Below are 57,369 nucleotides of genomic sequence, written 5' to 3'. Positions count from 1 at the left end.
GCATCGGTCCAGACCGTACCCTGTGGCGTAGCGATTTCTACCCCGCTTTTCTTCTCGCTCAGTCTGGCAATCGCAAAGGTATCGCGAATCGCATACGGCGAGAACGTCACGCCATTTTTGTGCATAGCGATGCCGCCCGCCAGGGTGGCGTTATAGTTACGCTGGTGATCACCGTTGCTGCCACCACCCACGCTCAGCTGGGTGTAATGCAGATTGGTGTTAAGGTTACCGTTGAAGCTATTATCGCTGGACGACTGGTCACGATCGGCGGCGATATAGTAGTGTGTGTTTTCGCCCAGCGAACCGCTGTTGGCTACACCGTAAGTGGTATTGTCGCCCTGTTTGCGCATGTAAGTGCTGACAGACTGCCCCGGACTCAGCGGAATGCTGACGTTGATGTACAGCATTTCATCATCCTGGTCGTCATCGACGTTGCCCACAGCGCTTTGCCAGTTGGCGGTAACGCTGGCATATTTAAATGTCTTACCCCACGACAGAAGCAGATAGCGGGAATCCTCAGAGTTCCCGCTGCTCTGGTTATAGTTGAAGCCTGCTGAGAAAACGCCTGCCAGACCGGATGAGAAACGTATGCTGCCGGAGTAGGCGTTATCGTACCCCTGATAGTCATCGTCCATCGCTTCTGCCATCTCACGGTAGCCGCCGCTGTAGTGCGTCGCGCTGGTGGAAAGCGATACATGGGAGGAAAGCGTAAGATCGCTTCCTAGCTCGGTTTTAAGTCCACTGTTGCTGTCACCAAAAGACTCTTTGCTTGCCGCAACCGTCGTGGAAACAGACCAAAGATCGCTGATAAGAAAATCGGTACGACCGCCAGCTGCCTGGTAATCTTGAGCGGCAGTACCGGAGGCCAGAAGGTTCATCCACGGGAAAATGCGCCAGCCGTCGGAAACGTTCATCACCAGCGGATCGCTGTAGTCGCTATCGATGCTGCGTACCTGACCGGCAGACACGGTAAGCCCCTGCGGGCGAGAAAGATTTCGCTGCTTCACTGCGGCAGCAGGAACAATAAAGTGATTCGTGGAGCCGTCCGACTCTACGACGGAAACGTCTAAATCGACGTTGTTACGCGCAACCGGCACGTCATCCAGCGTAAATGGTCCCGCGGGCACGAGCGTACTGAAGATCAGCTGATTGTTCTGGCGAATCTCCACGCGAGCCTGGGAGGAACGGGCAATGCCTGACACGCTGACGCCGCTGCCGTCTTTTGTCAGCCCGCTAGTCGGCATAAGCTGGATACCGGTAATGGGTATGCCGCTCAGCACATTAGACATGGCATTAATTTCACCGACCTGCATGGTTAACTTCTGCGGGACAAAAACATGCTCTGCGTAGGTGTAAATGCTGTCGGCATTTTTCTTGCCATTGTCATCCGTCAGGATGTAATTACTGCGAAGCGACCAGTCAAATGCGTTAAAACCCGCTTCCAGATTGGCCTGCGAATAGCGGGTTTTGTCGCTACCGCCATATTCGTTACGGGTGCTGAAAAGCGAATAGTTGAGCATCCCGGCGGCACCGCCGTGCTGGAAGTTTCGGATATCCGACGACAGGCTGTTTACCGCTTCAGGCGGCAGATACAACTCAACGGCTTCCTGGTTTGGCAACGCGTTGATTACCGCTTTCGGGTAGTCGTCGCGGATGTTGTGGCACGCCTCGCCTGCCTTCAGGGGGACTGGCATGAGGCCTGCGAAATCAAGCAGATCGTTATCAAAACACAGCACGCCGTCCTTATTGAAACGGACGGCGGCCATTCCGCGATCTTCACCATTCACTTTAACGTTCACGGAATGGGTTCCGGGCAGAAAACGCGGTGCTTCAGCGAAATAATGGTTCAAGTCGCTCGATAACCCCAGCGTTTTCATTACCCCCGTATCAAACGTCACTTCCCTTGCGAGTACGGAGGCGGAGTCAAACATCATCAGAGGCAAGGTGCCGCAGAGAACTGCGCGGACACAAAGTGCAATACGGCTTTTTTTATTCACCGTTTGATCCCTATATTATTTATTTAATTCTGAGGTAAAACTCGGCACTTCAATGCCATAACGGCTGGCCGGGAAAAATTTAACGTGGCTATCACCGCTGCTCGTTTTGTTCAACGCAGCCGTCATCGTCTCACCTGGCAGAAGGTAAGTTTTGGAAAGCGTGGCGTTTGCGCCTGAAGGTTGTAATACGACTTTTTGTGCCAGACGAACAACGTACTTACTTGGGTTGGTTACTTTTACAGAAGATCCAACCGTAGACCATTTGAGGTATTTCCACGCATCCGTCACGACCCCCAGCGTAGCCGGGCGTATTAGCACTGGAATATCCTGGCGAATATTAATGCCAATTTTAATTTTTTTATCGTCATTTTTTGGTGGAATACCGTCAAATGTGACGCGTTTTAAATGCTCAACATCCAGCGGCTGCTTGCTTTGCAAAATAAAACGAAGCTGCTGCGTTTGGCCCGGCTCAAGGCGAACCACAGGCTGCGTGACGATCAACTTAAGCCCCTGGTCGTCCGGCAGGTCTACAACGTTCGTATATAATAAGGATGGGTGTGAATCCGTATTTTTTACGTTAATGGTACCGCTGTGTGTGGCTTCATCAATAATTAGCAGGCTGGTTTCTGGCACCATACCTTCTGCATGCACCGCAAAATTGGCGGAGAATAAAGCGACAGTAAAAAGTGTTTTAAATATATTCGACCTTATGCATTGCATAATATTATCTCCTTGATAGCCCAACAGAACATTCCATGTTTATCGTGCTGTTAAAAAGAGAGTAAATGCAGAACATTCACTCTCTGGATTATTTTAAAATTACTTTTACTCAATAAAGTCTTACAGATAACGCAGGCTGATGGTCAACTGACCGTCAAGCTGAGTATCGTCCGTAATCGCCAGAGTTGTGGTGTCCTGAAGAGCCAGTGAAGTTGCCAGCGGGAAGGTCGCGGTCTGGAAGGCCAGCGGATCCAGAGAACCTGCAGACGCAACGGTGAAGTCACGAATATGGCTGCCCTGAGAAGAACCGTTGGTGGATTTGGTCCAGGTACCCGTCGCGTTCTGCTGATAGATTGGATCTACCGCAGCACCATCAGCCGTTACGCTGTCTACTTTAACTAGCAGAGCGTAAGAGCCAATGTTAACGCCACCCGCGGTTTTGCCCACACCGTAAGTTTGGCTAGCGCCTTTAATAATACCACCACCAAACATACCGTTTTCTACGGTCAGACCCGCGTTAGTATCAGCGCGATCGTCAACCATATTCCAGGACACTTTTGTTGCTGCGGTGCAGTTAATGGTCAGATCGATATTCTTCTGTCCCAACTGGTTGACAGCAGAAGCGTTCAGACTGCCCAAATTAATTGTACCGTAGTCAACAGTACCGCCGTTGCTTAATACTGGCGTACATGCTGCATTCGTCAGCGTACCTTTAACCTTCAGTACAGCTGAAGGGTCTGCAGCAAATGCTGAAGTCACACACAGAGAAAGCGCAGTAGCGAGTAAAACTTTTTTCACTTGTTAATCCTTAACATATGAGTAATTGCAATATTTAACCCAGTAATGATAAATACCTTTACCAGTTACTGATTGTCGTCATGCTTGTCAGCATGTGCACATAGTATTGTTTTTATAAATACATGCAATTTAGCAAAATTAACTATTCTATTAAGGATAACCACAAAATGATTTTTTCCTTATTTTATTAAGAAATTACCCAATCAAAAAAGAGATCAACATCAAAAAAATAATATTACTCAGAATTCCTCTTTACTTTTCTCATCGTTTTGATATTAGTTCACACCTCATTTATTCATGGGGTTTATAAATCTATTTAATTATTAATCAAGCAATGAAGAAACAAGAGATATAAACAATGCTTATTTAAAAATATTACAACGGTAGATTGATACAGAAATAAAAAAAGCCAGTGATATCACTGGCTTTTTACAAACGGCGCAAGCGGATTTATTTCACAACGCGTAGCGCTGGGCGACCACCGCGCGGAGGCGGATCGTCATCAGGGTCATTGTCATCTTGATGATCGGGTTTGTCGCCATCGATAATTGACATCACCGTGTCGCTTTCACGCTCATCAGATGCGTTGTCATCATTCAGGCTGGCAACGTCTTCATCATATGCCGCTTCCGGCTCGAACATGGTACCCGCACCGTTTTCACGCGCGTAGATAGCCAGCACAGCAGCCAGCGGTACGGAAACCTGGCGCGGTACGCCGCCGAAACGCGCGTTGAAGCGCACTTCATCGTTTGCCAGCTCCAGGTTACCCACCGCGCGCGGGGCGATGTTCAGTACAATCTGTCCGTCACGTGCGTATTCCATTGGAACCAGCACGCCCGGCAACGTCACATCCACAACCAGGTGCGGCGTGAGCTGGTTATCCAGCAGCCATTCATAGAAGGCGCGCAGCAGATACGGACGGCGTGGGGTAAGTTGTGACATTTCCACAGTCATTAGCCTCGGCCGAGACGCATTTCACGTTCCGGTTCAGTTAAAGATGCCAGGAAAGAGTCTCGCTCAAAGACGCGAGTCATGTAGCCCTTCAGCTCTTTCGCGCCAGGACCGCTGAACTCTACGCCCAGGATTGGCAGACGCCACAGCAGCGGTGCCAGGTAGCAATCCACGAGGCTGAACTCATCGCTCAGGAAGAACGGTTTCTGACCAAACACCGGGGCGATTGCCAGCAGCTCTTCACGCAGTTGCTTACGCGCAGCGTCGGCTTCCGCAGCGGATCCGCTGGTGATCACGTTCATCAGCGAATACCAGTCTTTTTCGATACGCTGCATGTACAGGCGGCTTTCACCACGCGCAACAGGGTAAACAGGCATCAGCGGCGGATGCGGGAAACGCTCATCCAGGTATTCCATAATGATACGGGATTCCCACAGGGTCAGCTCGCGATCCACCAGCGTCGGTACGCTTTGGCTCGGGTTGAGATCGATCAGATCCTGAGGCGGGTTATCCTTTTCCACATGCTCGATCTCAAAACTGACACCCTTCTCGGCCAGCACGATACGAACCTGATGGCTATAAATGTCAGTAGGACCAGAAAACAGCGTCATTACCGAACGTTTGTTGGCAGCGACAGCCATGAAAACCTCCAGGTATATTCAGAATTTTTACTGCTACCAGCCCAACAGGGGCCAGCCAGATGTTGTATCGCCCATCCCAGAGAAGACACATTGTTCAAGAATCGAACAAAAATCGAGTATTCACCGATATTTGGGCAGAAAATTGGATGATAGTTTACCAGATTTTGATGGCTTTGTGGTGAGGGGATTCTGGAAATGTGGAAAAAGAGAAGATATATGCATGGATATTGTGGATAACCTGCGCATTATCCATAAAAAAACCCGCCGAAGCGGGTTTTTCGCCAATCGTTCTGCGTAAGCAGAATGGATTAACGTTTGGAGAACTGTGGACGACGACGTGCTTTACGCAGACCCACTTTCTTACGTTCAACCTGACGCGCGTCACGAGTAACGAAGCCAGCTTTACGCAGTTCAGAACGCAGGGATTCGTCGTACTCCATCAGAGCGCGGGTGATACCGTGACGGATCGCACCTGCCTGACCGGAGATACCACCACCTTTAACGGTGATGTACAGATCCAGTTTTTCTACCATATCAACCAGTTCCAGCGGCTGGCGAACTACCATGCGGGCAGTTTCGCGACCGAAGTACTGTTCCAGAGAACGCTGGTTGATTACGATTTTACCACTGCCCGGTTTGATGAAAACGCGAGCTGCGGAACTTTTGCGGCGACCAGTGCCGTAGTATTGATTTTCAGCCATTGCCTATAATCCCGATTAGATGTCAAGAACTTGCGGTTGCTGTGCCGCGTGGTTGTGCTCGTTGCCTGCGTAAACTTTCAGTTTACGGAACATAGCACGACCCAGCGGGCCTTTTGGCAGCATGCCTTTAACCGCGATTTCAATCACACGCTCAGGACGGCGGGCAATCATCTCTTCAAAGGTCGCTTCTTTGATACCACCGATGTGGCCGGTGTGGTGGTAGTACATTTTGTCAGTACGCTTGTTGCCGGTAACAGCAACTTTGTCAGCGTTCAGAACGATGATGTAATCACCGGTATCAACGTGCGGAGTGTATTCCGCTTTGTGCTTACCGCGCAGGCGACGAGCCAGTTCAGTAGCCAGACGGCCCAGAGTTTTACCGGTCGCGTCAACAACATACCAGTCGCGCTGTACGGTTTCTGGTTTAGCTGTAAAAGTTTTCATTAAAAGCTTACCCAAATAATAAGTTACACGTTGGTGAACACCCAAACGTTTAGTCAGTTGAGGTTCACACGACAAAGTCCGGCAAACCTACCCCTTCGAATAGCACATGCCGACACATAGAAAGTTTCGGGAAAAAAACCTTCTCGTAACGTGGGGTCGCAAGATTATAGAGAAGTTGAGGTCAAAGATCGACCCTTAAATGTGATTCAAATTGGGTTTTTCGAGGCGGTGGAAAATGCCGGGTGGCGGCTGCGCCTTACCCGGCCGACAAGTCCCCCTTCACAGGGAGAGGGTGGCATTTATGGCATATGCTCCAGCTTCAGGTATTCCTCGCTCTGCATCTCCTGCAGGCGAGACAGGCAGCGCTGGAACTCAAACTTTAGCCGCTCCCCCTGGTAGATCTCATATAAAGGAACCTCGGCGCTAATCACCAGCTTAACGTGGCGCTCGTAAAACTCGTCCACCATCGCGATGAAGCGCCGCGCCTCGCTCTCCATCAGCCGCGTCATCACCGGCACATCCAGCACCATCACGGTGTGGAACAGACGTGAAAGCGCAATGTAGTCGTGCTGGCTGCGGGCATCAACGCACAGCGTCGTAAAGGAGACCGCCAGCGTTTGGTTTTCAACGCCGAGCGTTGGCAGCGGGCGATGGTTAATCTCGAGTTCCGGGGCGTGCTCGCGTTTTGCCCCCGCCAGCGCCAGCCAGAGTTTATCCATCTCGCGGGTGGTCTCTGCATTTAACGGCGAGAGCCACAGGTGCGCCTGGGTTAAGGTGCGCAGGCGATAATCGACACCGGCATCAACGTTCATAATGTCACAATGCTGCTTAATGGCGTCGATGGCAGGCAGGAAGCGTGCCCGCTGCAGGCCGTTGCGGTAAAGCTCATCCGGCGGAATATTCGACGTGGCCACCAGCGTGATCCCGCGGGCAAAAAGCGCTTTCATCAGGCCGCCTAACAGCATGGCATCGGTGATGTCAGACACAAAAAATTCATCGAAGCAGAGCACGTCCGTTTCCGCCTTGAACCTGTCGGCCACAATCTCCAGCGGATCGCTTTTACCCTGCAGCGCAGTCAGCTCTTCATGCACACGCAGCATAAAGCGGTGGAAGTGCAGACGCTGTTTACGCGCCCCCGGCAGGCTCTGGTAGAACATGTCCATCAGCCAGGTTTTTCCGCGACCGACCCCGCCCCACATATATAGACCGCGCACCGGCGCGTGGGCCTGTGGCGCTTTTTTTCCAAGCAACCGTCCAAATGCCGCCTTTAGCCCGCCATTCTGTTCGGTTTCAGCGGGTTTGGCCGTGAGTTCCTGATAAATCATCTCCAGACGACTTACCGCCTCACGCTGTACGTCATCCGGCTGATGAGTGCCCTCGTTTAGGGCCAGTTGATATCGCGATGCAGGGGACAGGTTTTGCATAATCTTATTGTTATTCCTTCAATTAACGCTCACCAGCAGACGTGACTGATGAAAAAAAGGCCGTTCTACACTACGCGATGATACGTCAGGATTCCACTTCTACGGAAATAGCGGTTATAGTGGCATTATCAGGCACAGGCAGGAGCCGAGCCAACACCCTACGGAACAACAAGACAACGGGAGAAGTTCATGACCTGGGAATATGCGCTAATCGGTTTAGTCGTCGGCATCGTCATCGGTGCTGTGGCCATGCGTTTCGGTAATCGCAAATTGCGTCAGCAGCAGTCACTGCAGTACGAACTGGAAAAGAACAAAGCCGAGCTGGAAGAGTATCGTGAAGAGCTGGTCAGCCATTTTGCCCGTAGCGCCGAGCTGCTGGACAACATGGCGACCGACTATCGTCAGCTGTATCAGCATATGGCAAAAAGCTCCAGCAGCCTGCTGCCGGAAATGACGGCGGAAACCAATCCGTTCCGCAACCGTCTGGCAGACTCTGAAGCCGGTAACGATCAGGCGCCTGTTCAGATGCCTCGCGACTATTCAGACGGCGCGTCCGGCCTGCTGCGCGGCGGTGTAAAACGCGATTAATCGCACAACCTGAATTTATTTTACGGGCGCAGCGATTGCGCCCGTCCTTTCTTCCTGACCCCAGCTATCATTTAGTTAAACACCTCATTGTTCAGCGGTTTAAAATTCAATAACATCAACGTGTTTTTGGGGCCGTTTTTCCTTTATTCCAGGTTACGAGAGTCAACATCGATGAAGAAAAAAAACCAGCTGTTGAGCGCTATCGCGTTAAGTGTCGGGTTATCTCTCTCGGCGTCCGTCCCTGTATTTGCCGCCCTTCCCTCCCAGGTGCCTGGCCAGGCGGCCATTCCAAGCCTTGCCCCCATGCTGGAAAAAGTGTTGCCTGCGGTGGTCAGCGTTCAGGTTGAGGGCACGGCGGTACAAAGCCAACGCGTCCCTGAAGAACTGAAAAAATATTTTGGCGATGAGTCTCCCGACCAGCAGGCCCAGCCTTTTGAAGGCCTGGGTTCCGGCGTCATTATTGATGCGGCAAAAGGCTACATTCTGACTAACAATCATGTCATCAGCCAGGCCGATAAAATCAGCGTCCAGCTAAACGATGGCCGCGAATTTGATGCCAAACTGATTGGCGGTGATGACCAGAGCGACATTGCGCTGTTGCAGGTACAAAACCCGAGTAACCTGACCCAGATTGCCATCGCGGACTCCGACAAACTGCGCGTCGGTGATTTTGCCGTCGCCGTGGGTAACCCCTTTGGCTTAGGGCAAACCGCCACTTCCGGGATCGTCTCCGCGCTGGGACGCAGCGGCCTCAATCTGGAAGGGTTGGAAAACTTTATCCAGACCGATGCCTCAATCAACCGCGGGAACTCCGGCGGGGCGTTACTTAACCTTAACGGTGAGCTGATTGGGATCAACACAGCCATTCTGGCCCCGGGTGGCGGCAGCATCGGGATCGGTTTTGCGATTCCCAGCAATATGGCCAAAACCCTGGCGCAGCAGCTCATTCAGTTCGGCGAAATCAAACGCGGGCTGCTGGGTATTAAAGGTATGGAGATGAGCGCCGATATCGCCAAAGCGTTCAATATCAACGTACAGCGCGGGGCGTTTGTCAGTGAAGTGCTGCCTAACTCCGGCTCGGCAAAAGCAGGTATCAAATCGGGCGATGTGATCGTCAGCCTCAACGACAAGCCGCTGAGCAGCTTTGCCGAGCTGCGCTCGCGGATAGCGACCACCGAACCCGGCGCCAAAGTGAAGCTGGGTCTGATCCGTGACGGTAAGCCGCTGGACGTTGAAGTGACGCTGGATAAGAGCACCTCCTCCTCTGCCAGTGCGGAGCTGATCGCCCCGGCGCTGCAGGGTGCGACGCTGAGCGATGGACAGCTGAAAGACGGTACGAAAGGCATTCGCATCGACACCGTTGAGAAGAGCAGCCCTGCCGCACAGGCCGGATTGCATCAGGAAGATGTGATCATTGGGGTAAACCGCAATCGCGTGCAGTCCATTGCCGAACTGCGCAAGGTGATGGAGAGTAAACCGGCGGTTATTGCCCTGCAGGTCATGCGCGGCAATGAGTCTATCTATATTCTGTTGCGCTAAGCATTTGCGACCCGGACATCACCGCTGCGTGTGATGTCCGGATAACTCATGTTATGCTGCAAATCGTTCCTTTTTTAACGACACGCGCATCATGCTTTTAAAGCTCTTACGTTCTATTGTCATCGGTTTGATTGTCGCTGGCCTGCTGCTGCTGGCGCTGCCGTCTTTACGTCAGTTCAATAAACTGTCGGCCCCTCAGTTCGATAGCACGGATGAAACGCCGGCCACCTATAACCAGGCCGTTCGCCGTGCCGCACCTGCCGTAGTTAACGTCTATAACCGTGGCCTGAATACCTCAGCCCATAACCAGCTGGAGATCCGCACTCTCGGCTCCGGGGTAATCATGGACGAGCGCGGCTACATTATTACCAACAAGCATGTGATAAACGATGCCGACCAGATCATCGTCGCCCTGCAGGATGGCCGCGTGTTTGAGGCATTACTCGTTGGCTCTGACAGCCTGACTGACCTTGCCGTCCTGAAGATTAACGCCACGGGCGGTTTGCCGGTCATCCCGATCAACCGTAAACGTACCCCGCATATTGGTGACGTCGTCCTGGCGATTGGTAACCCTTACAACCTGGGCCAGACCATCACCCAGGGGATTATCAGCGCGACCGGGCGTATTGGCTTCAACCCATCCGGGCGGCAGAACTTCCTGCAAACCGATGCCTCCATCAACCACGGTAACTCCGGCGGTGCGCTGGTCAACTCGCTGGGCGAACTGATGGGCATCAACACCCTCTCGTTCGATAAGAGTAACGACGGTGAGACGCCGGAAGGGATCGGCTTTGCCATTCCGTTCCAGCTGGCGACCAAAATTATGGATAAGCTGATCCGCGACGGACGCGTGATCCGCGGTTATATCGGTATCGGTGGCCGTGAAATTGCGCCGATGCATACCCAGGGTGGCGGGATCGATCAGATCCAGGGCATCGTGGTGAACGAGGTGGCGCCAGGGGGGCCGGCGGCCAACGCGGGGATTCAGGTCAATGACGTCATTGTGTCGGTCAACGGCACGCCGGCGGTTTCTGCGCTGGAGACGATGGACCAGGTGGCAGAAATTCGCCCGGGCTCTATCATCCCTGTTGAAGTCATGCGCAACGATAAGAAACTGACGCTGCAGGTCACCATTCAGGAATACCCGGCAACGAACTGACAGGCATAAAAAAACGGAGCGATAAGCTCCGTTTTTTTGCCGGGAGACGGTTCGTATTACTTGTTAACGAACTCTTCGCCCAGGGTGATATCTTTCTTCAGCGTATCCAGCATGCCTTCCATCGCGTGTTGTTCAAACGCGCTCAGCGTACCAATGGATTTACGCTCTTCGATACCATTTTTGCCCAGCAGCAGCGGCTGAGAGAAGAAGCGAGCGTGTTCGCCATCGCCTTCAACGTAAGCGCATTCAACAACGCCTTTCTCGCCCTGCAGGGCGCGAACCAGTGACAGACCGAAACGTGCAGCCGCCTGGCCCATAGACAGGGTTGCAGAACCGCCACCCGCCTTCGCTTCCACCACTTCGGTGCCCGCGTTCTGGATGCGTTTAGTCAGGTCAGCCACTTCCTGCTCGGTGAAGCTCACGCCTGGGATCTGCGACAGCAGAGGCAGAATGGTAACGCCAGAGTGACCGCCGATGACCGGCACTTCCACTTCTGTTGGCTGTTTGCCCTTCAGCTCAGCAACAAAGGTGTTGGAGCGAATAATATCCAGCGTGGTTACGCCGAACAGTTTGTTTTTGTCGTAAACACCTGCTTTCTTCAGCACTTCTGCCGCGATAGCAACGGTGGTGTTCACCGGGTTAGTGATGATACCGATGCACGCTTTCGGGCACACTTCAGCAATCTGCTGCACCAGGTTTTTCACGATGCCCGCGTTGACGTTGAACAGGTCTGAACGATCCATGCCTGGCTTACGCGCCACGCCTGCAGAAATCAGCACCACGTCGGCACCCTGCAGAGCAGGACGCGCATCTTCACCGGAGAAGCCTTTGATTTTTACAGCAGTTGGGATGTGGCTCAGGTCAACCGCCACGCCTGGGGTTACCGGAGCAATATCGTACAGGGAGAGTTCTGAGCCTGAAGGCAGTTGGGTTTTCAGTAGTAGGGCAAGCGCCTGGCCGATACCACCAGCAGCGCCGAGGACTGCGACTTTCATCCTAAACTCCTTATTATGGTTAACTTAAGTATCTGTAAATCCGTTGCGGCGACCATAATTCAGCAAGTGTTTAATTACAATTTTCGTAGCTAAAGAATTTGAGGTCGCGCGACTTTATCTCTCTTCAGAAGGCTATCTGACGACAGACGGCAACGAATTAAGAGGTGGTTACAATACACCCTGCCCCGCCACCAAAACAACATCATTTTGATAACATTTAATTTACTTTTAAGCTTATTTGCGCGGCGTGACCCAGGCATGTTTTCTGATAACGAATTCTGATAAAATCACTCCCTTTCATAACATTATTTCAGCCTGGCGCTGAGTAGATAATTTGCATAAAAATTCATCCACATGCATAATAATGTTGTTTCTATCGTCATATTCCGGGTGACTTATGCGAAGCTCGTCTAAGCAAGAAGAATTAGTAAAGGCGTTTAAAGCGCTACTTAAAGAAGAGAAATTCAGTTCTCAGGGAGAAATTGTTCAGGCGCTGCAGGAACAGGGCTTCGACAACATCAATCAGTCGAAGGTCTCCCGCATGTTAACGAAATTTGGCGCGGTACGTACCCGTAACGCCAAGATGGAGATGGTCTATTGCCTGCCGGCGGAACTTGGCGTGCCGACCACCTCCAGCCCGCTCAAGAATCTGGTTCTGGATATCGACTACAACGATGCCGTTGTGGTGATCCACACAAGCCCAGGTGCCGCACAGCTGATTGCCCGCATGCTGGACTCATTGGGTAAAACGGAAGGTATCCTCGGGACTATCGCCGGTGATGACACCATCTTTACCACGCCAGCCAGCGGTTTCTCCGTTAAAGATCTCCACGAAGCGATTCTGGTTCTGTTCGAACAGGAACTCTAATCCCCTTTCCCCGTAGCGCCGCTGCGGGGATCGTTCTGCCTCCACACCGTTTCCCCCTCTTTTTCACTGCCTCTGCCTTTGACAAATAGTGCTTTTTACCACCCATTAACATTCACCTGGTGAATGCTAAATCAAAAAATCGCACAAAAAATCAAAAGCTGATATCCATATGATTTCATTAGACATAACCAACTAAAATGTGCAAAAAACACCCAATATTATGCAATTTGGTTATAAAAAAAAGACTGTTTAACACGTAATAACAATAGAAACCATTAGCCTGGTATTAATTTTTTTCCGTTATTAGTGTATACTTGATTTTGTGATGAGGGTCACGAAACAAGACCCCACTAAAAAAATCGACGAGGTAAGAATCATGAAAATCAAATCAACTGTAGCGGCGCTGAGCGTCCTGTCTGTGCTGTCATTCGGTGCCTTCGCGGCTGACGCTATCAATGCTGACCAGGCGCAATCCCGCCAAGCCATCGGTACGGTTTCTGTCGGCGCGGTCGGCACATCGCCAATGGACATGCATGAGATGCTGAACAAAAAAGCGGAAGAAAAGGGTGCGTCATCCTATCGCATCATCGAAGCGCGCTCTGGTGCACACTGGCACGCCACCGCTGAGCTGTACAAATAAGTTTTAGTAATAACTGAACACGTAAATCTCCACTCAACGGCACCAGGCATAAAAATAGCGGTTCAACCCTTCTCGCCGTTGAGCAAAAACCCTATTCAGGAGTAAAGACTATGAAAACCAAATTGATCATCGCAACCCTCGGTCTGGCATCTGTTCTCTCTTTCGGCGCAAGCGCAGCCGTACAGCAGGTGAATGCCGACCAGGCACAAAATCTGCAGCCTATGGGCAGCATCTCCGTGACGTCTGTTACCGGCTCTCCGATGGATATCCGTCACGAACTGGCTGCCAAAGCTGAAAAAGCAGGTGCCAGCAGCTATCGCGTCACCGAACTGAATCAGGGTGACCACTGGCATGCAACTGCAGAACTGTATAAATAAACCCTCGTCGTATCTCATCATACGACTTGCCCCTGGCCTGATGGTCAGGGGCTTTTTTCATTCAGTGCCGCGCGTTAAAACGCAGCTGCCCTTCCAGCTCTTCTTCCGCTTCATCGAACAGTAATATCAGTGCGCCAAAGCGTCTGCGCAGCTTATCGGGCAAATGGATGAACTCAATTTCCAGCGGTAGCGGCAGCAGACTCCCGGTCACCACGTCCCACAGCGTATCCAGATTCGTCACGCTTTCCCGTTCAAGATCAAACACCCGGATAAACTCACGGTAGAAGTCTTCCTGACTGTCGATCTCGTCAAAATCAAAGGTATAGGTTTTCATTGCCAGCCACCCAGTCCAGGCGAGCGGCAGATGCCGCCCTGTCTATTATAATCCCCCAATGTGAAGGGTTTTCACTTCCAGATACTCTTCCAGGCCCAGCACGGAGCCCTCACGACCCAGGCCTGACTCTTTTACGCCGCCAAAGGGCCCCAGCTCCGTGGAGACGGCACACTCGTTAATACCAATCATCCCGCTCTCGATCGCCTGCGAAACGCGGAAAACACGTGAGAGATTCTGGGTATAGAAGTAAGCCGCCAGCCCGTAGGGCGTATTGTTGGCACGCTGGATAACTTCATCTTCCGAGGTGAAACGGAAACACGCCGCAACCGGGCCAAACGTCTCTTCCTCTGCCAGCTTCATGCCTTCATGGCAGTCGCCCAGCACGGTTGGCATCCAGAAATTCCCGCCAAGCGGATGGGGCTTACCCCCTGCCAGTACGGTTGCCCCCCGGGAGACGGCATCGTCGACATGCTCACGCACCTTGTCGACCGCAGCAGATTCAATCAGCGGTCCGACAACGACGCCCTCGTCAAGGCCATTCCCCACCTTGAGCGCCTTCACGGCATCGGCAAGTTTATTCACAAACTTGTCGTAGACGGTTTCCTGAATATAAAAACGGTTCACGCTGACGCAGACCTGCCCGGCATTGCGGAACTTGTTGGCAATCGCCCCCTTCACCGCCGCGTCGATGTCTGCATCCTCAAAAACGATATACGGGGCATTTCCCCCCAGCTCCATCGAGACTTTTTTCATGGTTTCGGCAGCATTACGCACCAGCGTTTTGCCGACGGAGGTCGAGCCGGTAAAGGAGATTTTACGCACGTCTCGGCTTGCCATAATCGCATCGCTGATTTCATGGGTATTCCCGGCCACGGCGTTGAGCACGCCGTCGGGTACGCCGGCCTGTTTTGCCAGAGTGAGCAGCGCAAAGGCACTGAGCGGCGTGTTATTGGCCGGTTTGATCACTCCGGTGCACCCCGCAGCCAGCGCCGGGCCTAATTTGCGGGTGAGCATGGCCATTGGGAAGTTCCACGGCGTTATCGCCGCCACCACGCCTATGGGTTCGCGGGTCGCCAGAATGCGCGAGCCGGGTTTGATCGGCGGAATAATTTCCCCGTTGGCGCGCTTGGCCTCTTCGGCAAACCACTGGATAAAGCTGGCAGCGTACTCCACCTCACCTTCCGCTTCTTTCAGCGGCTTGCCCTGCTCGGTGGTCATTAGCTGCCCGAGCCAGCTTTTATTCTCAATAATCAGTTCGTACCAGCGATAAAGAATCGCCGAGCGCTCTTTCGCGGTTTTGGCACGCCAGGCCGGGAAGGCTTTGGTGGCCGCTGCGATAGCCTCTTCGGTTTGTGCTTTACCCGCTTTCGCGACTTTCGCGATGACTTCCCCGGTAGCGGGGTTAAGCACATCGAAGGTCGTGTCCAGCGTTTTCCAGATCCCGTTGACCAGATAACCGGTCTGAAAAAGGATGTGATCCTGAAGCGCCTGGGTCGTCATGTGTCCTCCCTTCCTGAAATGTAAGAACGTGCTGGAATAAGTATAGCCACAAAAAAACCGACGCTTTTGGCGTCGGTTTTTTTACTTCAGTCAGCTATCCGTGAGGGCATTCTGGTAGCGATGCAGCATCAACACCAGCCGTCCTACCGGCTCGGTCACCTGAGGCGGCGCTTCCCAGGTTTTAAGCTTCTCCTGGTAGATATCAAGCTCTGCAAGCAGCTGCGTAAAGTAGCGACGTCGTTTGTCATCACTGCTGGCGGAAAGCACGTGGTCCGCGGTACGACGCAGCTGGCGGTGCCAGGCCGACAGATCGTCGTTGATCGGCACCGGCGCATTGCGCAGACGCTGGTGTGCAATGATCATGGTCAGCGCCAGGCGGAACTTGGCGATGTCGCCTGGGAACTTGTTCAGCAGTAAAAACAGCTGCTGGTAGAGCGCGGGCAGGTGGTTCTCTTTACGACGCGCGGTGTTGGTTGTCATCGACGACACGGCGGCCGACACAAACTGGTTCAACAGCACGCGGCCCGTTCTTGCCTGCGAATTATCGCGGACCAGCAGAATCACCATCATCGCCAGGAAACAGCCCACCAGCTGACCTAACGCGCTGTCGAGGAACTGGCTGAAATGGAAGGTCATCGGGTTATCCAGCACGATGATGTTAATCGTACTCGCCAGCGCCCCCAGCGATCCCAGACGCCGCTTTTGCACTTCTATACCGATAAAGAACGCCATCACTGCCAGGCTAATACAGAGCAGCAGCATGCTCTGCTGCGTCGACGGGATGATAACCAGAAAATAGAGCGCGCCGATCGGCAGGGCGGCAAGGGTGCCGTACAGGAAATCGATGGCGACCATACGCGGGTTAGGCAGACGCATCGCCAGTGCGGTCACGACGGCAATCATCACCATCGCGCCGCTGCCGGACGTCCAGCCCGTCCACAGCCAGAACAGCGTGCCGAGCATACAGGCAAGCGTCGTACGCCAGAAGTTGACCATCGCGTGATGGCGCTCGGCGGATTCCGGCTTGATCACCACTTCGCCCTGCAGTACCTCTTCTTCCGCCGCGCTGATTTTGGTATTCCCGATCACGCCGCGTTTCAGCAGCAGGTAGCGCGTCGCGGCGCCGACCCAGGTGTAGATCGTTACCGGCGTGTCACGTTCCCCTGTCCAGGCAATAACCCTGCGCATACGCTTAAGCTGCTTGTGCACGTCCTGCACCGTTTCCACTGGCTCAGCGAACAGTTCGCGGAACGTATCGGTGACCACTTCCGGGCGCGTGTTCTGAATCAGGTAGGTTTCACATGCCTGGGTAATCAGCGTTAACGAGACCGTATTAAGGGCTTTCAGACGACGGTTAGCGCGAGCCCAGCGTGACGACTCCATATTGAGATTGCTGCGCATCCCTTCCAGCGCCTGCGTGCGGCGAACCAGCCCGCTCCAGGCTTTATCCACCTCTTCGCTGTCGCCGTGTTTAATGCAGAGCTGCATCAGCTGGTACTGGGCGACAATCAGCGCGTCAAGCTCACGGTCGACTTCCTGCTTGATGGAGCGCGGGGAGAACAGCAGGTCCGCGACAATTGCACTCACGATACCAATGACAATCTCACTGCATCGCTCCACCGCAAACTGCGGAGCCAGCAGCGGCTCGGACTGGATGGTGATGATAATAATCAGCGCGGTATAGCCCGCCAGGCCCCAGGCATAGGAGTTCTCCACTTTCACCAGAGACGAGATCCAGGTGCAGAAGCCCGCCCAGATACAGCACACCATCAGCATCAGCAGCGGCGTGCGGATCATCAGGATAATAATGGTGAGCGCCGCGATACAGCCGATGAACGTCCCGATGATACGCAGCATTCCGCGATAGCGGATCGCGCCTGAATAGGGTTCCCCACCCGCGGCAAAGGCGGGACCCGCCGCGACAATCGCGGCCGTCAGCACTGCCCAGCGCGGGGTTTCAAGCTGGAAGTGGAAGCCAACAAACAGCGCCAGCACAATGGCACACGCCAGCTTCACGGCGAAGCGAATGTGCTGGCTGGCGATGGAAAAGATGCCCATAGCGATTAACCAAACTCGCGCAGACGATGGGCGATTTTACGGAAGAATGAGTCCTGGCTGGCATCCCGATCTTTTTCACCGGTAATCACCACCGTCGCCGTGGTACCCGCAGGCCACAGATTGCCCTGCTGTTCATCCAGGTGGATACGGACCGGCACGCGCTGGGCCAGACGCACCCACTCGAGGTTGGAATCCACCGTTGCCATCCCTTTTGCATCACGCGAACTGCTGGAGTTGGTGACCCCTGCGGCGACGCTGTCGACGGTACCTTTAAAGACGCGGTTGCTGCCCAGCGGCGTGATTTCTGCCCGATAGCCGGGACGTACGCCTTCCAGCTTGGTCTCTTCCATATAGGCGAGTACATAGAAAGAGTTCTGTTTCACCAGCGCCACGGCGGTTGAGCCACGGGTAATGAATTCCCCGGCATAGACGTTAAGGTTGGTCACCCAGCCATCAGACGGCGCGCGGATCACGGTACGCTCCAGATCGAGCTTCGCCAGATCGCGCGTTGCTTCTGCTTTCGCCAGCTGGTGCAGCACGGTTTGCAGCACGTTGTTGGACTGGTCAATCTCTTCACGGGACATTGCCTGAACGCCAAGCTGATTACGGCGGCCCGCCTCACGGCGTTTCTCCGCAGCCAGCGCCTGGTAATAGGCCACGTCCGCTTCTGCCTCTTCCAGCGCTTTCTGGTAACGAGGCTGGTCGATGGTGAACAGAACCTGATCTTTTTTCACCAGCTGGTTATCGTGAACGTTAACCGCCGTGATAAGACCGGCCACGTCAGGGGCGATGGCCACCACATCGGCGCTGAAGCGTGCATCACGCGTCCACGGTGATTCGGTGTAATAGACCCAGGCGCGGAAAATAGCAATGAAGGCGAGGATAACCAGCGCCATGGTGATGGCAGTGCGGGAGATTTTTCTTGTTAGCGTTTTCACATCAACCTCAGACAAACATGCGCGATATCAGGTAAAACAGGCAGCAATACAGCGCGGTATTGAACAATGCAGGGTGCCAGACGAAATCGTAGATCCCGGTAGGGACCAGCACCTTGCGCACCAGCCAGAAGATCGCCAGTGATAAAAGAAGCTCGAAAAATATCGGTGGGAACGACAGACCGAACACCACGATAACGGGAAACAGACTCATGTTGACCTTGATAAGAGAGAGTGCAGGCTTCAGAATTTTTTAGCGCACGCCACCGCAGGAGAGCAAGAAACGCCGGGCGAGAATGGCGCAGCCGTTATGTAATTAATAATATATTAACGTAACTGTTATGCTGTTATCTATAATATGTGATCTAAATCACTTTTAAGCCAGAGTGAACAATGGAACGTTTAAAACGCATGTCAGTCTTCGCCAAAGTGGTTGAACTGGGCTCCTTTACCGCCGCTGCACGCCAGCTTCAGATGAGCGTCTCCTCTATCAGCCAGACGGTGTCCAAACTGGAAGATGAGCTTCAGGTCAAGCTGCTCAACCGCAGTACCCGCAGCATTGGTCTGACGGAGGCGGGTAAAATTTACTATCAGGGCTGTCGTCGCATGCTTCTGGAAGTGCGGGATGTTCACGAACAGCTCTACGCCTTCAACAACACCCCCATCGGCACGCTGCGCATCGGGTGTTCTTCAACTATGGCACAAAATGTTCTCGCTGCCATGACGGCGGATATGCTGAAAGAGTACCCCGGGCTTACCGTCAATCTGGTGACGGGTATCCCGGCACCGGATCTGATTGCCGACGGCCTGGACGTGGTGATCCGCGTCGGCGCGCTTCAGGATTCCAGCCTGTTCTCGCGTCGGCTGGGCAGCATGCCGATGGTCGTCTGCGCTTCGAAGAGCTATCTGGCCCAGTACGGTGTGCCGGAGAAACCCGCCGATCTCACCAACCACTCGTGGCTGGAGTACAGCGTGCGGCCCGACAATGAATTTGAGCTGATTGCCCCGGAAGGGATCTCCACCAAACTGCTGCCGGAGGGGCGGTTTGTCACTAACGACCCCATGACCATTTCGCGCTGGCTGGTGGCTGGCGCCGGGATCGCCTACGTACCGCTGATGTGGGTGATCAACGAAATTAACAGCGGCGTGCTGGAGATCCTCTTCCCGCGCTACCAATCCGATCCGCGTCCGGTGTACGCCCTGTATACCGAAAAAGACAAGCTCCCGCTGAAAGTCCAGGTGTGCATTAACTATCTGACCGAGTATTTTGTGGACGTGGCGGAGCTGTTTCAGGGGATGCGGGGAAGACGAAAGGAATAATCCATTTATTCCAGAACGTATAGGACCGATGAATATTCCCAGGATGAATCCCGTATTCATTCAGGAATATTCCTTCGCCACTATCAGGAATAGCTAATTGACACTACCGCCATCAGCCCATTACTTTATATGCAGTCTGCTCGTCAGGCTGTTATTAATTTGTTGCTGATATGAATAATAAAATGTATTTCGCAGGATGACGTTAAACAAGGAAAAGAAATGAATCTATTTGAACAAACACCGCCTTCACGCAGGCGCTATGGACTCGCCGCGTTCATCGGTTTAATTGCAGGGATCGTCTCCGCTTTTGTCAAATGGGGAGCCGAAGTGCCGCTTCCGCCACGCAGTCCCGCCGACTTATTCACCGGCGCATGCGGACCTGAGCAATTAATAAGAGCCGCAGGTCAGATTGACTGCTCCCGCAATTTTTTAAACCCTCCCTATGTATTTTTACGCGACTGGCTTGGCGTTGCCGATCCTAACGCAGCAGTTTATACATTTGCCGGACATATATTTAACTGGGTCGGCGTAACGCATATTATTTTCTCCATCGTCTTCGCTGTTGGCTATTGTGTCGTGGCTGAAGTCTTCCCGAAAATTAAACTCTGGCAGGGTTTGCTGGCGGGTGCGTTAGCTCAGCTCTTTGTGCATATGATCTCCTTCCCGCTGATGGGGTTGACGCCACCGCTGTTTGAGCTGCCGTGGTATGAACACGTGTCAGAGATCGTAGGCCATCTGGTCTGGTTCTGGTCGATCGAAATTATTCGTCGTGACTTGCGTAACCGCATCACACACGAGCCGGATCCGGAGATACCGCTGGGTAACTTACGTTAAAAAAAAGGCGCTACAGATGTAGCGCCTTTTTTTATGTTTGCTCAGGTCAGGCTGTGCCGCCCACCGTCAGGTTGTCTACTTTCAGCGTTGGCTGGCCCACGCCCACCGGCAGGCTCTGGCCCTCTTTACCGCAGACGCCCACGCCGTTATCCAGCTTCAGATCGTTACCGACCATGGAGATCTGCTGCATGGCTTCAATACCGGAGCCGATCAGCGTTGCACCTTTCACCGCTTTGGTCACTTTGCCCTTTTCGATCAGATACGCTTCTGAGGTAGAGAAGACAAACTTACCGGAGGTGATATCCACCTGGCCGCCGCCAAAGTTAGGCGCAAAGATACCGTAATCAACGGATTCGATAATCTCCTGCGGCGTGGATTTGCCCGGCAGCATGTAGGTATTGGTCATGCGCGGCATTGGCAGGTGCGCGTAGGACTCACGACGGCCGTTACCCGTTGGCGCAACGCCCATCAGGCGCGCGTTGAGTTTGTCCTGCATGTAGCCTTTCAGCACGCCGTTTTCGATCAGCACGTTGTACTGGCCGGGCGTACCTTCATCGTCGATAGCGACCGAGCCGCGACGATCGCGCATGGTGCCATCATCCACCACGGTGCACAGTTCAGAGGAGACAAGTTGACCAATCTGACCGCTGAATACCGACGTTCCGCGACGGTTAAAGTCGCCTTCCAGACCATGGCCCACCGCCTCATGCAGCAGCACGCCCGGCCAGCCGGCACCCAGCACCACCGGGAATGAACCCGCCGGCGCCGCGACGGCATTCAGATTCACCAGCGCCATGCGCACGGCTTCTTTTGCCCACGCGTCAGCTCGCGCTTCACCGTCAACGTCGCCCAGGAACCAGTCATAGCCAAAACGACCGCCGCCGCCGCTTGAGCCGCGCTCGCGTTTGCCGTCCTCATCGACCTGCACGCTGATAGAGAGACGCACCAGCGGACGGACATCTGCCGCCAGGGTACCGTCCGTTGCCGCCACCAGAATCAGTTCATACACACCGCTCAGGCTGGCTGAAACTTCCTGCACGCGTTTATCTGCCGCGCGCGCCACTTTGTCCACGCGGCGCAGGATATCCAGCTTCTCTTCACGGCTCATGCTCTGCAGCGGATCGATGCTGGTATAGAGCGCAGAGTGCTGCACTTCTCCCAGGGTTTTCACGCGACCATCGCCGGTATCACGCACAATGGTGCGCGCGGCCTGCGCGCTCTGCTCAAGTGCGGCGAGGCTAATCTGATCGGCATACGCAAAACCGGTTTTCTCCCCGCTGACGGCGCGGACGCCAACGCCCTGGTCGATGTTGTAAGAGCCATCTTTAATGATGCTGTCTTCTAAAACCCAGGATTCGTGATAGCTCGACTGGAAATAAAGGTCGCCGTAGTCGAGACGGCGTTCGGTCAGTTGACCAAGAATGGAGAACAGGTCCTGATGGTTCAGGCCGTTCGCTGCGAGCAAATGTTCACTTACCAGGTTCAGACTCATCGTATTGCTACTCGTTCGTTGCCGCCCGTGGCGGTATAAAGATCGTATTTATTGAGAGTGAGGCAATTACCTGCCCACGTCAAATCATTGCTGTGCATCTTTGCGCGGCTGGCGCAGCACCTCGTTGATCTGCGGTTTATCGACCGGACCGGTAATGCGGTAGCGCAGAATGGAGACCTTGCTCCACAGCGGCCCCAGCACTTTGCTGGCGGCAAACACCGCCGCACCGACAATCGGGTTCACCACGAAGGCCGCCGCAACGCCCACGCTCGCGGAAATTTCCGGCGCCACCACGGCTTCCATATCCAGCTCGCGGCGCACGAGGTTGACCGAGCCTTTCATGGCGATATCCGCTTCCAGGCCATCCACCAGCGTATCGTCCGTATGCAGAACGCCGTCCTTGATCCACGCCGTACTGCGGATGGAATCGTAGTAGAACCCTTCGCTGAAGGTATCGCTGAAATCGAAGCGCAGCTTGCGCAGCAGCGCATCAAAACTCAGCAGGCGCAGGATCTGCCCGGCGCGCCCCGTGCTCACGTCGGCGATTTCACCTTTGCCGAAGCGGGTTTTCAGAATGCCGTTCAGCGAGGCCTCATCCGGCTTCCACGGGGCGTCGCGCCAGTGAAGATCGTAATCGACGTCAAATGACGAACCGCGCAGCGGCGTGCTGATGCCAAAGAAATTGGCTGCCGCATCCAGTTTGTTGCCTTTAATGTCGCCCTTGAGGGACGTTCGCTGCTCGCCCGGGTTATTCACCCATTCCCCGCCTGCCGTCATGCGGCCAAAGCCGGTGTCGATCAATCCTCCGGTGAGCGTAAGCGTATTTCCCTGAATGGCAAAATCACCGTCGATACGGCCATATTTCTGTCCCCACAGCCAGCACTCCGCGCAGCGCAGCTGGAGATCCGGCCAGCCGCTAAAATCGACGCGGGAGGTTTGACTCAGCGGCGAGGCATCCGCCGGTTTATCTTTACTCGCGGCGGCCGGGTTGTAGTAGAGATAGCGGATCGCCGCCTGCCACGGCGCGTGATTGCGCATGGTCAGCGTGCCGTTGATTTCCCGGCCCTGGGCCTCCACTTTCGTACCGTTAGCAGCAGGCTGCGAGACAATACTCAGGTTGTTCCACTGCTGCCCGCCCAGCATCAGCGACGGCGTGCGTACGGTAATGGTTTGCGGGAACTGGGCGGTTTCATCAACATTTTGCCCAACGCCTTTCTGGAACAACGCCAGCCACTCTGCACCGTCCATCGGCGGCAGATTCAGCTCAACGCCCGTCTGCTCTGGCAGCGGCGGCGTGGAGCGGCTATCCGTCGTCCAGATGGCCCTGTCGAGGGTGAGCTTGCGGTTAAGCAGCCAGCGGCTGTTGAAGTGGTTCGTCCCGCCCGCGTTTCCGGTCAGCGCGAAGCTGTTCAGGTTGCCCTCGACGTTCAGCTTCACCGGCAGCGGCTGTCCGGCCTGTTTATCCAGCGGCGCAGGCAGCTGGCTTCGAAGATTCTTCAGATCCCCCGTGATGTCGACCTTGTACTGGGCACCCGCGTGATAAGGCAGGTCGATTGCCACTTTACCCTGCCAGGCGACCGCCCCCTCCACCGACGCCTCAATCGGCTTCGGCAGGACATCCATTCGCGCTGGCTGCCAGTTACCGTCCAGATTGACGGCCACCTGATACGCCTTTTCACCCTCTGTGGTCGTGAAGTCGATATTCACGGGCTGATTAAACCAGCTGGCGGTCAGCGGCTCGCTCTTCAGGTTACCGTTCTCAAAGCTGAACTGCCCGCTGAGATTTTTCAGGGTGCTCTCAAGGGGTTTAATGTACAGACTGTTGTTCTTCAGACGGACGTCGCCTTTCGCGGTGGTCATCTCACCGTCCAGCGGGATATCAAGATGTAAGCGAGCATTCACATCGCCATCAAGCTGCAGTTGCTGAAGCGTCGCCGCCAGCGACTCTTTCAGGGGGGTCTCCTCAAAGTACGGTCCCACCGCCTTGCCGGGACCGTTGATGTCGGCATCAATCAGCAGCTTCTCTTTTGAGTAGTCCGGAATGTTGGCCGTCAGGTTGCTGGCCGTCACGCCGCCCAGCGCCACGCTGTCGGACTTCATCCACAGGCCGTCATTGAGGAAGTTAAGTTCGATATCCAGGTTTTTCAGCGCGGGCCAGCCCGGCTGGAACGCGAAGGTGGCGTCATGCAGCGGCACCAGAACCTGGAACTGACCTTCATTATGTTTGTACGGGAACAGATGGGGGTTACCGCCGTAGACCAGCGTGGCGTTTTCCGCCTGACCCCCCTGAATCGCGCCGCTCAGATAGTCGACCAGCGCTTTACCCATCAGGTTTTCCGGGAAATAGCGCCAGGCCTGCGAGCCATCATCGGTACTGATTCCGGCCAGAATACCCAGCCACGGCTCGTCCCCCTGCGGTTGCAGATAGCGGAAGTCACCCCGCGCGTGTACCGCTTTAGCTTTGACGTCGATATGGCGACCATCGAGCTGGAAGCCCTTATCGTTACGGAGCCAGTTAAGCACTGCGTTGCCCTGTTCGATTTCCAGCGGTGCGCGGAAGACCGTCTCGTACGGCATTCTGGCGTCGTGCATATCAACCGTCAGCCTGCCGTTCTCCACGCTGCCTTCCAGCTTGCCGCTAAAGTGCTCCGCACCCGGCAGCAGCTTCCACTGCTTCCAGGCAAGATCTTTCCATGTTGCCTGGAAACGGGTTTTTTCCGTCGCCTGAAGCGGGATATCCAGCGCCAGAGAATCGATCTTTCCGCTCGGCTGCGTAGCCAGCCAGATCTCGCCCAGGTCTGGAGAGAGCTTTGCCGCCATTGAGCGCAGCCCTTCAATGGCGGCCAAATCCAGGTTGCTGGCGCGGATGCGCAGCTCGTCGCTGCGTTTACTGGCCGTGCCGCCAACGTCCTGCTCCGGCATCCAGGCCAGCGTCAGCGCACCGCGCGGCCACGGCTTGCTGTCCATCGCGATCCGCGTATCGGGAATGGCAAACTGCCAGCCCTCTTTCTCCTGCGTCACGTGGGCGGTGAGGTTATCGACGGAAAGCTGATGCTGTTGTTTTTCGCCTTTCCAGCTCGCGCCCCCCTGCTTGAGCCAGATATCACCGCTGGCAAATTCGCCTTTCGTCAGGGTCAGCCAGCCTTCAAGGCTGAATCGGGCCGTTTCCAGCTGCATATTCTGCTGGAGCCAGTCGCCCAGCCACGGTTTGACGTCCACATCGTCGGCCTGCAGCCAGACTTTGCCGTTATTTAGCAGACCGTCATCGTCACGCAGATCCATGCGCACCTGCATCACGCCGTGCTGACCGTTCAGGCTGGAGAGACTCACCTGCCCCTCAGCGCGGTGCCGGTTCCTGCCGTTGAGCCAGGTCAGCTGGGGGATCGCCAGTTCCGCACGCTGGCCGGAAAGGGTAATAAAGCTCACTTCGCTGTCGCGCAGATCGAAATGATCGAACTGGCGCAGGAAAAGATCGCTAAAACGGTTGGCCTCAAGCCCCTGGCTGCTGTCGCCGCCCGAGATGGGCGTATTGGTCAGAAACTGAAGCTGATAAAAGGTGAGATCGCGAAACTGCCAGCGCAGATGCAGCAGGCTTTGCCAGACGTCCAGCGCCAGGGTCACGCGTTTGATTTTGAGGTGGCCGCCATCTTTCAGGCTGGCGTTGATATCCCGCACATCGAGCGTCGGGCCAAAATTCTGCCAGCTGGCGCTTACCTGGCTGACGTTCACCGGCACGCCGGTGGTGGATTCGATTTTTGCCAGCAGCTGCGGACGCCAGCTGTCCAGATGCGGTAAAACGAGGCGTAGCCCGCTCACGAGCAACGCGACAATCACGACCAGCGTTGCCCCTGTAAGCAATAAAATCCCCGGCAATCGCCTCACGCATCTCTCCTTGTCAGCTTTGGTCACGCAGCGTACTGCGCTTACATCATCACGACGTCAAACTGCTCCTGGTTATAGAGCGGTTCAATTTGTACTTTTACCTGTTTGCCGACAAAGATTTCCACTTCCGCCAGCGCGTGTGACTCTTCGCCTTTCAGCGCTTCAGCCACCGCAGGGGAAGCATAGACCAGAAAACGATCGGAGTCGTAGGCATGATGAACACGGACGATTTCACGCATGATCTCGTAGCAGACGGTCTCAACCGTCTTTACCGTTCCGCGTCCATGGCAGGTCGGGCATTCATTACACAGCACATGCTCCACGCTCTCGCGGGTACGCTTACGCGTCATTTCCACCAGCCCCAGTTGTGAGAAGCCGTTGATGCTGGTTTTCACGCGATCTTTACTCAGGGCCTGCTCAAGCGAGTGCAGCACGCGGCGGCGATGGTCTTCATTACTCATATCGATGAAGTCGATGATGATAATGCCGCCCAGATTGCGCAGACGAAGCTGGCGCGCAATGGCCTGCGTGGCTTCGATGTTGGTGTTGAAGATGGTGTCGTCCAGATTGCGATGACCGACAAACGCGCCGGTGTTGATATCGACGGTGGTCATCGCTTCGGTCTGATCGATGATCAGATAGCCGCCGGACTTCAGTTCAACCTTACGCTCCAGGGCACGCTGGATCTCGTTTTCGACATCATAGAGATCGAAGATCGGCTGACGCCCGGTGTAGTGCTCCAGCAGGCCAGGCATCTCCGGGATATATTCAGCGGTAAACTCCAGCAGCGCTTCATACGTCAGGCGGGAATCCACGCGAATGCGGTCGAGCTGCGCGTCGGCAAAGTCACGCAGCACGCGCTGCGCCAACGCCAGCTCACCATAGAGCTGATAGCGGGTCTGGTTGCGTTTTTTACGCTCCATCACTTTTGTCCAGACGCGCTTCAGGTAAGCCGCATCTGACGCCAGGTCTTCCTCGCTGATCCCTTCCGCGGCGGTGCGGATGATAAATCCGCCCTGTTCATCGCAGTAGGCGCTGACGACTTTCTTCAGGCGCTCGCGCTCGCTTTCGCTCTCAATACGCTGCGAAACGCCCACGTGCGACGCGCCGGGCATAAAGACCAGATAGCGGGAAGGTAAGGTGATATCGGTGGTCAGACGGGCGCCTTTGGTACCAAGAGGATCTTTCACCACCTGCACCATTAAGTCCTGCCCCTGACGCACCAGTTCAGAAATGTCGCGCACGGCAAACTGCTTTTGCTCTTCGCCCGCGACGCACTCGGTGTGCGGCATGATGTCGGAGGCATGTAAAAATGCCGCCTTATCCAGTCCAATATCTACAAAAGCCGCCTGCATACCCGGCAGTACACGACTGACACGACCTTTGTAGATATTGCCTACTATTCCGCGCCGCGCTTCACGCTCAATATGAATTTCCTGAAGAATGCCACCGTCAATATAGGCCACACGGGTTTCCGATGGCGTTACGTTTACCAACAATTCAGCCGTCATAATTATCCCTTCCCTCACGCAGTGAGTTAAAATTGCTCAGCAACTCATACGTTTCCACCAGCGGTAAGCCGACTACGGCGTGATAGCTGCCATGAATCTTCCTGACAAAACAGCCACCCAGCCCCTGAATACCGTATGCACCTGCTTTATCCATCGGTTCACCGCTGGCAATATAAGCGGCGATCTCGTCGTCGGTAAGTACTCTGAACGTGACATCCGTCACCACCAGGCAATCCAGCACGTGCTGGCGGTCCGCCAGCGCGACGGCCGTCATCACCTGATGCGTTTGCCCGGACATTTTGCGCAGCATGCGCGCCGCGTGTTCGGCGTCATGCGGTTTCTCCAGCACTTCACCGTTAAGGATAACGATGGTATCAGCTCCCAGCACGGGCAGATCGCGCGGCACGCAGGCCACGCCCGCCTGCGCTTTCTCGCGCGCCAGACGTGACACGTACTGTTGAGCACTTTCGCCCTCAGCACGTATTTCTTCAATGCCGGTCACGATGCGTTCAAAAGAGACCCCAAGCTGCGTCAGGAGTTCCTGACGGCGCGGGGAGCCGGAAGCGAGATACAAAGACGTCATAGAAACCTTTTATTGCACAGCAAACTGCTGGCGAACCTTACGCATCAGCAGGAATAGCCACGGCCAGAGCACACCGTTTACTACACTACTCCAGAACACTTCCGGTCGGAAAGAGACGTTGATCACTAAAAACTCTGCCCAGAAAACAACGATATCCGCAGCAAGCGACAACAGCATCACGACCAGGGCCTGTTGCCAGAGCGCGAGGTTACGGAAGAGCTGGAATTTCAGTGCGACGAGGTACGCAATAATGCTCATGGACAAGGCGCGTACGCCCAGCGTAGAGCCACTAATGAGATCCAGTATGGCACCCATCACAAAACCCGTGCCGACATTTACGCGATGCGGCAGGGCAAGGATCCAGTAGAGCAAAATGAGCAAGACCCAGTTTGGCCGGAAAACGAGAATGTTATCCGGCCAGGGCATAATCTGCAGCAACAGTGCAATGAGGAACGAGAGCCAGATGACCCAGCGTCCCTGGCTACGATAGCTTGCCACTACTGCCCTCCCGAAGAGAGTTTAGGCGGTGGCGGCGCATCCGGCAGCGGCTGCGTTAACCCCGTTGCCGGTGCCGGGACTGGCGCAGGCGGCCCCATAGAGTCCGCTGGCGGCAGAACCTGCGGCATCATCTGCATCAGGCGTTCATTTGCCACACGATGGACCTCTTCAGGCGTCATCGGGTTAGTACCGTTACGATCGGCGCCCCACAGCAGCAGCAGGTAGCGCAGACGCTGTAAACCGGCGGTTGGACGCGCCTGAATCACGGTATAGGCACGCTGCGTATCCAGCTTCACCGAAGAGACCACCGCAACCGGATAGCCTTCAGGGAAGCGGCCACCCAGACCGGAGGTCACCAGCACGTCGCCCACGCGGATATCCGTGTTGGCCGGCAGGTGTTCCAGCTGCAGATCGTCCGTACAGCCGTTCCCGGCCGCAATCACGCGGATATCGTTGCGCAAGACCTGGATCGGCAGCGCATGCGTGGCGTCGCAAATCAGCAGCACGCGGCTGGTCAGTTTGGCGACGGCAACAACCTGGCCTACTACGCCTTTATCACTGATGACGGGCTGGCCTTCATACACCCCGTTGACGCTCCCTTTGTCGATCACAACCTGATCGCTGTAAGGGTCGTTCACGGTGGAGATCACCTGGGTAACCATCTTCTGCTCATCCTGACGCAGCGGCGAGCCGAGCAGCTCACGCAGACGCGCGTTTTCCTGCTTGTATTGCCCCAGCATCAGAAGTTCGCTGTTTTTCAGCAGCAGTTCCTGGCGTAATGCCCGGTTTTCAAGTTCGAGCTGGTCTCGTGAAGACAGCGTTTGAGAAACGGAGTCGAGCAGTTCACGGGGACCATTTGATATAAAGTAGAAAGGACTGACGGCGGTATCCATGTACGTTCGGATCTGGCTGAACGTACCGAGGCGGCTATCGGCAATAATGACCCCAAGCGCAACCAGAACCGCCAGAATGAGGCGAAACTGTAGCGATGGGCCACGGCTAAAAATTGGCTTCATAGGCTATGCGTATTCTCGCGTCAGAGAGAAAGGGTAGCAAATTGCTACCCTCTCAAACTCGACTACTCTTCGCTGAACAAATCGCCGCCGTGCATGTCGATCATTTCCAGCGCCTTGCCACCACCACGGGCGACGCAAGTCAGTGGATCTTCTGCAACTACGACAGGAATACCTGTCTCTTCCATTAACAGGCGGTCGAGGTTACGCAGCAGCGCACCACCACCGGTCAGAACCATACCGCGCTCGGAGATATCGGACGCCAGCTCTGGTGGGCACTGTTCCAGCGCGACCATTACCGCACTCACGATACCCGTCAGTGGCTCCTGCAGTGCTTCTAGAATTTCGTTGGAGTTCAGGGTGAAACCGCGTGGAACACCTTCAGCCAGGTTGCGGCCACGTACTTCGATCTCGCGCACTTCATCGCCCGGATATGCAGAGCCGATTTCGTGTTTGATACGCTCTGCGGTGGCTTCACCGATCAGAGAGCCGTAGTTACGGCGCACATAATTAATGATGGCTTCGTCGAAGCGGTCACCACCGATACGTACGGAAGAGGAGTACACCACGCCGTTCAGAGAGATAACGGCCACTTCAGTGGTACCACCACCGATATCCACCACCATGGAACCGGTCGCTTCAGACACAGGCAGACCTGCACCGATTGCCGCCGCCATTGGCTCTTCAATCAGGAACACTTCACGCGCACCTGCACCCTGAGCAGATTCACGGATTGCGCGACGCTCGACCTGGGTTGCGCCAACCGGCACACACACCAGAACACGCGGGCTTGGACGCATGAAGCTGTTGCTGTGAACCTGCTTGATGAAGTGCTGAAGCATTTTTTCAGTCACGAAGAAGTCAGCGATAACGCCGTCTTTCATTGGGCGAATAGCGGCGATGTTGCCAGGGGTACGACCCAGCATCTGCTTCGCGTCATGACCCACAGCGGCTACGCTTTTCGGCGAGCCTGCACGATCCTGACGAATGGCCACAACGGAAGGCTCATTCAATACGATGCCTTGTCCTTTTACATAAATAAGGGTATTCGCAGTACCCAGGTCAATGGACAGGTCATTGGAAAACATGCCACGAAATTTTTTCAACATACTAAGGGATAATCCTGAAAGCTGGGGCGGAAAACAAAATCCGCTTACTTTACCAACCACACGCAGCAGCGACAAGGCGCAAAAATCATCTGCAACGGTGAAAATTTGTGCAGTACGTTTCCTGATGTTACAAAATCATCCCCTGACTCCCTCAGGGCTGAATAAACAGCAGCATTCCTTACTGACCTTTGTAACCCGTTAAAGGTCGTTCACTGGCTTTTTGCTCGACATACTCAAAGCTACAGGCGCGATATTCTACGTGAAAACAGCGTAAACGGCAGGTCAAACCGAGTATCTTTGCAAATATTTTTTCACATTGGTGTCAAGCGGCTGAGAGGCAGCAAAAAAATCCCCCTGACCACCCATTACACCGCGCTCTGTTAACATTTGCCATTCGCCTCTGGCGCGCACGCCCGCGGCAAAGACCTGTGTTCGCGTTCCTTTGCACGCCTCAACCAGGCTCTGTACCAGCAGCTGGTTTTCCGTGCGCTTTTCAATATTCCTTACCAGCCCCGGATGTAGCTTTAATAGCTCCACATCCAGCTCCTTGATCCAGTTGGTGCTGACCAGCGTCAAACCTGCCTGCGTCACCGCGACGCGCGCGCCGAGCGCGTTGATCAAACGAACCACCGGACGTAACCGGCTGATGTGTTGACCTACATCCGCCTCAGCAAGTTCAAAAATAATGCGTTTGCGTTGCGATTTTTCGCATTGCATTAATGTATCACGCAGCCAGCGCTGAAAACGCGGGCGTATTAATGACTCCACGGTGACCTGTAACGCCAGGCTCTCTTCAGGCCAGAATGATAAAAACGGAATCAAGCGGCTAATTTGCTGACGGTCATACTCTTCGGACAGCCCAAATTGCAGCACCATTGGCAGATATTCCGCAGAAATAACCTCTTCCGTACCGTCAAAAATACGACACATCAGTTCACGGTGATGAACGTTGTCGTTTTTCATGACCGCGGGTTTTTGATAAATACGCGGTCCGCCGCGACTTAGCATTTGCTCAATCAACGTACGCCAGCGCACGTTACCGCGCCCTTTTTCCGGCAGCGAATCATCATAGACCGCCCATCCGTTCGCTCCCTGCAGCACGGCGTTGCGGGTGGCCGCTTCCGCATGCTCCATCACCTGTTCTGTCGATTGTCCGCCACGCCAGGCGCAGATCCCCATGTGGACCATATCATCCCTGTCGAGCATTTTGCTCTGCGGCAGCGCATCAACCGCCTTCAGCAGCTGGCTGGCGATGCTTTCCGACTCCTTCAGCGTCCGATGCGGCAGCAACACGGCAAAGTCGCTGCGGTGGTAGCGGGCCAGCAGCGCGCCCGGGTAGCGCATAATAAAGGTGGAGAGCAGGTTGATCAGCGTAAAGAGATTTTCTTCCGCAGCCCGCTGTCCCCAGGTGTCGCGCAGGAGATCGAAATCAGGCAGGCGAATCATCATCACCACCCCGTGCGTCCCCACTTTTTCCGAATCGTCGAGCAGCGTGGCGAGCTGATTATCAAAGAAAAGGCGGTTGTTGAGGCCGGTTTTATTATCCTGCGCGGCATAGGAGCGGATCAGCGTATCCATACGGCTGCGCTGGTCGCTGGCAAACTGGATTTCCGAAAGCAGCGTATCCAGCGCGCTGCTGGCGCGTGACGGCCATTCGTGGACTGAACCACGGACCTGCGGGCCGCGTTCACCGTTAAGGATCCGCACGGAGCGCATCTCCAGCAGCTCCTGGCCGGAGAGCTGGCGGCGCAGCCAGCGGACCGCGAGAAAGATCAGCAGGACGATAAACGCCACCGCGACGGTGAGCGGCGCGGTGGTCATCATGGAACGGAAATAGCTGGCCATCGGATCGAGATAGACCATGTGTATGGTCATCCCCGGGTTTTTAAGGGAATGTACGGTCACTTCCCGATACTGGCTCACCACGCCCGCAGGCCGATAGCTTCCCGGGCGTTCGTGGCTTAACACACGATGCTTTCCCTGCTGAATGTCGATCTGAACAATATCAACAGGTACCATCAACTCATCGAGCTCCCTGGAGAGTGCCGGTAGCGGCGTCGTCAGCAGACGCGTATCAATTACCGACGCGACAGACTGTACCCGGTTAACCAGCTTGTCCTGAATGGCGTTATAAAAGCTCAGAGAGCAGCCCAGAAGGGTGACAAAAATGGTAAGCCCCGTCAGCAAGGTGATAAAAGCTGAGAACTTCGTCGTTAATCGCATCCTTGAGATTACTCCGTGGGTTGATGGGGTAGCGAGTAAGCGCTAACTTGCATTTCAAATGCGGCATACTACCAAATCGGGTGTATCTGGCAATTTATTGCGTTAAATCGGCACTGCGTTTCCCTGAGCGAGTATAGTCTTCAGAAATTATTTTCCAATCAAATGAGTCGAGAGGACCCCGTATGCAGGCTTTGATCTTAGAACAGCAGGACGGCAAAACGCTTGCCTCAGTGCAGGCGGTAGAAGAGAGTCGCCTGCCGGAAGGCGAAGTAACCGTCGACATCGACTGGTCCAGTTTAAATTATAAAGATGCGCTGGCGATTACCGGGAAGGGTAAAATCATCCGAAATTTCCCTATGGTGCCGGGTATTGATTTCGCTGGCCGGGTACATACCAGCGAGGATCCGCGCTTCCATCCGGGCCAGCAGGTCCTGCTCACCGGCTGGGGCGTAGGTGAAAATCACTGGGGCGGGCTGGCCACGCAGGCGCGCGTGAAGGGCGACTGGCTGGTGCCGATGCCGAAAGGCATGGATGGCCGCAAGGCGATGATCGTCGGCACGGCAGGCTTTACCGCGATGCTGTGCGTGATGGCGCTGGAAGACGCAGGCATCCGCCCTGAATCGGGGGAAGTTGTCGTCACCGGTGCCAGCGGGGGCGTGGGCAGCACGGCAGTGACGCTACTGCACAAGCTGGGCTATCAGGTTGCGGCGGTTTCCGGTCGGGAAAGTACCCACGATTACCTGCGCCAGCTCGGTGCAAACCGCATTCTCAGCCGTGAAGAATTCGCCGAAACCCGTCCACTGGAAAAACAGGTCTGGGCGGGCGCGGTGGATACCGTCGGTGATAAAGTGCTGGCAAAAGTCCTGGCGCAGATGAACTACGGCGGCTGCGTGGCCGCCTGCGGACTGGCGGGCGGATTTGCCCTGCCAACCACCGTGATGCCATTCATTCTGCGTAACGTCCGCCTGCAGGGCGTGGATTCCGTGATGACACCTGCGGCTCGTCGTACTGAGGCATGGGAACGTCTGGTGCGCGATTTGCCGGAATCTTTCTACACCCAGAGCGCCACGGAGATTACGCTCAGCCAGGCACCGGACTATGCCAGTAAGATCATGGATAACCAGTTCCACGGTCGCGCGCTGGTGAAAATCGCCTAATCTTCAAATTTTCGTGACATATTCGCGCGAATCACTCTCCTCCGTCATGCTTAGGAAAACGCATGACGGAGGATGCCATGAAAAACCGAAAACTGACGGAAGCCGACGTAACGTCCGAGTCTGTCTTTATGTTACAGCGCCGCCAGATCCTGAAAATGCTTGGCATCAGCGCCACCGCGCTCTCGCTCTCGCCTTCGGCTCACGCTGACCTGCTCGACTGGTTTAAAGGCAACGATCGGCCGAAGGCCCCTTCCGGCGCCCCGCTCACCTTTACGAAACCCGCCCAATGGCAGAACAAACTGACGCTTACGCCAGAAGATAAAGTGACGGGCTATAACAACTTCTACGAATTTGGCCTCGACAAGGCCGATCCTGCGGCCAACGCCGGTAGTCTCAAAACCGATCCGTGGACGCTGAAAATCGACGGCGAAGTGGCAAAACCCCTGACGCTGGACCACCACGATCTGACCACCCGTTTCCCGCTCGAAGAGCGTATCTACCGCATGCGCTGCGTGGAAGCCTGGTCGATGGTGGTGCCCTGGATCGGCTTCCCGCTGCATAAATTGCTGGCGATGGTGGAGCCCACCAGCAACGCAAAATATGTCGCTTTCCAGACGCGCTATGCGCCGGACGAGATGCCGGGCCAGAAAGACCGGTTCATTGGCGGCGGGCTGGAGTATCCCTACGTTGAAGGGTTACGCCTTGACGAAGCCATGCACCCTCTTACGCTGCTGACCGTCGGCGTTTACGGCAAGGCGCTTCCGCCGCAGAACGGCGCGCCCATCCGTTTAACCGTGCCGTGGAAATACGGTTTCAAAGGAATTAAGTCTATCGTCAGCATTAAGCTCACCCGCGAGCGTCCGCCAACCACCTGGAATCTGGCGGCTCCGGACGAATACGGTTTCTTCGCCAACGTGAATCCGCACGTGGATCATCCGCGCTGGTCGCAGGCGACCGAGCGTTTTATCGGTTCCGGCGGCGCACTGGACGTGAAGCGCCAGCCAACGCTGCTGTTTAACGGTTATGCGGATGAAGTGGCCTCGCTGTACCGTGGCCTCAATTTACGGGAGAACTTCTGAGTGCGTTTAACGGCAAAACAGATTACCTGGCTGAAAGTGCTGCTGCATTTAGCCGGAATACTCCCCTTTCTCTGGCTGTTCTGGGCCGCCAGCCAGGGGCTTTTTAGCGCCGATCCGGCCAAGGATATCCAGCATTTTACCGGTCGGATGGCTCTGAAATTTTTACTGGCCACCTTGCTCGTCTCGCCGCTGGCGCGCTACGCTAAACAGCCACTATTGATACGCACCCGTCGGCTTTTGGGGCTATGGTGTTTTGCCTGGGCCACGCTGCATCTGACCAGCTATGCCCTGCTGGAACTGGGAATTAACAATCTGACACTGCTTGGCCGCGAACTGGTGACGCGCCCTTATCTGACGCTGGGTATTGTGAGCTGGGTGATTTTACTGGCGTTAGCGCTGACATCCACGCAATATGCGCAGCGAAAGCTGGGCCGTCGCTGGCAGTTGCTGCATAACTTCGTCTATCTTGTCGCGATCCTCGCACCCATTCATTATCTGTGGTCGGTGAAGATCCTCTCTCCGCAGCCGGTCCTTTACGCGCTGGCGGCCGTGGCGCTTTTAGCATGGCGTTACAAGAAGTTCCGCCAGTGGTTGCGATAGTTCGCGAAACTGTGCGTTTTCCCGCAGATTGCCTCTCAACCGCAAATCTTTTTTGGATTGCGGTTGATAATCTTCCCTGATAAGACCAGTATTTAGCTGCCAAATGCTACGAAATCGTTATAATGTGCGACCTTGGTTCGCCTGACAGTGGTTTTTGGCCTCTGAAAAGGTGACATTTGCGCTTCGACGGTATATTTTGTTTTTTACCCGAAAATCGCAGGAGATAGCGGCATAATGACTGATAAGTTCCAGATCTTAGTTTTGAACGGACCGAACCTGAACATGCTCGGCACCCGTGAGCCGGAGAAGTACGGCACGCTGACATTAAGCGAAATTGTTAACCGTTTGAGCACGGAAGCAGCGTCGCTGAATGTGGATTTGGATCATTTTCAGTCAAACGCGGAGTACGCAATCATCGACCGTATTCATCAGGCTAAAGACAATGTGGACTATATCCTGATCAATCCGGCCGCGTTTACGCACACCAGTGTTGCTATCCGCGACGCACTGCTTGCGGTGAGTATCCCGTTTATCGAGATCCACCTGAGTAACGTGCACGCCCGAGAGCCGTTCCGTCACCACTCGTATCTGTCGGATATCGCTGCTGGCGTTATCTGCGGACTGGGCGCAGACGGCTATTCATACGCTTTACAGACAGCGGTAAAACGCTTGTCACAATCACACTAAACAAGAGTACGGAACCCACTCATGGATATTCGTAAGATTAAAAAACTGATCGAGCTGGTTGAAGAATCAGGCATCTCCGAACTGGAAATTTCTGAAGGCGAAGAGTCTGTACGCATCAGCCGTGCAGCCCCAGCCGCTAGCTTCCCGGTAATGCAGCAAGCTTACGCTGCGCCAGTGCAGCAGCCTGCGCTCTCCGCAGCCGTTGCACCAGCAGCAGCTGAAGCCGCACCTGCCGCTGCAGCAGAAATCAGTGGTCACATCGTACGTTCCCCAATGGTTGGTACTTTCTACCGCACCCCGAGCCCGGACGCGAAGGCGTTCATCGAAGTGGGTCAGAAAGTCAACGTAGGCGATACCCTGTGCATCGTTGAAGCGATGAAAATGATGAACCAGATCGAAGCAGACAAATCAGGTACTGTGAAAGCGATTCTGGTCGAAAGTGGTCAGCCGGTTGAATTTGACGAGCCGCTGGTCGTCATCGAGTAACGAGGCGTACATGCTGGATAAAATTGTTATCGCCAACCGCGGCGAGATCGCACTGCGTATTCTTCGTGCCTGTAAAGAACTGGGCATCAAGACTGTCGCGGTGCACTCAAGCGCGGATCGCGATTTAAAACACGTATTGCTGGCGGATGAGACGGTCTGTATTGGCCCGGCTCCGTCCGTAAAAAGCTATCTGAACATCCCGGCTATCATCAGCGCCGCTGAAATCACCGGCGCGGTGGCAATTCATCCGGGTTACGGCTTCCTCTCTGAGAACGCCAACTTTGCTGAGCAGGTTGAACGCTCTGGCTTTATCTTCATCGGCCCGAAAGCCGACACCATCCGCCTGATGGGCGACAAAGTGTCTGCGATCACCGCGATGAAAAAAGCCGGTGTACCAACCGTACCAGGCTCTGACGGCCCTCTGACCGACGACATGGATGCTAACCGTGCTCATGCTAAACGCATTGGCTACCCGGTTATCATCAAGGCGTCCGGCGGCGGCGGCGGTCGCGGTATGCGCGTTGTGCGCAGCGATGCTGAACTGGCACAGTCCATCTCCATGACCAAAGCAGAAGCGAAAGCCGCTTTCAGCAATGACATGGTGTACATGGAAAAATACCTGGAAAACCCACGCCACATCGAAATTCAGGTGCTGGCTGACGGTCAGGGTAACGCAATCTATCTGGCAGAACGTGACTGCTCCATGCAGCGTCGTCACCAGAAGGTGGTCGAAGAAGCACCAGCGCCGGGCATTACTCCGGAACTGCGTCGCTACATCGGCGAGCGTTGCGCTAAAGCGTGTGTCGATATCGGCTATCGTGGAGCGGGTACCTTTGAGTTCCTGTTCGAAAACGGCGAGTTCTACTTCATTGAGATGAACACCCGTATTCAGGTTGAACATCCGGTTACCGAAATGATCACCGGGGTTGACCTGATTAAAGAGCAGCTGCGTATCGCAGCCGGTCAGCCGCTGTCCATCAAGCAGGAAGAAGTGGTGGTGAAAGGCCATGCGGTAGAATGCCGTATCAACGCCGAAGACCCGAACACCTTCCTGCCAAGCCCGGGTAAAATCACGCGTTTCCACGCGCCGGGTGGCTTTGGCGTGCGCTGGGAGTCTCATATCTACGCCGGTTACACCGTACCGCCGTACTATGACTCAATGATCGGCAAGCTCATCTGCTACGGCGAAAACCGTGACGTGGCGATTGCCCGCATGAAGAACGCCCTGCAGGAACTGATCATCGACGGAATCAAAACCAACGTTGATCTGCAGATGCGCATCATGAGCGACGAGCACTTCCAGAATGGTGGAACCAACATCCACTATCTGGAGAAAAAACTCGGTCTGAACGAGAAGTAAGAGACCTGTGTTGTGAAAAGGCCGGATTATCCGGCCTTTTTTATTTCTGGGGCCTGGAAAGCCTCATCATGTACAATCCCCGCTTTCTTCATCCACAAGGGACAAAAAATGGACAAACGTTTTGTTCAGGCCCATAAAGAAGCGCGCTGGGCGCTGTGGCTGACCCTTCTCTATCTTGCTGCATGGTTAGTAACCGCTTACTTACCAGACTCTGCTATTGGCATCACCGGCCTGCCGCACTGGTTCGAATTGGCCTGCCTGCTGGTTCCGCTGGTGTTTATCCTGCTGTGCTGGGCAATGGTGAAATTTATCTACCGGGATATTCCGCTGGAGGACGATGATGCAGCTTGAAGTCATTCTGCCGCTTGTCGCTTACCTGCTGGTCGTATTTGGATTGTCCATTTACGCCATGCGCAAAAGAACGACCGGTGCCTTTCTGAACGAGTATTTTCTCGGCAGCCGTTCGATGGGCGGCGTTGTGCTGGCGATGACGCTGACCGCGACCTATATCAGCGCCAGCTCGTTTATTGGCGGCCCCGGTGCGGCCTACAAATACGGGTTAGGCTGGGTTTTGCTGGCGATGATCCAGCTGCCTGCCGTCTGGCTCTCGTTGGGCATACTGGGTAAAAAATTTGCCATTCTGGCGCGCCGTTACAATGCCGTGACGCTCAACGATATGCTCTTTGCCCGTTACCAGAGCCGCTTGCTGGTGTGGCTGGCGAGCTTGAGCCTGCTGGTGGCGTTTATCGGTGCGATGACCGTACAGTTTATCGGCGGTGCGCGTCTGCTGGAAACGGCGGCCGGCATCCCTTACGAGACAGGCCTCATCATCTTCGGGGTAAGCATCGCGCTCTATACTGCGTTTGGCGGATTCCGCGCCAGCGTGCTGAACGATACGCTGCAGGGAATGGTGATGCTCATCGGTACGATCGTTCTGCTGGTGGGGATTGTCCATGCGGCGGGTGGACTCACTCACGCGGTGGAAACCCTGGAAGCGATTGACCCGAAACTGGTCTCGCCGCAGGGCGCAGATGATATCCTCTCTCCGACCTTTATGACCTCATTCTGGGTGTTAGTCTGCTTCGGAGTAATTGGTCTGCCGCATACCGCCGTGCGCTGTATCTCCTATAAAGACAGCAAAGCCGTTCACAAGGGCATCATCATCGGGACGATTGTGGTCGCTGTCCTGATGTTTGGTATGCATCTGGCGGGGGCATTAGGGCGCGCGGTAATCCCCGATCTTACCGTGCCGGATCTGGTTATCCCGACGCTGATGGTCAAAGTGCTGCCCCCTTTTGCCGCCGGGATTTTCCTCGCTGCGCCAATGGCCGCCATTATGTCGACCATCAACGCTCAGTTACTGCAAAGTTCCGCTACGATCATTAAAGATCTCTATCTGAACCTGCGCCCTGAACAGGTTGAAAATGAACGTCGCCTGAAGCATATGTCAGCGGTGATTACGCTGGTGCTAGGCGCGTTGTTGCTGTTAGCCGCATGGCGCCCGCCGGAGATGATCATCTGGCTGAACCTGCTGGCATTTGGTGGGCTTGAGGCGGTATTCCTGTGGCCGCTGGTGTTAGGGCTCTACTGGGAACGCGCAAATGCTGCAGGTGCGCTGAGCGCGATGATTGTTGGCGGCGTGCTGTACGCCGTCCTCGCAACGTTTAAGATTCAGTACCTGGGCTTCCATCCGATTGTGCCTTCGTTACTGCTAAGTTTACTGGCGTTTGTGGTGGGGAACCGTTTCGGTCAGCCCGGCCCACAGCCCGTTATGATTTCTACTGATAAATAAAGAGTTTTGCCATGCCGTGGATCCAACTAAAACTGAATACAACCGGCGCGAACGCCGAAGAGCTGAGCGATGCGCTAATGGAGGCCGGCTCGGTCTCTATCACCTTCCAGGACACGCATGACACGCCGGTCTTTGAACCGCTGCCGGGCGAAACCCGCCTGTGGGGCGATACCGACGTGATTGGCCTGTTCGATGCTGAAACCGACATGAAAGAGGTCGTCGCGATTCTGGAAAACCACCCTCTGCTGGGCGCGGGCTTTGCGCACAAAATCGAACAGCTGGAAGACAAAGACTGGGAACGCGAATGGATGGATAACTTCCACCCGATGCAGTTCGGCAAGCGTCTGTGGATCTGCCCAAGCTGGCGCGAGGTTCCTGATGAAAACGCGGTTAACGTCATGCTCGATCCGGGTCTGGCGTTTGGTACCGGCACCCATCCAACGACCTCCCTGTGCCTGCAGTGGCTGGATGGTCTCGATCTGGATGGTAAGACGGTGATCGACTTCGGCTGTGGATCCGGGATCCTTGCGATTGCCGCCCTGAAACTGGGCGCGGCAAAAGCTATCGGGATCGATATCGATCCGCAGGCCATTCAGGCCAGTCGCGACAACGCCGAGCGCAACGGCGTTTCCGATCGACTGGAGCTGTATCTGCCGGATGCACAGCCAGAAGCCATGAAAGCCGATGTGGTGGTTGCAAACATTCTGGCGGGCCCATTGCGCGAGCTGGCTCCGTTAATCAGCGTGCTGCCCGTTGAGGGCGGTCTGCTGGGACTTTCGGGTATCCTGGCAAGCCAGGCAGACAGCGTGTGTGAAGCCTACGCCGATCTTTTCGCTCTCGACCCGGTGGTGGAGAAAGAAGAGTGGTGTCGTATTACCGGTCGTAAAAAATAAGCATTTGGCGTGGTCCTCTGACCACGCCCCTCTTCCTCTGATAATCCTCTCTCCCTCTGCCATTCTTCGGTAAAATAACCCCACAAATCATGTTGATTTGTATTAAAAAATTCACCGGAAGAATATGATGAAACACATTACAGGCAAGGCAGCGCTGTTTGCGCTGAGCATGGTTTCGGCTTCAGCATTCGCATCACACTGGGGCTATGAAGGGGAAGGTTCACCGGAACACTGGGGTGAACTGGACGAGGCCTACAAGACCTGCCAGAGCGGGATGAACCAGTCTCCGATAAATATTGATTCGACCGCTAACGCCCATCTCTCCCCGCTGCAAACACACTACATTGATGGTCCTGTAACGCTGACCAATAATGGCCATACCATTCAGGCTAGCGAACAGGCTGACACCCGTGACACCATCACTCTGGACAAGCAAACCTGGACGCTCCAGCAGTTCCACTTCCATGCACCAAGCGAAAACACCGTGCACGGCAAGAAGTACGCGATGGAGATGCATCTGGTACATAAAAACAGCGCGGGTGAGCTGACCGTGGTAGCCGTCATGTTTGATAAAGGGGCTGCGAATCCGGAGCTGGATAAGCTGTGGAGCGTGATGCCGCAGCAGGCTGAACAGAACGTCTCCATTGAGAAGGATCTCAACCTGAACAAGCTGCTGCCGAAGGTGAAAACCTACTGGCGCTTTAGCGGATCTCTGACCACGCCACCGTGTTCTGAAGGGGTCACCTGGATCGTGCTCAAACAGCCGTTAACCGTCTCAGCAGAACAGCTTGAGAAATTTACCCATACCATGCATCACGATAATAACCGCCCGGTACAGTCTCTGCATGGGCGCGTTGTGGTCGAATAACGCCCATTCTGAGGCTTAATATCATGTTCTAAAATGCGACGCAGATCGCAAAGAAGAGGGAAAATCTGCTGCTAAAAACAGCAGATTATCCCGTTCAGGTAGGCCATTTATTCAGAAATGATGAGAAGTTACGGGAAATTGTAAGCGCTCATAAAATAGCCATTCCTGTCTAACACAATGATTTAAATAGTGAATAATTCTTAACGGAAAGATTGAGCGGCGATTCCTTGATCTACAACAGTGGATTGTTCAAAGTTTGGCCTTTCATCTCGTGCAAAAAATGCGTAATATACGCCGCCTTGCAGTCACAGTATGGTCATTTCTTAACTCATGCGCATCGGACACCACCAGCTTAGAAATCGCCTGATCGCAGCCCCTATGGCAGGTATTACCGACCGGCCGTTCAGGACGCTGTGCTATGAGATGGGAGCCGGTTTAACCGTATCCGAGATGATGTCGTCTAACCCGCAGGTTTGGGAAAGCGATAAATCCCGCCTTCGGATGGTGCACATTGATGAACCCGGTATTCGCACCGTGCAAATTGCCGGAAGCGTGCCTGAAGAGATGGCAGATGCCGCGCGTATCAACGTGGAAAGTGGTGCCCAGATTATTGATATCAATATGGGGTGCCCGGCCAAAAAAGTGAATCGCAAGCTTGCAGGTTCAGCCCTTCTGCAATACCCCGACCAGGTGAAAGCTATCCTGACGGCGGTTGTCAGCGCAGTGGACGTTCCTGTTACGTTAAAGATTCGCACGGGTTGGTCGCCGGAACACCGTAACTGTGTAGAGATTGCCCAACTGGCCGAAGACTGTGGCATTCAGGCCCTGACCATTCATGGACGCACGCGCGCCTGTTTGTTCAACGGTGAAGCTGAATACGACAGCATTCGGGCAGTTAAGCAGAAAGTTTCCATTCCGATTATCGCGAATGGCGACATAACTGACCCGCTTAAAGCCAGAGCGGTGCTCGACTATACGGGAGCTGATGCTCTGATGATAGGACGTGCCGCTCAGGGAAGACCCTGGATCTTTCGGGAAATCCAGCATTATCTGGACACTGGAGAGCTGCTTGCTCCCCTGCCTCTGGCAGAGGTTAAGCGCTTGCTTTGTTCGCATGTTCGGGAACTGCATGACCACTACGGTCAGGCGAAAGGGTACCGAATTGCGCGTAAACACGTTTCCTGGTATCTCCAGGAGCACGCTCCAGATGACCAGTTTCGGCGCACATTCAACGCCATTGAGGATGCCAGCGAACAGCTGGAGGCGTTGGAGGCATACTTCGAAAATCTTGCGTAATGAAATAAAGAGCTGACAGAACTATGTTCGAACAACGCGTAAATTCTGACGTACTGACCGTTTCTACCGTTAACTCTCAGGATCAGGTAACTCAAAAGCCCCTGCGTGACTCGGTTAAACAGGCACTGAAGAACTATTTTGCTCAACTGAACGGTCAGGATGTTAATGACCTGTATGAGCTGGTACTGGCTGAAGTTGAACAGCCACTGTTGGACATGGTGATGCAATACACCCGCGGTAACCAAACCCGCGCTGCGCTGATGATGGGTATCAACCGTGGTACTCTGCGTAAGAAACTGAAAAAATACGGCATGAACTGATACTAGTCAGTTAAATGCTTGTTTAAAAAGGCGCTCTTCGGCATGGGGAAGCGCCTTTTTTATTCCCTGCTTCACTCCGTCAACGCTTTGTAAACCTTCACTTATCCCGCTTTAAAACCGCCGCTTTTGGTGTATATTTCCCCCACTTTACTGGCGCTCTTCTCGCGGAATGACACAATGATTCGTAAATACTGGTGGCTGGTTGTTTTTGCAATCTCCGTTTTGATTTTCGATGCACTTCTGATGCAGTGGATTGAACTGATGAGCACCGAAACCGATAAGTGTCGCAATATGAACTCCGTGAATCCCCTGAAACTCGTAAACTGTTCAGAGCTCGACTAGCCGCCTGATTGCGCAAACTCCCCGTGATTACCCACTAAAAACGGGGATTTAAATCCCTTTGAGCCATTACCCGACGGTGATAATGTCTCGCCCTTCTCAACCGCTCTAGCGTAACCCCACACTCGAGTAGAACCGTCCATGCTGGTCAGCCAATACAACCATATCCTTGTTGTCCTCTCCTTTGTTGTTGCCATCCTTGCCGCGTATACCGCACTGAATATGGCGGCACGTGTCGCCGGGAGTGAGGGTGTCGCTGCCCGCGTCTGGCTGGCTGGCGGCGGTATTGCAATGGGCATCGGCGTGTGGGCCATGCATTTTATCGGCATGCTGGCGATGGATCTCTCCATGAGCATGAGCTACAACGCCAGCCTGACGGTGTTATCCATGGTCATCGCCGTCGGGTCGTCACTGTTCGCGCTCTGGCTCGTGAGCTGCGATCGGTTACGCTTGCGCCGTCTGCTGCCCGGTGCGCTGGTGATGGGAAGCGGTATTGTTGCCATGCATTACACCGGCATGGCCGCGCTGGAAGTGATGCCCGGGATAATCTGGGACAAGGTCTGGGTGGCCATTTCGGTCGCCATTGCGCTTGCCGCTTCACTCGCGGCATTATGGCTGACCTTCCGCCTGCGTCACGACGCCGCGCAGGTCGTGCTGATGCGCACGGGTGCCGCCATCACCATGGGCATAGCCATTGCCGGGATGCACTACGCCGGGATGAAAGCCGCACAGTTTCCGATGTCCACAATGGTTCACCATGAGGGTATTAACGGGAGCTGGCTGGCGGTGCTGGTGAGCGTTGTCGCGCTCTCTATTCTTGGGATTACCCTGTTGGTATCAATGCTGGACGCCCGCCTTCAGGCGCGTACCGCCCTTCTGGCCTCGTCCCTTGCAGAAGCTAACCGGGAACTCGCACAGCTGGCCCTGCACGATACCCTGACGCGGCTGCCCAACCGTATCCTGCTGGAAGACCGACTCGATCAGGCCATCAGCAAAGCCGATCGCGAGGGGACCCATTTTGCCCTGATGTTCATGGATCTCGACGGCTTTAAAGCCATCAATGACGCTTACGGCCATGATGTCGGTGACAAGCTGCTGATTGCCGTAACGGAGCGCCTGCTGCATCTCCTGAAGGGCCAGTTCACCCTGGCACGTATCGGCGGTGATGAGTTTGTTCTGCTGGCTGAGGGGGAAGGCCCGGACGATGCGGCATCGCTGGCGAATTCGCTGGTGCGCGCGATCGATAGCCCGTTCAACCTCGAGCACTATGAACTGATGGTCACCCTCAGCATTGGGATCGCGCTGTATCCTCACGACGGCAAAACCGAACGTGAGCTCATGTTTAACGCCGATGCGGCGATGTACCATACCAAGCATATGGGCCGGAACGGTTACCACTTTTTCCAGCCCTCGATGAATACGCTGGCGCAGACCCACCTTCAGTTAATGAACGATCTGTGGATGGCGATCGATCGCAATGAGCTCCGCCTGCTGTATCAGCCAAAATTTCACGCCCCCGCCGGTCCTCTCCTTGGATTTGAGGCGTTATTGCGCTGGCAGCATCCTAAGCAGGGGTTACTGACCCCGGACCTTTTCCTGCCGCTGGCGGAAAAAACGGGGCTGATTATCCCTATCGGCAACTGGGTAATTAATGAAGCCTGTCGCCAGCTGCGTGAATGGCATCTTCAGGGACATCAAAGCTGGTCAATGGCGGTAAACCTGTCGACGCTGCAGTTTGAACAGCCTTCGCTGGTCAACACGGTTCTCAACTGCCTGGCACTTCATCATGTGCCACCAGAAATGTTGATCCTGGAGGTGACGGAAACCACGGCCATGAGCAACCCGGATGAAAGTGTACGGGTGCTGACAGAGCTGACGAAAGCGGGCGTAAAGGCCTCCATTGATGATTTTGGCACCGGCTATTCAAGCCTACTGTACCTCAAACGCTTACCCGCCTGTGAATTGAAAATCGACAGGGCGTTCGTGAAAGAGCTCAGCGGAGAAAGCGAGGATGCCACCATTGTCTCCGCGATTGTGGCCCTCGCCAAAACACTCAATCTGAAAGTCGTGGCTGAAGGCGTAGAAACCGAAGCACAGCAGGCCTTTTTGACCGAGTTGGGCTGCAACACCCTTCAGGGTTATCTGTTAGGTAAACCCGTCAGCGCGCAAACCATAGAGGCGCTTTGTGCGCGAGGGGAGATGCAACCTGGCGCAGGGCTGTAAGCATCATCAGGCGATACGCGAATGACAGGGAGTGTCGCCAGAATGCTATCGACCAGGGCGGGCGCCTGCTGATAAAGATTGAAACTTTCGTTATTCATTAACCAGTTTTTAATTATTCCGCTAAAAAAGCCGTGGAATACGATCAAGGTCAGATCAACATTTACCTTTGGCGAAATGATGTTCCGTGAAATACAGGCCTCCAGCGAGGCACGCAGCGTGTCATAATTGAATCCAATCCGTTTTCTGATGTCTCTCTCTGAAATCATGTCACTGCTAAATTCACATTTATGATACAAAATTTGTAAAAGTGCGCATTGTCGAGGCTCACGCGCAATATACTGCAACGCAGTAATAAATTGCTCACGAAGTATTAACAATGGATCGTCACCTTCGGAAAGGGAAAGCCTGTCGCGAATAATGTCGCGAAGCGGTAATTGCTGCTCCCAGATGGCATTAAATATTTCAGCTTTACTGGTGAAGTGCCAATAGATTGCACCGCGCGTCACATTTGCAGCATCCGCGATGTCCGTCAGCGTGGTGTTGGCTACGCCACGCGTCGCAAACTGCCCGATAGCCGCCTCAATCAACTGCTGCCGGGTTTGTTGAGCTTCTTCTTTCTTTTTCCGCGCCATAGACAACGACTCGCTACTCACAAAGTTTATACGTAACACAGGTCAGGAGAAAGAAAGTATTCACCAATTCCCGTTTTAGTTTTGCACAAAAAAAGTCAATCTTCTTAATTTATAGTTTAGCTAAATACATATTTAAGTTTAAATTCATGCCATGAATAAATGAGGCACATTAAGCGCTATTTAACTGATTAGCTTGCCGGAAGAAGACAGAGAAATAAACCGAGTCTGATTCTGATTTTTCTGCTCAGACCTTGCCATTCGCACTTATAAATTAAAAAACATTAAATACCCTCATTATTATACGCAGCTACATTTTATTTTTTTATCCCGCTGCCCCTGCTACCGATTCACGCTAAATATCGGTTACCGGGTATTTAAAGGAACAGTAATGACGAATCATTTCAGACGCTTACCCTTAGCCGGTTTCATTGTCTGCGCTGTGCTGCTCTCAGGATGCGATGGCCAGGAAAACCAACAACAACATCCGCAGGCTCCCCAGGTCACTGTGCATATTGTGAAAAGCGCACCGCTGGCTGTCACCACTGAACTCCCGGGCAGAACAGATGCGTTCCGCGTTGCAGAGGTTCGTCCGCAGGTTAGCGGTATTATCCTGCGTCGCAACTTCACGGAGGGCAGCGATGTAAAAGCTGGAGATTCGCTTTACCAGATTGATCCTGCAACCTATCAGGCGGCTTACGACAACGCCAAAGGCGAGCTGGCGAAGGCCCAGGCGGCGGCCAATATTGCTCACCTGACGGTGAAACGTTATCTCCCGCTGGTCGGTACACAGTATGTCAGCAAGCAGGAGTATGACCAGGCCGTGGCCACGGCCCAGCAGGCAGACGCCAGCGTCGTCGCCGCCAAAGCGGGCGTTGAAAGCGCGCGCATCAACCTTGCCTATACCAAAGTGACATCGCCCGTTGATGGTCGCATCGGTAAATCCAGCGTAACGGAAGGGGCGCTGGTCACCAACGGGCAGGCAGCGGCGCTGGCAACGGTTCAGCAGCTTGATCCGATGTATGTCGATGTCACCCAGTCCAGTAATGATTTTTTGCGCCTGAAGCAGACGAGCCTGCAAAAAGGCGATACCGCCAGCAGCGTTGAGCTACTGATGGAGAACGGGCAGCCCTATCCGCTGAAAGGCACATTGCAGTTCTCAGACGTCACGGTGGATCATAGTACCGGCTCGATTACCCTGCGCGCCATTTTCCCGAATCCTCAACATCTGCTGTTACCGGGTATGTTCGTTCGCGCCCGGATTGATGAAGGTACGCAGCCGAATGCGATTCTGGTTCCCCAGCAAGGCGTGACTCGTACGCCGCGAGGCGATGCCACCGTGATGGTGGTGAACGATAAAAATCAGGTTGAGTCTCGCACCGTCGTTGCGCCTCAGGCGATTGGCGACCGCTGGCTGGTGACGGAAGGGCTGAAAAACGGTGACCGCGTGATTGTCAGCGGGCTACAAAAGGTCAGACCGGGCGTAACCGTCGTCGCCACGCCTGATACCACCACCGCTCCAGCCAGTTAAGGGACGACGACATGGCTAATTTCTTTATTCAGAGACCGGTTTTCGCCTGGGTACTTGCCATCATTTTGATGATTGCTGGTGGGCTGGCCATTCTCAAACTTCCCGTCGCACAGTATCCGACCATTGCGCCTCCCGCCGTGGCGATATCCGCGACCTACCCGGGAGCAGATGCTCAAACGGTGCAGGATACCGTGACCCAGGTTATCGAGCAGAACATGAACGGTATCGATAACCTGATGTATATGTCCTCCACCAGCGATTCAGCGGGTAACGTCACCATCACCCTGACCTTCGAGTCCGGAACCGATCCGGACATCGCCCAGGTGCAGGTGCAGAACAAGCTGCAGCTCGCCATGCCGCTGCTGCCGCAAGAGGTGCAGCAGCAGGGGATTGGCGTTGAGAAGTCCAGCAGCAGCTTCCTGCTGGTTGCCGGTTTTGTATCAGACAACAAAAACCTGACGCAGGATGACATCTCCGACTATGTCGCCTCGAACGTCAAAGATGCCATCAGCCGAACGTCTGGCGTCGGTGACGTGCAGCTGTTTGGCGCCCAGTATGCGATGCGTATCTGGCTCGACAGCAATGCGATGAACAAATACCAGCTGACGCCGCTGGATATTATCAACCAGCTGAAAACGCAGAACGACCAGATAGCGGCAGGCCAGTTGGGCGGGACGCCATCCATCCCAGGACAGCAGCTGAATGCCTCGATCATCGCGCAAACCCGCCTGAAATCACCGGAAGAGTTTGGCCGCGTGACGCTCAAGGTGAACCAGGACGGCTCGATGGTGCATCTGAAGGATGTGGCTCGCATTGAGCTGGGTGGCGAAAACTACAACATGGTGACAAAAATCAACGGGCAGGCGGCAACCGGCCTGGGGATTAAGCTGGCAACAGGGGCAAATGCGCTGGATACAGCGGCAGCCATCAAGAGCAAGCTGGCACAACTGCAGCCGTTCTTCCCGCAGGGGCTAAAAGTCGTCTACCCCTATGACACCACACCGTTTGTGAAAATCTCCATCCACGAAGTGGTGAAGACCCTGTTCGAAGCGATTATTCTCGTCTTCCTGGTTATGTACCTGTTCCTGCAAAACCTGCGGGCAACGCTCATCCCGACTATCGCGGTTCCGGTCGTTCTGCTGGGTACCTTCGCGGTTCTGGCGGCGTTCGGTTTCTCCATCAATACCCTGACAATGTTCGGCATGGTGCTGGCGATAGGTCTGCTGGTTGATGACGCTATCGTGGTCGTTGAGAACGTTGAACGCGTCATGGTCGAGGACAAGCTGCCGCCGAAAGAGGCTACGCAGAAATCGATGGGACAGATCCAGGGGGCACTGGTGGGGATCGCCATGGTGCTCTCGGCGGTCTTTATCCCGATGGCCTTTTTTGGCGGCTCGACGGGGGCGATCTATCGCCAGTTCTCGCTAACTATCGTTTCCGCTATGGCATTGTCAGTACTGGTTGCGCTAATCCTGACGCCAGCGCTCTGTGCAACGTTGCTTAAGCCTGTTTCAGCCGATCATCATGAGAAAAAAGGGGGTTTCTTCGGCTGGTTTAATGCGCTCTTTGATAAGAGCGTTGAGCACTACAGTAACAGCGTGAGCGGTATCTTGCGCAAGACCGGACGCTATCTGTTGGTGTACGTCATTATTGTCGGTGGAATGGCGGTGCTCTTCCTGCGCTTACCCACCTCCTTCCTCCCCGAAGAGGATCAGGGGGTGTTTATGACGATGGTTCAGCTCCCGGCGGGGGCAACCCAGACGCGTACTCAGCAGGTTCTCGACCAGGTTCAGGACTACTACCTGAACAAAGAGAAAGCAAATGTTGAATCCGTCTTTACCGTAAACGGCTTTAGCTTTAGCGGCCAGGGTCAGAACTCCGGTATTGCCTTCATCAGCCTGAAGCCCTGGGAAGAGCGTCCTGGGGCGGAAAATGGCGTTGAAGCCATTGTGGGTCGCGCGACAAAAGCTTTCAGTCAGATTAAAGACGGCCTTGTATTCCCGTTTAACCTGCCCGCTATTATTGAGTTAGGTACCGCAACGGGCTTCGACTTTGAACTTATCGATCAGGCAAACCTGGGGCATACCCAGCTGACGCAGGCGCGTAACCAGCTGCTCGGCATGGTGAAAGAGCATCCTGACCTGCTGGTGCGCGTACGCCCAAACGGTCTTGAAGATACGCCTCAGTTCAAACTGGATGTCGATCAGGAGAAAGCACAGGCGCTGGGCGTCAGTCTTTCTGACGTCAACCAGACGATTTCGACGGCCTTAGGGGGCACCTATGTGAATGACTTTATCGATCATGGCCGCGTGAAAAAAGTCTATGTACAGGCCGACGCGAAATTCCGTATGTTGCCAGGGGATATTAACAACCTTTATGTGCGCAGCGCGAACGGGGAAATGGTGCCGTTCTCAGCCTTTAGCAACGCTCACTGGGTTTATGGTTCACCTCGTCTGGAGCGCTACAACGGAATGCCTTCGATGGAGATCCTCGGCGAATCAGCCCCGGGTAAAAGTACCGGTGAGGCCATGGCTATGATGGAAAGCCTCGCGGCAAAATTGCCTTCCGGCATCGGTTATGACTGGACGGGAATGTCTTACCAAGAGCGACTTTCGGGTAACCAGGCGCCTGCACTGTACGCCATTTCACTGATCGTGGTGTTCTTGTGTCTGGCAGCGCTGTATGAAAGCTGGTCCATTCCGTTCTCCGTTATGCTGGTTGTGCCGTTGGGGGTCATCGGGGCCCTTCTCGCAGCCTCGCTACGCGGGTTAAACAATGACGTCTATTTCCAGGTCGGCCTGCTGACCACAATTGGTCTGTCGGCGAAAAACGCCATCCTGATCGTCGAATTTGCTAAAGACCTGATGGAGAAAGAAGGTAAAGGCATCATTGAAGCTACGCTTGAAGCGTCAAGGATGCGCCTTCGACCGATCCTGATGACCTCCCTGGCCTTTATCCTTGGCGTCATGCCGCTGGTGATCAGTACCGGAGCCGGGAGCGGTGCGCAAAACGCCGTCGGTACGGGTGTGATGGGGGGAATGCTTTCCGCAACGCTTCTGGCGATTTTCTTCGTGCCCGTCTTCTTTGTGGTTGTTCGTCGACGCTTTACCCGCCATAAAGATTAACATTTCCCTAAAAAGGCACCTCTGGTGCCTTTTTTATTTTTAACATAAACAATGAATTAGGCATTAAGCGAAAGCCATGTTAAAAATACAGTGATTTGCATTAAGTAAAAACACTCTCTTACCCCTTCATAATGTCTCCATTAATTCGTCCGGAAATCGATTTTTCTCCACGATTTTTACAAACTACATAATTTGAGATTATTCCTCGTGTAACGCGGACTTACCCCGGTGGTAAAATAACCTCCAGTTCGTTAATTGCCCTCCTGGCTTTATAGCGGACGAGAAATAATACTGAGGTAACATCATGAAAAGATTCATTTCCGTTGCACTACTCGCTGCGCTGCTTGCTGGTTGCGCGCACGACTCTCCATGTGTACCGGTTTACGACGACCAGGGCCGACTGGTTCATACCAATACCTGTATGAAAGGCACCACCCAGGACAACTGGGAAACAGCAGGTGCTATCGCTGGCGGCGCTGCCGCAGTGGCGGGCTTGACGCTGGGTATTGTTGCCCTGACGAAGTAACATCAGTTAAGAAAGCGCGGCTCTGGCCGCGCTTTTGCTTTTAATCAGTGCACTATTTTCAAAGAAGTAAAAAAATAGCCCCGTATTTATTCGTGCCTTTCATTTCAGCCTGAAGCCAGTCACATCTTTTTCGTACACTTTTTTAAATTACCTGTTCTATTGTGATGATTTTCACACATTAATATTATTGAATATCCTGCCAATATTCACTCTGGAAACTATCTCTTCTTTTTTCTGGCGCGACTCAAAACTTTTGCTCCAATTTGTGGCACAGGTTGTAATTTCGCACCGTTTCAGGGCGCTCGTTTTATTTAAGCCTGTCTACACTCAGCATTAAGCGTTCACTCATCTCTTATTTTGCCGAACGCAAAACTGGCATTACGTTTGCTTTATAAACGTTGGCCAAAGCCACAGACAGGTAAAGCGTTTAAAAACGCCTCTATAACGATAAATTTCGCCACACAGGAAGCATTATGAAAAAGACGATGATAGCCAGCCTGGCCGCTGCAGGCATGATGTTTGCCGTAGCCGGTCAAGCCCATGCGGGAACGACACTGGATGCCGTTAAAAAGAAAGGTTTTGTTCAATGTGGTATCAGTGACGGTTTGCCTGGCTTCTCTTATGCCGATGCGAACGGCAAATTTACCGGTATTGATGTAGATGTCTGCCGTGGTGTTGCCGCCGCCGTTTTTGGCGATGACAGCAAAGTGAAATATACCCCGCTGACGGCGAAAGAACGCTTTACGGCACTGCAGTCCGGCGAGGTTGACATGCTCTCCCGTAATACCACCTGGACCTCCTCCCGCGACGCGGGTATGGGGATGTCATTTACGGGCGTGACCTATTATGACGGGATCGGCTTCCTGACCCACAATAAAGCAGGCCTGAAAAGCGCCAAAGAGCTGGATGGTGCGACCGTTTGTATTCAGGCGGGCACCGATACCGAGCTGAACGTCGCCGATTATTTCAAAGCAAATAACATGAAATACACGCCAGTGACATTCGACCGCTCGGATGAGTCGGCTAAAGCGCTGGAATCCGGCCGTTGCGACACGCTGGCCTCTGACCAGTCACAGCTGTATGCCTTACGCATTAAGTTGAGCAATCCGGCAGAGTGGATTGTCCTGCCTGAAGTGATCTCCAAAGAACCTCTCGGCCCTGTCGTTCGTCGCGGCGATGAAGACTGGTTCTCTATTGTTCGCTGGACGCTGTTTGCCATGCTGAACGCAGAAGAGATGGGCATCAACTCGAAAAACGTGGATGAGAAAGCGGCTAAACCATCCAACCCGGATATGGCACACCTGCTGGGTACAGAAGGTGATTTCGGCAAGGATCTGAAGCTGGATAACAAGTGGGCCTACAACATCATCAAACAGGTGGGCAACTACTCTGAGATCTTTGAACGCAACGTGGGATCGGAAAGCCCGCTGAAGATCAAACGCGGCCAGAACAATCTCTGGAACAACGGCGGTATTCAGTACGCACCACCAGTACGTTAAGTCATAGCTGTAACGGGCACTGCTCTGGCAGTGCCCACTCCAGAGTCATGGTTACTGAGGTTTCTTTATGTCCCATCGCCGCTCAGCCGTAAAAGGATCGCTATCCTTTTCTCATCCCGCGGTCCGCGCCTGGCTATTCCAGATTATTGCTATTGTTGCGGTTGTTCTCATCGCCGTGTATCTCATCCATAACACCATCACCAACCTGAATAATCGCGGCATTACCTCCGGTTTCGCGTTTTTAGATCGCAGCGCGGGGTTTGGCATTGTTCAGCATCTTATTGATTACCAGGAAGGTGACACGTATGGACGCGTGTTCGTGGTCGGTTTACTGAATACGCTGCTGGTATCGGCGCTTTGTATCGTCTTCGCGTCGATACTGGGCTTCTTTATTGGTCTGGCGCGTCTTTCTGAAAACTGGCTCCTGCGGAAACTGTCGACGGTTTATATCGAGACGTTCCGCAATATCCCCCCGCTGCTGCAGATCTTCTTCTGGTATTTCGCCGTACTGCGTAACCTTCCTGGTCCCCGTCAGGCCGTCGACGCGTTTGAGCTGTTTTTCCTGAGTAACCGTGGGTTATCCATTCCTTCTCCTCAGCCGGGCGAAGGACTGTACGCTTTCATCGGCGCGATTGTGATAGCGCTTACCCTCTCCGCTGGGGTATTCCGTTTTAACCGCAAGCATCAGATCAAAACCGGTCAGCTTCGTAGAACCTGGCCCACCGCAGTCATCCTGATCGTTAGCCTGCCGCTAGTGGCACACTGGCTGTTTGGCGCCGCGTTGCACTGGGATGTTCCCCATCTGCGAGGCTTTAACTTCCAGGGGGGAATGGTGTTAATTCCTGAACTGGCGGCCCTGACATTGGCGCTATCGATTTATACCTCAGCCTTTATCGCTGAGATTATTCGTGCCGGGATCCAGGCCGTCCCGCACGGGCAACACGAAGCGGCACGCTCATTAGGATTACCGCATACGGTGACGCTTCGCCAGGTCATTATTCCGCAGGCGTTGCGGGTCATCATTCCGCCTCTGACCAGCCAGTATCTTAACATCGTCAAAAACTCGTCGCTGGCCGCCGCTATTGGTTATCCGGATATGGTGTCACTCTTCGCCGGAACCGTGCTTAACCAGACCGGACAAGCCATTGAAACCATCGCCATCACCATGTCTGTCTATCTCATCATCAGCCTGGTAATTTCACTGCTGATGAACCTCTATAACCGTCGTATAGCACTGGTCGAGCGCTAAGGATCTATGATGACAAAAGCGATACTGTCGCACGCCTCGCGCCCTGCCAACTCGACAGGTGGACGTTTCATTCTCTGGGCGCGAAAGAATCTGTTCTCCAGCTGGAGTAACAGCCTGCTGACGATTGTCTGCCTGTGGCTCATGTGGGAATTGATTCCTCCCCTGCTGAACTGGGCGTTTTTACAGGCCAACTGGGTCGGTTCAACCCGAGCTGACTGTACAAAAGCCGGTGCCTGCTGGGTGTTTATTCATGAACGTTTCGGTCAGTTCATGTATGGATTGTATCCGCATGAACAGCGCTGGCGGATTAATCTGGCGCTGGTTATCGGTCTGCTCTCTGTCGCAGTCATGTTCTGGAAAAAGCTGCCTCACCGTGGACGCTATATTGCCGTCTGGGCAGTGATTTATCCAATTATTGTCTGGGTGCTCTTGTATGGCGGTTTTCTGGGGCTGGAACGCGTTGAAACACGCCAGTGGGGCGGACTGACGCTGACGTTGATTATCGCGTCAGTGGGGATAGCCGGTGCTCTGCCGTGGGGGATTTTACTAGCCCTCGGACGGCGTTCAAAAATGCCGATCGTTCGCGTGCTCTCCGTTATCTTCATTGAGTTCTGGCGCGGCGTGCCGCTTATTACCGTTCTCTTTATGTCGTCAGTCATGCTGCCGCTGTTTATGGCAGAAGGGACAACGATCGACAAACTAATTCGTGCCCTGGTCGGGGTGATTCTCTTCCAGTCCGCCTATGTCGCTGAAGTTGTGCGCGGTGGTCTGCAGGCGTTGCCTAAAGGCCAGTACGAAGCGGCGGAATCACTGGCTCTCGGTTACTGGAAAACGCAGGGACTGGTGATTCTTCCACAAGCACTCAAGCTGGTCATCCCGGGCCTGGTCAACACGATCATTGCCCTCTTCAAGGATACCAGCCTGGTGATCATCATCGGGTTGTTCGATCTCTTTAGCAGCGTACAACAGGCAACCGTTGACCCTGTCTGGCTGGGTATGTCCACCGAAGGATATGTCTTTGCTGCCCTAATCTACTGGATCTTTTGTTTTAGCATGTCGCGCTACAGCCAGCATCTGGAAAAGCGCTTTAACACCGGGCGTACACCGCACTGAGGAAAATATGAGCCAAATAACTATGACACCCGCCGACGCGATGATTACGCTGGAAGACGTGAACAAATGGTACGGACAGTTTCATGTCCTGAAAGACATTAATCTCAAGGTCAAACAGGGCGAACGCATTGTCCTGTGCGGCCCGTCCGGCTCCGGGAAATCCACAACCATTCGCTGTATTAACCACCTTGAAGAGCATCAGCAAGGACGCATCGTGGTTGATGGTATCGAGCTGAATGAAGATATCCGCAATATCGAACGCGTGCGTCAGGAAGTGGGAATGGTATTTCAGCACTTTAATCTGTTTCCGCACCTGACCGTTCTGCAGAACTGTACGCTCGCACCGATTTGGGTACGAAAGATGCCGAAAAAGGAAGCCGAGGCGTTGGCAATGCACTATCTGGAGCGTGTACGTATCGCAGAGCATGCCAATAAGTTTCCCGGTCAGATATCGGGTGGACAGCAGCAGCGTGTGGCTATCGCCCGTTCACTGTGTATGAAACCGAAAATTATGCTGTTTGATGAACCGACATCAGCCCTCGATCCGGAAATGGTGAAGGAGGTTCTGGATACCATGATTGGACTGGCACAATCCGGCATGACCATGCTGTGTGTCACGCATGAGATGGGGTTCGCGCGAACCGTGGCTGACCGGGTGATCTTTATGGATCGTGGGGAGATTGTTGAGCAGGCGCCGCCAGATGAGTTCTTTGCGCATCCGAAGTCAGAACGTACGCGAGCATTCCTGTCACAGGTGATTCATTAATCAGATCTTTTTGCCCGGTGGCGCTGCGCTTACCGGGCCTACCGTTTTCACGAAAATCATAACGCAAAAAGGCCATCCTTTCGGATGGCCTTTTCACTTATTTGATGTCTGGCAGTTCCCTACTCTCACATGGGGAGACCCCACACTACCATCGGCGCTACGGCGTTTCACTTCTGAGTTCGGCATGGGGTCAGGTGGGACCACCGCGCTAAAGCCGCCAGACAAATTCTTTTACTTCTTGCCGAACTTTAACCTAAGTATAAAGTGGTGCTGATACCCAGAGTCGAACTGGGGACCTCACCCTTACCAAGGGTGCGCTCTACCAACTGAGCCATATCAGCACGCTAAATTTGATGCCTGGCAGTTCCCTACTCTCACATGGGGAGACCCCACACTACCATCGGCGCTACGGCGTTTCACTTCTGAGTTCGGCATGGGGTCAGGTGGGACCACCGCGCTAAAGCCGCCAGGCAAATTCTGTTAATCTGTATCAGGCTGAAAATCTGTCTCTTCGCCAAAACACCTTCGGCGTTGTAAGGTTAAGCCTCACGGTTCATTAGTATCGGTTAGGGAAGGTGCGAATAAGTCCGAGATGTGAGATCATCGTGTTGTAACCTGAACCCAGAATGAGTAACCGGATGAGCCAGCAACTGACTTTTGCCGACAGTGAGTTTTCCAGTAAACGCCGCCAGACCCG

General features: G+C 54.2%; 53 protein-coding genes, 1 tRNA gene and 2 rRNA genes (1 of these 56 only partly in view). 30 read left to right on the top strand and 26 right to left on the bottom strand.

Features of this window, described 5'->3' with window-relative positions; translation table 11 throughout:
• The 8 genes from ACOTXT_RS05500 to zapE form a co-directional block, all read right to left on the bottom strand.
• A protein-coding gene (locus ACOTXT_RS05500; protein WP_241427012.1) for a fimbrial biogenesis usher protein crosses the window boundary here: on the bottom strand, positions 1–1,934 show its 5' portion. It extends 418 nt beyond the left edge of the window; 1,934 of the gene's 2,352 nt are visible here — the first part of the coding sequence; it begins with the start codon at positions 1,932–1,934; the stop codon falls past the left edge of the window.
• Positions 1,935–2,012: 78 nt separating this feature from the next.
• Positions 2,013–2,717, bottom strand: coding sequence for a fimbria/pilus chaperone family protein (locus ACOTXT_RS05495; protein WP_008502827.1), 705 nt, complete (start codon positions 2,715–2,717; stop codon positions 2,013–2,015).
• Positions 2,718–2,837: 120 nt separating this feature from the next.
• Positions 2,838–3,515, bottom strand: coding sequence for a DUF1120 domain-containing protein (locus tag ACOTXT_RS05490; protein ID WP_008502828.1), 678 nt, complete (start codon positions 3,513–3,515; stop codon positions 2,838–2,840).
• A gap of 450 nt (positions 3,516–3,965) precedes the next feature.
• Complete coding sequence (gene sspB / locus ACOTXT_RS05485; RefSeq protein WP_025912562.1) at positions 3,966–4,463, bottom strand: ClpXP protease specificity-enhancing factor; 498 nt, start codon at positions 4,461–4,463, stop codon at positions 3,966–3,968.
• 5 nt (positions 4,464–4,468) lie between these two features.
• Positions 4,469–5,107: a stringent starvation protein SspA gene (sspA, locus tag ACOTXT_RS05480; protein WP_008502830.1), complete on the bottom strand. Its 639-nt coding sequence runs from the start codon at positions 5,105–5,107 to the stop codon at positions 4,469–4,471.
• A 308-nt stretch (positions 5,108–5,415) separates the two neighbouring features.
• On the bottom strand, positions 5,416–5,808 hold the full coding sequence (gene rpsI, locus ACOTXT_RS05475; protein WP_003860436.1) for a 30S ribosomal protein S9: 393 nt from the start codon (positions 5,806–5,808) through the stop codon (positions 5,416–5,418).
• 15 nt (positions 5,809–5,823) lie between these two features.
• Positions 5,824–6,252 (bottom strand): 50S ribosomal protein L13, encoded by a 429-nt coding sequence (gene rplM, locus ACOTXT_RS05470; RefSeq protein ID WP_003860434.1) that lies wholly within the window; start codon positions 6,250–6,252, stop codon positions 5,824–5,826.
• 299 nt (positions 6,253–6,551) lie between these two features.
• Positions 6,552–7,676 carry a cell division protein ZapE gene (zapE, locus tag ACOTXT_RS05465; RefSeq protein ID WP_023344996.1) on the bottom strand — a complete coding sequence of 375 codons (1,125 nt, stop codon included), beginning with the start codon at positions 7,674–7,676 and terminating at the stop codon, positions 6,552–6,554.
• 189 nt (positions 7,677–7,865) lie between these two features.
• Here zapE and zapG point away from each other — a divergent pair, with 189 nt between their 5' ends.
• The 3 genes from zapG to degS all read left to right on the top strand — a co-directional run bounded on the left by zapG (position 7,866) and on the right by degS (position 10,962).
• Positions 7,866–8,264, top strand: coding sequence for a Z-ring associated protein ZapG (gene zapG, locus ACOTXT_RS05460; protein ID WP_008502832.1), 399 nt, complete (start codon positions 7,866–7,868; stop codon positions 8,262–8,264).
• 171 nt (positions 8,265–8,435) lie between these two features.
• A complete protein-coding gene (gene degQ, locus ACOTXT_RS05455) occupies positions 8,436–9,803 on the top strand; it encodes a serine endoprotease DegQ (protein ID WP_021242281.1) in 1,368 nt (455 codons plus the stop codon).
• Positions 9,804–9,894: 91 nt separating this feature from the next.
• Entirely contained in the window at positions 9,895–10,962 is a 1,068-nt protein-coding gene (degS, locus tag ACOTXT_RS05450; protein ID WP_333164464.1) for an outer membrane-stress sensor serine endopeptidase DegS, read from the top strand.
• A 56-nt stretch (positions 10,963–11,018) separates the two neighbouring features.
• Here the strand turns inward: degS and mdh are convergent, their stop codons facing one another.
• Positions 11,019–11,957 (bottom strand): malate dehydrogenase, encoded by a 939-nt coding sequence (gene mdh / locus ACOTXT_RS05445; protein WP_008502835.1) that lies wholly within the window; start codon positions 11,955–11,957, stop codon positions 11,019–11,021.
• 397 nt (positions 11,958–12,354) lie between these two features.
• Between mdh and argR the strand changes: the two genes are divergently transcribed.
• The 3 genes from argR to yhcN (ACOTXT_RS05430) all read left to right on the top strand — a co-directional run bounded on the left by argR (position 12,355) and on the right by yhcN (ACOTXT_RS05430) (position 13,842).
• On the top strand, positions 12,355–12,825 hold the full coding sequence (gene argR, locus ACOTXT_RS05440) for a transcriptional regulator ArgR (protein WP_008502836.1): 471 nt from the start codon (positions 12,355–12,357) through the stop codon (positions 12,823–12,825).
• Positions 12,826–13,201: 376 nt separating this feature from the next.
• Positions 13,202–13,465 (top strand): peroxide/acid stress response protein YhcN, encoded by a 264-nt coding sequence (yhcN, locus tag ACOTXT_RS05435; RefSeq protein WP_008502837.1) that lies wholly within the window; start codon positions 13,202–13,204, stop codon positions 13,463–13,465.
• A gap of 110 nt (positions 13,466–13,575) precedes the next feature.
• Positions 13,576–13,842, top strand: a complete 267-nt coding sequence (gene yhcN, locus ACOTXT_RS05430) for a peroxide/acid stress response protein YhcN (RefSeq protein ID WP_008502838.1) — start codon at positions 13,576–13,578, stop codon at positions 13,840–13,842.
• 61 nt (positions 13,843–13,903) lie between these two features.
• On the opposite strand, the gene ACOTXT_RS05425 is transcribed toward yhcN (ACOTXT_RS05430), so the two are convergent.
• From ACOTXT_RS05425 to aaeX, 5 genes are all read right to left on the bottom strand, one after another.
• Positions 13,904–14,176 (bottom strand): barstar family protein, encoded by a 273-nt coding sequence (locus tag ACOTXT_RS05425; protein ID WP_008502839.1) that lies wholly within the window; start codon positions 14,174–14,176, stop codon positions 13,904–13,906.
• Between the two features lie 45 nt (positions 14,177–14,221).
• Entirely contained in the window at positions 14,222–15,676 is a 1,455-nt protein-coding gene (locus ACOTXT_RS05420) for an NAD-dependent succinate-semialdehyde dehydrogenase (protein WP_008502840.1), read from the bottom strand.
• Between the two features lie 90 nt (positions 15,677–15,766).
• On the bottom strand, positions 15,767–17,734 hold the full coding sequence (gene aaeB, locus ACOTXT_RS05415; RefSeq protein ID WP_008502841.1) for a p-hydroxybenzoic acid efflux pump subunit AaeB: 1,968 nt from the start codon (positions 17,732–17,734) through the stop codon (positions 15,767–15,769).
• Between the two features lie 5 nt (positions 17,735–17,739).
• A complete protein-coding gene (gene aaeA, locus ACOTXT_RS05410) occupies positions 17,740–18,672 on the bottom strand; it encodes a p-hydroxybenzoic acid efflux pump subunit AaeA (protein WP_021242282.1) in 933 nt (310 codons plus the stop codon).
• 7 nt (positions 18,673–18,679) lie between these two features.
• Positions 18,680–18,883: a p-hydroxybenzoic acid efflux pump operon protein AaeX gene (aaeX, locus tag ACOTXT_RS05405; protein WP_003860416.1), complete on the bottom strand. Its 204-nt coding sequence runs from the start codon at positions 18,881–18,883 to the stop codon at positions 18,680–18,682.
• Positions 18,884–19,062: 179 nt separating this feature from the next.
• Here aaeX and aaeR point away from each other — a divergent pair, with 179 nt between their 5' ends.
• Positions 19,063–19,989: an HTH-type transcriptional activator AaeR gene (gene aaeR / locus ACOTXT_RS05400; RefSeq protein ID WP_008502843.1), complete on the top strand. Its 927-nt coding sequence runs from the start codon at positions 19,063–19,065 to the stop codon at positions 19,987–19,989.
• A gap of 219 nt (positions 19,990–20,208) precedes the next feature.
• Positions 20,209–20,823: a YagU family protein gene (locus ACOTXT_RS05395; protein WP_333164467.1), complete on the top strand. Its 615-nt coding sequence runs from the start codon at positions 20,209–20,211 to the stop codon at positions 20,821–20,823.
• Positions 20,824–20,869: 46 nt separating this feature from the next.
• Here ACOTXT_RS05395 and tldD read toward each other — a convergent pair whose 3' ends face one another.
• The 7 genes from tldD to mreB all read right to left on the bottom strand — a co-directional run bounded on the left by tldD (position 20,870) and on the right by mreB (position 30,911).
• Positions 20,870–22,315: a metalloprotease TldD gene (gene tldD, locus ACOTXT_RS05390; RefSeq protein ID WP_021242283.1), complete on the bottom strand. Its 1,446-nt coding sequence runs from the start codon at positions 22,313–22,315 to the stop codon at positions 20,870–20,872.
• Between the two features lie 84 nt (positions 22,316–22,399).
• Positions 22,400–26,197 (bottom strand): AsmA2 domain-containing protein YhdP, encoded by a 3,798-nt coding sequence (gene yhdP, locus ACOTXT_RS05385; protein ID WP_333164472.1) that lies wholly within the window; start codon positions 26,195–26,197, stop codon positions 22,400–22,402.
• A 41-nt stretch (positions 26,198–26,238) separates the two neighbouring features.
• Entirely contained in the window at positions 26,239–27,708 is a 1,470-nt protein-coding gene (gene rng / locus ACOTXT_RS05380) for a ribonuclease G (protein WP_008502847.1), read from the bottom strand.
• Positions 27,698–28,291: a Maf family protein gene (locus tag ACOTXT_RS05375; protein WP_008502848.1), complete on the bottom strand. Its 594-nt coding sequence runs from the start codon at positions 28,289–28,291 to the stop codon at positions 27,698–27,700. The genes rng and ACOTXT_RS05375 overlap by 11 nt, the downstream gene beginning before the upstream one ends.
• A 9-nt stretch (positions 28,292–28,300) precedes the next feature.
• Entirely contained in the window at positions 28,301–28,789 is a 489-nt protein-coding gene (gene mreD / locus ACOTXT_RS05370) for a rod shape-determining protein MreD (RefSeq protein ID WP_008502849.1), read from the bottom strand.
• A complete protein-coding gene (gene mreC, locus ACOTXT_RS05365) occupies positions 28,789–29,805 on the bottom strand; it encodes a rod shape-determining protein MreC (RefSeq protein ID WP_008502850.1) in 1,017 nt (338 codons plus the stop codon). The genes mreD and mreC overlap by 1 nt, the downstream gene beginning before the upstream one ends.
• Before the next feature lie 62 nt (positions 29,806–29,867).
• A complete protein-coding gene (mreB, locus tag ACOTXT_RS05360; RefSeq protein WP_000913396.1) occupies positions 29,868–30,911 on the bottom strand; it encodes a rod shape-determining protein MreB in 1,044 nt (347 codons plus the stop codon).
• Here mreB and ACOTXT_RS05355 point away from each other — a divergent pair.
• Positions 30,880–31,113 (top strand): hypothetical protein, encoded by a 234-nt coding sequence (locus ACOTXT_RS05355; protein WP_162269491.1) that lies wholly within the window; start codon positions 30,880–30,882, stop codon positions 31,111–31,113. The genes mreB and ACOTXT_RS05355 overlap by 32 nt on opposite strands.
• Before the next feature lie 80 nt (positions 31,114–31,193).
• Here ACOTXT_RS05355 and csrD read toward each other — a convergent pair whose 3' ends face one another.
• Complete coding sequence (csrD, locus tag ACOTXT_RS05350; protein ID WP_421625291.1) at positions 31,194–33,134, bottom strand: RNase E specificity factor CsrD; 1,941 nt, start codon at positions 33,132–33,134, stop codon at positions 31,194–31,196.
• 182 nt (positions 33,135–33,316) lie between these two features.
• Here csrD and ACOTXT_RS05345 point away from each other — a divergent pair, with 182 nt between their 5' ends.
• The 14 genes from ACOTXT_RS05345 to ACOTXT_RS05280 all read left to right on the top strand — a co-directional run bounded on the left by ACOTXT_RS05345 (position 33,317) and on the right by ACOTXT_RS05280 (position 46,234).
• Positions 33,317–34,291 (top strand): MDR family oxidoreductase, encoded by a 975-nt coding sequence (locus ACOTXT_RS05345; RefSeq protein WP_021242287.1) that lies wholly within the window; start codon positions 33,317–33,319, stop codon positions 34,289–34,291.
• Positions 34,292–34,368: 77 nt separating this feature from the next.
• The gene (gene msrP / locus ACOTXT_RS05340; RefSeq protein WP_008502853.1) at positions 34,369–35,370 is read left to right on the top strand and encodes a protein-methionine-sulfoxide reductase catalytic subunit MsrP; all 1,002 of its coding nucleotides are present in this window, start codon (positions 34,369–34,371) and stop codon (positions 35,368–35,370) included.
• Positions 35,371–35,970 (top strand): protein-methionine-sulfoxide reductase heme-binding subunit MsrQ, encoded by a 600-nt coding sequence (gene msrQ, locus ACOTXT_RS05335; RefSeq protein WP_008502854.1) that lies wholly within the window; start codon positions 35,371–35,373, stop codon positions 35,968–35,970.
• 234 nt (positions 35,971–36,204) lie between these two features.
• Positions 36,205–36,657: a type II 3-dehydroquinate dehydratase gene (gene aroQ, locus ACOTXT_RS05330; protein WP_008502855.1), complete on the top strand. Its 453-nt coding sequence runs from the start codon at positions 36,205–36,207 to the stop codon at positions 36,655–36,657.
• Positions 36,658–36,678: 21 nt separating this feature from the next.
• The gene (gene accB / locus ACOTXT_RS05325) at positions 36,679–37,143 is read left to right on the top strand and encodes an acetyl-CoA carboxylase biotin carboxyl carrier protein (protein ID WP_008502856.1); all 465 of its coding nucleotides are present in this window, start codon (positions 36,679–36,681) and stop codon (positions 37,141–37,143) included.
• Positions 37,144–37,153: 10 nt separating this feature from the next.
• Entirely contained in the window at positions 37,154–38,503 is a 1,350-nt protein-coding gene (gene accC, locus ACOTXT_RS05320; RefSeq protein WP_003860388.1) for an acetyl-CoA carboxylase biotin carboxylase subunit, read from the top strand.
• 108 nt (positions 38,504–38,611) lie between these two features.
• Positions 38,612–38,854: a YhdT family protein gene (locus ACOTXT_RS05315; protein ID WP_021242290.1), complete on the top strand. Its 243-nt coding sequence runs from the start codon at positions 38,612–38,614 to the stop codon at positions 38,852–38,854.
• Positions 38,844–40,295: a sodium/pantothenate symporter gene (gene panF / locus ACOTXT_RS05310; RefSeq protein WP_023326186.1), complete on the top strand. Its 1,452-nt coding sequence runs from the start codon at positions 38,844–38,846 to the stop codon at positions 40,293–40,295. The genes ACOTXT_RS05315 and panF overlap by 11 nt, the downstream gene beginning before the upstream one ends.
• A gap of 11 nt (positions 40,296–40,306) precedes the next feature.
• Positions 40,307–41,188, top strand: coding sequence for a 50S ribosomal protein L11 methyltransferase (prmA, locus tag ACOTXT_RS05305; RefSeq protein ID WP_008502859.1), 882 nt, complete (start codon positions 40,307–40,309; stop codon positions 41,186–41,188).
• A gap of 127 nt (positions 41,189–41,315) precedes the next feature.
• Positions 41,316–42,056, top strand: a complete 741-nt coding sequence (locus ACOTXT_RS05300; RefSeq protein WP_021242291.1) for a carbonic anhydrase — start codon at positions 41,316–41,318, stop codon at positions 42,054–42,056.
• Between the two features lie 330 nt (positions 42,057–42,386).
• On the top strand, positions 42,387–43,352 hold the full coding sequence (dusB, locus tag ACOTXT_RS05295; RefSeq protein ID WP_008502861.1) for a tRNA dihydrouridine synthase DusB: 966 nt from the start codon (positions 42,387–42,389) through the stop codon (positions 43,350–43,352).
• A gap of 23 nt (positions 43,353–43,375) precedes the next feature.
• Positions 43,376–43,672 carry a DNA-binding transcriptional regulator Fis gene (gene fis / locus ACOTXT_RS05290; protein WP_000462905.1) on the top strand — a complete coding sequence of 99 codons (297 nt, stop codon included), beginning with the start codon at positions 43,376–43,378 and terminating at the stop codon, positions 43,670–43,672.
• A 177-nt stretch (positions 43,673–43,849) separates the two neighbouring features.
• Complete coding sequence (locus ACOTXT_RS05285; protein ID WP_008502862.1) at positions 43,850–44,014, top strand: DUF2556 family protein; 165 nt, start codon at positions 43,850–43,852, stop codon at positions 44,012–44,014.
• 138 nt (positions 44,015–44,152) lie between these two features.
• Positions 44,153–46,234 carry a bifunctional diguanylate cyclase/phosphodiesterase gene (locus ACOTXT_RS05280; protein WP_333164477.1) on the top strand — a complete coding sequence of 694 codons (2,082 nt, stop codon included), beginning with the start codon at positions 44,153–44,155 and terminating at the stop codon, positions 46,232–46,234.
• On the opposite strand, the gene envR is transcribed toward ACOTXT_RS05280, so the two are convergent.
• Positions 46,150–46,866: an acrEF/envCD operon transcriptional regulator gene (envR, locus tag ACOTXT_RS05275; RefSeq protein WP_072050945.1), complete on the bottom strand. Its 717-nt coding sequence runs from the start codon at positions 46,864–46,866 to the stop codon at positions 46,150–46,152. The two genes, ACOTXT_RS05280 and envR, sit on opposite strands and share 85 nt — an antisense overlap.
• 388 nt (positions 46,867–47,254) lie before the next feature.
• On the opposite strand from envR, the gene ACOTXT_RS05270 reads away from it, so the two are divergent.
• From ACOTXT_RS05270 to ACOTXT_RS05240, 7 genes are all read left to right on the top strand, one after another.
• A complete protein-coding gene (locus tag ACOTXT_RS05270) occupies positions 47,255–48,394 on the top strand; it encodes an efflux RND transporter periplasmic adaptor subunit (protein ID WP_421625290.1) in 1,140 nt (379 codons plus the stop codon).
• Positions 48,395–48,405: 11 nt separating this feature from the next.
• Positions 48,406–51,519, top strand: coding sequence for an efflux RND transporter permease subunit (locus tag ACOTXT_RS05265; RefSeq protein WP_021242294.1), 3,114 nt, complete (start codon positions 48,406–48,408; stop codon positions 51,517–51,519).
• A 304-nt stretch (positions 51,520–51,823) separates the two neighbouring features.
• A complete protein-coding gene (locus ACOTXT_RS05260) occupies positions 51,824–52,045 on the top strand; it encodes a lipoprotein (protein WP_008502867.1) in 222 nt (73 codons plus the stop codon).
• A gap of 473 nt (positions 52,046–52,518) precedes the next feature.
• Positions 52,519–53,544 carry an amino acid ABC transporter substrate-binding protein gene (locus ACOTXT_RS05255; protein WP_047071242.1) on the top strand — a complete coding sequence of 342 codons (1,026 nt, stop codon included), beginning with the start codon at positions 52,519–52,521 and terminating at the stop codon, positions 53,542–53,544.
• A gap of 67 nt (positions 53,545–53,611) precedes the next feature.
• Positions 53,612–54,793 carry an amino acid ABC transporter permease gene (locus ACOTXT_RS05250; protein ID WP_045354596.1) on the top strand — a complete coding sequence of 394 codons (1,182 nt, stop codon included), beginning with the start codon at positions 53,612–53,614 and terminating at the stop codon, positions 54,791–54,793.
• Positions 54,794–54,802: 9 nt separating this feature from the next.
• Positions 54,803–55,906: an amino acid ABC transporter permease gene (locus tag ACOTXT_RS05245; protein WP_055321225.1), complete on the top strand. Its 1,104-nt coding sequence runs from the start codon at positions 54,803–54,805 to the stop codon at positions 55,904–55,906.
• A 7-nt stretch (positions 55,907–55,913) separates the two neighbouring features.
• Positions 55,914–56,672, top strand: a complete 759-nt coding sequence (locus ACOTXT_RS05240; RefSeq protein WP_008502871.1) for an amino acid ABC transporter ATP-binding protein — start codon at positions 55,914–55,916, stop codon at positions 56,670–56,672.
• A gap of 106 nt (positions 56,673–56,778) precedes the next feature.
• Here ACOTXT_RS05240 and rrf (ACOTXT_RS05235) read toward each other — a convergent pair.
• From rrf (ACOTXT_RS05235) to rrf (ACOTXT_RS05225), 3 genes are all read right to left on the bottom strand, one after another.
• Positions 56,779–56,894: ribosomal RNA gene (gene rrf / locus ACOTXT_RS05235) — 5S ribosomal RNA — on the bottom strand.
• Between the two features lie 43 nt (positions 56,895–56,937).
• A tRNA-Thr gene (locus ACOTXT_RS05230) sits at positions 56,938–57,013 on the bottom strand.
• Positions 57,014–57,027: 14 nt separating this feature from the next.
• Positions 57,028–57,143: ribosomal RNA gene (gene rrf / locus ACOTXT_RS05225) — 5S ribosomal RNA — on the bottom strand.
• Positions 57,144–57,369 lie beyond the last annotated feature (226 nt).

The organism is Enterobacter cloacae complex sp. IR5422 (genome assembly GCF_049238165.1).
Taxonomy (GTDB): Bacteria; Pseudomonadota; Gammaproteobacteria; order Enterobacterales; family Enterobacteriaceae; genus Enterobacter; species Enterobacter roggenkampii.
Note: the sequence above shows the minus strand (reverse complement) of the source record. Positions and strands in the feature narration are given on the sequence as shown.

What these genes read in the sequence shown, in the direction of transcription:
- ACOTXT_RS05260 (WP_008502867.1), top strand. Translation starts at nt 51,824, where the DNA reads ATGAAAAGATTCATTTCCGTTGCACTACTCGCTGCGCTGCTTGCTGGT.
- rng (WP_008502847.1), bottom strand. Translation starts at nt 27,708, where the DNA reads ATGACGGCTGAATTGTTGGTAAACGTAACGCCATCGGAAACCCGTGTG.
- csrD (WP_421625291.1), bottom strand. Translation starts at nt 33,134, where the DNA reads ATGCGATTAACGACGAAGTTCTCAGCTTTTATCACCTTGCTGACGGGG.
- mreB (WP_000913396.1), bottom strand. Translation starts at nt 30,911, where the DNA reads ATGTTGAAAAAATTTCGTGGCATGTTTTCCAATGACCTGTCCATTGAC.
- rplM (WP_003860434.1), bottom strand. Translation starts at nt 6,252, where the DNA reads ATGAAAACTTTTACAGCTAAACCAGAAACCGTACAGCGCGACTGGTAT.
- degS (WP_333164464.1), top strand. Translation starts at nt 9,895, where the DNA reads ATGCTTTTAAAGCTCTTACGTTCTATTGTCATCGGTTTGATTGTCGCT.
- aaeX (WP_003860416.1), bottom strand. Translation starts at nt 18,883, where the DNA reads ATGAGTCTGTTTCCCGTTATCGTGGTGTTCGGTCTGTCGTTCCCACCG.
- ACOTXT_RS05280 (WP_333164477.1), top strand. Translation starts at nt 44,153, where the DNA reads ATGCTGGTCAGCCAATACAACCATATCCTTGTTGTCCTCTCCTTTGTT.
- mreC (WP_008502850.1), bottom strand. Translation starts at nt 29,805, where the DNA reads ATGAAGCCAATTTTTAGCCGTGGCCCATCGCTACAGTTTCGCCTCATT.
- accC (WP_003860388.1), top strand. Translation starts at nt 37,154, where the DNA reads ATGCTGGATAAAATTGTTATCGCCAACCGCGGCGAGATCGCACTGCGT.
- rpsI (WP_003860436.1), bottom strand. Translation starts at nt 5,808, where the DNA reads ATGGCTGAAAATCAATACTACGGCACTGGTCGCCGCAAAAGTTCCGCA.
- dusB (WP_008502861.1), top strand. Translation starts at nt 42,387, where the DNA reads ATGCGCATCGGACACCACCAGCTTAGAAATCGCCTGATCGCAGCCCCT.
- ACOTXT_RS05255 (WP_047071242.1), top strand. Translation starts at nt 52,519, where the DNA reads ATGAAAAAGACGATGATAGCCAGCCTGGCCGCTGCAGGCATGATGTTT.
- ACOTXT_RS05250 (WP_045354596.1), top strand. Translation starts at nt 53,612, where the DNA reads ATGTCCCATCGCCGCTCAGCCGTAAAAGGATCGCTATCCTTTTCTCAT.
- aaeR (WP_008502843.1), top strand. Translation starts at nt 19,063, where the DNA reads ATGGAACGTTTAAAACGCATGTCAGTCTTCGCCAAAGTGGTTGAACTG.
- ACOTXT_RS05285 (WP_008502862.1), top strand. Translation starts at nt 43,850, where the DNA reads ATGATTCGTAAATACTGGTGGCTGGTTGTTTTTGCAATCTCCGTTTTG.
- ACOTXT_RS05315 (WP_021242290.1), top strand. Translation starts at nt 38,612, where the DNA reads ATGGACAAACGTTTTGTTCAGGCCCATAAAGAAGCGCGCTGGGCGCTG.
- ACOTXT_RS05245 (WP_055321225.1), top strand. Translation starts at nt 54,803, where the DNA reads ATGACAAAAGCGATACTGTCGCACGCCTCGCGCCCTGCCAACTCGACA.
- aaeB (WP_008502841.1), bottom strand. Translation starts at nt 17,734, where the DNA reads ATGGGCATCTTTTCCATCGCCAGCCAGCACATTCGCTTCGCCGTGAAG.
- ACOTXT_RS05395 (WP_333164467.1), top strand. Translation starts at nt 20,209, where the DNA reads ATGAATCTATTTGAACAAACACCGCCTTCACGCAGGCGCTATGGACTC.
- aroQ (WP_008502855.1), top strand. Translation starts at nt 36,205, where the DNA reads ATGACTGATAAGTTCCAGATCTTAGTTTTGAACGGACCGAACCTGAAC.
- envR (WP_072050945.1), bottom strand. Translation starts at nt 46,866, where the DNA reads ATGGCGCGGAAAAAGAAAGAAGAAGCTCAACAAACCCGGCAGCAGTTG.
- accB (WP_008502856.1), top strand. Translation starts at nt 36,679, where the DNA reads ATGGATATTCGTAAGATTAAAAAACTGATCGAGCTGGTTGAAGAATCA.
- fis (WP_000462905.1), top strand. Translation starts at nt 43,376, where the DNA reads ATGTTCGAACAACGCGTAAATTCTGACGTACTGACCGTTTCTACCGTT.
- sspA (WP_008502830.1), bottom strand. Translation starts at nt 5,107, where the DNA reads ATGGCTGTCGCTGCCAACAAACGTTCGGTAATGACGCTGTTTTCTGGT.
- zapE (WP_023344996.1), bottom strand. Translation starts at nt 7,676, where the DNA reads ATGCAAAACCTGTCCCCTGCATCGCGATATCAACTGGCCCTAAACGAG.
- argR (WP_008502836.1), top strand. Translation starts at nt 12,355, where the DNA reads ATGCGAAGCTCGTCTAAGCAAGAAGAATTAGTAAAGGCGTTTAAAGCG.
- zapG (WP_008502832.1), top strand. Translation starts at nt 7,866, where the DNA reads ATGACCTGGGAATATGCGCTAATCGGTTTAGTCGTCGGCATCGTCATC.
- yhcN (WP_008502837.1), top strand. Translation starts at nt 13,202, where the DNA reads ATGAAAATCAAATCAACTGTAGCGGCGCTGAGCGTCCTGTCTGTGCTG.
- ACOTXT_RS05240 (WP_008502871.1), top strand. Translation starts at nt 55,914, where the DNA reads ATGAGCCAAATAACTATGACACCCGCCGACGCGATGATTACGCTGGAA.
- ACOTXT_RS05270 (WP_421625290.1), top strand. Translation starts at nt 47,255, where the DNA reads ATGACGAATCATTTCAGACGCTTACCCTTAGCCGGTTTCATTGTCTGC.
- tldD (WP_021242283.1), bottom strand. Translation starts at nt 22,315, where the DNA reads ATGAGTCTGAACCTGGTAAGTGAACATTTGCTCGCAGCGAACGGCCTG.
- ACOTXT_RS05420 (WP_008502840.1), bottom strand. Translation starts at nt 15,676, where the DNA reads ATGACGACCCAGGCGCTTCAGGATCACATCCTTTTTCAGACCGGTTAT.
- yhcN (WP_008502838.1), top strand. Translation starts at nt 13,576, where the DNA reads ATGAAAACCAAATTGATCATCGCAACCCTCGGTCTGGCATCTGTTCTC.
- degQ (WP_021242281.1), top strand. Translation starts at nt 8,436, where the DNA reads ATGAAGAAAAAAAACCAGCTGTTGAGCGCTATCGCGTTAAGTGTCGGG.
- ACOTXT_RS05265 (WP_021242294.1), top strand. Translation starts at nt 48,406, where the DNA reads ATGGCTAATTTCTTTATTCAGAGACCGGTTTTCGCCTGGGTACTTGCC.
- ACOTXT_RS05495 (WP_008502827.1), bottom strand. Translation starts at nt 2,717, where the DNA reads ATGCAATGCATAAGGTCGAATATATTTAAAACACTTTTTACTGTCGCT.
- ACOTXT_RS05345 (WP_021242287.1), top strand. Translation starts at nt 33,317, where the DNA reads ATGCAGGCTTTGATCTTAGAACAGCAGGACGGCAAAACGCTTGCCTCA.
- ACOTXT_RS05375 (WP_008502848.1), bottom strand. Translation starts at nt 28,291, where the DNA reads ATGACGTCTTTGTATCTCGCTTCCGGCTCCCCGCGCCGTCAGGAACTC.
- msrP (WP_008502853.1), top strand. Translation starts at nt 34,369, where the DNA reads ATGAAAAACCGAAAACTGACGGAAGCCGACGTAACGTCCGAGTCTGTC.
- mdh (WP_008502835.1), bottom strand. Translation starts at nt 11,957, where the DNA reads ATGAAAGTCGCAGTCCTCGGCGCTGCTGGTGGTATCGGCCAGGCGCTT.
- ACOTXT_RS05300 (WP_021242291.1), top strand. Translation starts at nt 41,316, where the DNA reads ATGAAACACATTACAGGCAAGGCAGCGCTGTTTGCGCTGAGCATGGTT.
- panF (WP_023326186.1), top strand. Translation starts at nt 38,844, where the DNA reads ATGCAGCTTGAAGTCATTCTGCCGCTTGTCGCTTACCTGCTGGTCGTA.
- prmA (WP_008502859.1), top strand. Translation starts at nt 40,307, where the DNA reads ATGCCGTGGATCCAACTAAAACTGAATACAACCGGCGCGAACGCCGAA.
- ACOTXT_RS05425 (WP_008502839.1), bottom strand. Translation starts at nt 14,176, where the DNA reads ATGAAAACCTATACCTTTGATTTTGACGAGATCGACAGTCAGGAAGAC.